The organism is Microcystis flos-aquae FACHB-1344 (genome assembly GCF_014698375.1).
Lineage (GTDB): Bacteria > Cyanobacteriota > Cyanobacteriia > Cyanobacteriales > Microcystaceae > Microcystis > Microcystis aeruginosa.
Genome location: NZ_JACJSW010000210.1, coordinates 1 through 47,424 on the forward strand (window position 1 = coordinate 1; position 47,424 = coordinate 47,424).

Annotated in this window: 49 protein-coding genes; 21 read left to right on the top strand and 28 right to left on the bottom strand. The window is 43.7% G+C overall.

The features are described 5' to 3' along the window. From H6G48_RS21680 to H6G48_RS21695, 4 genes are all read left to right on the top strand, one after another. Positions 1–1,588 (top strand): WD40 repeat domain-containing protein (locus tag H6G48_RS21680; RefSeq protein WP_242034729.1); only part of this gene is annotated, 1,588 nt, incomplete at its 5' end. 37 nt (positions 1,589–1,625) lie between these two features. Beyond that, a complete protein-coding gene (locus H6G48_RS21685; protein ID WP_002736552.1) occupies positions 1,626–1,874 on the top strand; it encodes a type II toxin-antitoxin system HicB family antitoxin in 249 nt (82 codons plus the stop codon). Positions 1,875–1,876: 2 nt separating this feature from the next. After that, complete coding sequence (locus H6G48_RS21690) at positions 1,877–2,092, top strand: type II toxin-antitoxin system HicA family toxin (RefSeq protein WP_002797028.1); 216 nt, start codon at positions 1,877–1,879, stop codon at positions 2,090–2,092. A 6-nt stretch (positions 2,093–2,098) separates the two neighbouring features. After that, entirely contained in the window at positions 2,099–2,269 is a 171-nt protein-coding gene (locus H6G48_RS21695) for a hypothetical protein (protein WP_002735249.1), read from the top strand. 42 nt (positions 2,270–2,311) lie between these two features. Here the strand turns inward: H6G48_RS21695 and H6G48_RS21700 are convergent, their stop codons facing one another. The 3 genes from H6G48_RS21700 to nifJ form a co-directional block, all read right to left on the bottom strand. Next, positions 2,312–3,520: an ATP-dependent 6-phosphofructokinase gene (locus H6G48_RS21700; RefSeq protein ID WP_190723157.1), complete on the bottom strand. Its 1,209-nt coding sequence runs from the start codon at positions 3,518–3,520 to the stop codon at positions 2,312–2,314. Positions 3,521–3,738: 218 nt separating this feature from the next. Continuing rightward, positions 3,739–4,764, bottom strand: a complete 1,026-nt coding sequence (locus H6G48_RS21705; RefSeq protein WP_147073068.1) for a dihydroorotate dehydrogenase-like protein — start codon at positions 4,762–4,764, stop codon at positions 3,739–3,741. A 2-nt stretch (positions 4,765–4,766) separates the two neighbouring features. Beyond that, positions 4,767–8,321: a pyruvate:ferredoxin (flavodoxin) oxidoreductase gene (gene nifJ / locus H6G48_RS21710; protein WP_190723158.1), complete on the bottom strand. Its 3,555-nt coding sequence runs from the start codon at positions 8,319–8,321 to the stop codon at positions 4,767–4,769. Between the two features lie 682 nt (positions 8,322–9,003). Between nifJ and lexA the strand changes: the two genes are divergently transcribed. After that, positions 9,004–9,618, top strand: coding sequence for a transcriptional repressor LexA (gene lexA, locus H6G48_RS21715; protein WP_002758280.1), 615 nt, complete (start codon positions 9,004–9,006; stop codon positions 9,616–9,618). 129 nt (positions 9,619–9,747) lie between these two features. Further along, a complete protein-coding gene (locus tag H6G48_RS21720) occupies positions 9,748–10,014 on the top strand; it encodes a TIGR02450 family Trp-rich protein (protein ID WP_002800208.1) in 267 nt (88 codons plus the stop codon). Between the two features lie 120 nt (positions 10,015–10,134). Here the strand turns inward: H6G48_RS21720 and H6G48_RS21725 are convergent, their stop codons facing one another. Both H6G48_RS21725 and H6G48_RS21730 read right to left on the bottom strand, forming a co-directional pair. Beyond that, positions 10,135–11,469 (bottom strand): DUF4335 domain-containing protein, encoded by a 1,335-nt coding sequence (locus H6G48_RS21725; protein WP_190723159.1) that lies wholly within the window; start codon positions 11,467–11,469, stop codon positions 10,135–10,137. Between the two features lie 129 nt (positions 11,470–11,598). After that, on the bottom strand, positions 11,599–12,138 hold the full coding sequence (locus H6G48_RS21730; protein WP_190723160.1) for a DUF3038 domain-containing protein: 540 nt from the start codon (positions 12,136–12,138) through the stop codon (positions 11,599–11,601). A gap of 172 nt (positions 12,139–12,310) precedes the next feature. On the opposite strand from H6G48_RS21730, the gene H6G48_RS21735 reads away from it, so the two are divergent. Both H6G48_RS21735 and H6G48_RS21740 read left to right on the top strand, forming a co-directional pair. Continuing rightward, positions 12,311–13,498, top strand: coding sequence for an RNA-guided endonuclease InsQ/TnpB family protein (locus H6G48_RS21735; protein ID WP_190723161.1), 1,188 nt, complete (start codon positions 12,311–12,313; stop codon positions 13,496–13,498). A gap of 97 nt (positions 13,499–13,595) precedes the next feature. Beyond that, on the top strand, positions 13,596–15,167 hold the full coding sequence (locus tag H6G48_RS21740; protein WP_125730547.1) for a Na+/H+ antiporter: 1,572 nt from the start codon (positions 13,596–13,598) through the stop codon (positions 15,165–15,167). A 116-nt stretch (positions 15,168–15,283) separates the two neighbouring features. On the opposite strand, the gene H6G48_RS26565 is transcribed toward H6G48_RS21740, so the two are convergent. Further along, on the bottom strand, positions 15,284–15,925 hold the full coding sequence (locus H6G48_RS26565) for a PEP-CTERM sorting domain-containing protein (protein WP_242034730.1): 642 nt from the start codon (positions 15,923–15,925) through the stop codon (positions 15,284–15,286). Positions 15,926–16,311: 386 nt separating this feature from the next. Here H6G48_RS26565 and H6G48_RS21750 point away from each other — a divergent pair, with 386 nt between their 5' ends. From H6G48_RS21750 to H6G48_RS21760, 3 genes are read left to right on the top strand one after another with little or no spacing between them, the layout of a single operon-like run. Beyond that, complete coding sequence (locus tag H6G48_RS21750) at positions 16,312–16,485, top strand: hypothetical protein (protein ID WP_172456625.1); 174 nt, start codon at positions 16,312–16,314, stop codon at positions 16,483–16,485. Between the two features lies 1 nt (position 16,486). Then, positions 16,487–16,702 (top strand): PIN domain-containing protein, encoded by a 216-nt coding sequence (locus H6G48_RS21755; protein WP_190723162.1) that lies wholly within the window; start codon positions 16,487–16,489, stop codon positions 16,700–16,702. Then, on the top strand, positions 16,689–16,901 hold the full coding sequence (locus H6G48_RS21760; RefSeq protein ID WP_002758270.1) for a hypothetical protein: 213 nt from the start codon (positions 16,689–16,691) through the stop codon (positions 16,899–16,901). The genes H6G48_RS21755 and H6G48_RS21760 overlap by 14 nt, the downstream gene beginning before the upstream one ends. A gap of 163 nt (positions 16,902–17,064) precedes the next feature. On the opposite strand, the gene H6G48_RS21765 is transcribed toward H6G48_RS21760, so the two are convergent. Beyond that, the gene (locus tag H6G48_RS21765; protein ID WP_190723163.1) at positions 17,065–17,580 is read right to left on the bottom strand and encodes a single-stranded DNA-binding protein; all 516 of its coding nucleotides are present in this window, start codon (positions 17,578–17,580) and stop codon (positions 17,065–17,067) included. An 85-nt stretch (positions 17,581–17,665) separates the two neighbouring features. On the opposite strand from H6G48_RS21765, the gene H6G48_RS21770 reads away from it, so the two are divergent. The 5 genes from H6G48_RS21770 to H6G48_RS21790 all read left to right on the top strand — a co-directional run bounded on the left by H6G48_RS21770 (position 17,666) and on the right by H6G48_RS21790 (position 22,629). Beyond that, on the top strand, positions 17,666–18,661 hold the full coding sequence (locus H6G48_RS21770) for an amino acid ABC transporter permease (RefSeq protein ID WP_190723164.1): 996 nt from the start codon (positions 17,666–17,668) through the stop codon (positions 18,659–18,661). 336 nt (positions 18,662–18,997) lie between these two features. Then, entirely contained in the window at positions 18,998–19,375 is a 378-nt protein-coding gene (locus tag H6G48_RS21775; protein WP_190723165.1) for a hypothetical protein, read from the top strand. 65 nt (positions 19,376–19,440) lie between these two features. Then, the gene (locus H6G48_RS21780; protein ID WP_190723166.1) at positions 19,441–20,301 is read left to right on the top strand and encodes a shikimate dehydrogenase; all 861 of its coding nucleotides are present in this window, start codon (positions 19,441–19,443) and stop codon (positions 20,299–20,301) included. Between the two features lie 29 nt (positions 20,302–20,330). Further along, entirely contained in the window at positions 20,331–21,374 is a 1,044-nt protein-coding gene (locus H6G48_RS21785; RefSeq protein ID WP_190723167.1) for an AI-2E family transporter, read from the top strand. Positions 21,375–21,642: 268 nt separating this feature from the next. After that, positions 21,643–22,629, top strand: a complete 987-nt coding sequence (locus H6G48_RS21790; RefSeq protein WP_190723168.1) for a DMT family transporter — start codon at positions 21,643–21,645, stop codon at positions 22,627–22,629. Here the strand turns inward: H6G48_RS21790 and H6G48_RS21795 are convergent. Next, entirely contained in the window at positions 22,606–23,835 is a 1,230-nt protein-coding gene (locus tag H6G48_RS21795) for a class I SAM-dependent methyltransferase (RefSeq protein WP_190723169.1), read from the bottom strand. The two genes, H6G48_RS21790 and H6G48_RS21795, sit on opposite strands and share 24 nt — an antisense overlap. 136 nt (positions 23,836–23,971) lie before the next feature. Here H6G48_RS21795 and H6G48_RS21800 point away from each other — a divergent pair, with 136 nt between their 5' ends. The 3 genes from H6G48_RS21800 (at position 23,972) to H6G48_RS21810 (ending at position 26,940) form a co-directional block, all read left to right on the top strand. Next, positions 23,972–24,841 carry an MBL fold metallo-hydrolase gene (locus H6G48_RS21800; protein ID WP_190723170.1) on the top strand — a complete coding sequence of 290 codons (870 nt, stop codon included), beginning with the start codon at positions 23,972–23,974 and terminating at the stop codon, positions 24,839–24,841. Between the two features lie 126 nt (positions 24,842–24,967). Beyond that, positions 24,968–25,666 carry a bifunctional demethylmenaquinone methyltransferase/2-methoxy-6-polyprenyl-1,4-benzoquinol methylase UbiE gene (gene ubiE / locus H6G48_RS21805; RefSeq protein ID WP_190723183.1) on the top strand — a complete coding sequence of 233 codons (699 nt, stop codon included), beginning with the start codon at positions 24,968–24,970 and terminating at the stop codon, positions 25,664–25,666. Positions 25,667–25,701: 35 nt separating this feature from the next. Then, positions 25,702–26,940 carry a DUF445 domain-containing protein gene (locus H6G48_RS21810; RefSeq protein WP_190723171.1) on the top strand — a complete coding sequence of 413 codons (1,239 nt, stop codon included), beginning with the start codon at positions 25,702–25,704 and terminating at the stop codon, positions 26,938–26,940. A 51-nt stretch (positions 26,941–26,991) separates the two neighbouring features. On the opposite strand, the gene H6G48_RS21815 is transcribed toward H6G48_RS21810, so the two are convergent. The 6 genes from H6G48_RS21815 to H6G48_RS21840 all read right to left on the bottom strand — a co-directional run bounded on the left by H6G48_RS21815 (position 26,992) and on the right by H6G48_RS21840 (position 32,263). Beyond that, positions 26,992–27,696 (bottom strand): LmeA family phospholipid-binding protein, encoded by a 705-nt coding sequence (locus tag H6G48_RS21815; RefSeq protein WP_190723172.1) that lies wholly within the window; start codon positions 27,694–27,696, stop codon positions 26,992–26,994. Positions 27,697–27,853: 157 nt separating this feature from the next. Then, positions 27,854–28,660 carry a TPM domain-containing protein gene (locus H6G48_RS21820; protein ID WP_012266581.1) on the bottom strand — a complete coding sequence of 269 codons (807 nt, stop codon included), beginning with the start codon at positions 28,658–28,660 and terminating at the stop codon, positions 27,854–27,856. Between the two features lie 269 nt (positions 28,661–28,929). Further along, on the bottom strand, positions 28,930–29,295 hold the full coding sequence (locus H6G48_RS21825; RefSeq protein WP_002735843.1) for a hypothetical protein: 366 nt from the start codon (positions 29,293–29,295) through the stop codon (positions 28,930–28,932). Next, complete coding sequence (locus H6G48_RS21830) at positions 29,296–29,655, bottom strand: YtxH domain-containing protein (protein WP_002761233.1); 360 nt, start codon at positions 29,653–29,655, stop codon at positions 29,296–29,298. A gap of 389 nt (positions 29,656–30,044) precedes the next feature. Further along, a complete protein-coding gene (glsA, locus tag H6G48_RS21835) occupies positions 30,045–31,061 on the bottom strand; it encodes a glutaminase A (protein ID WP_190723173.1) in 1,017 nt (338 codons plus the stop codon). A 98-nt stretch (positions 31,062–31,159) separates the two neighbouring features. Continuing rightward, a complete protein-coding gene (locus tag H6G48_RS21840; protein ID WP_190723174.1) occupies positions 31,160–32,263 on the bottom strand; it encodes a glycosyltransferase family 4 protein in 1,104 nt (367 codons plus the stop codon). Positions 32,264–32,712: 449 nt separating this feature from the next. Here H6G48_RS21840 and H6G48_RS21845 point away from each other — a divergent pair, with 449 nt between their 5' ends. Next, positions 32,713–34,320, top strand: coding sequence for an MFS transporter (locus tag H6G48_RS21845; RefSeq protein WP_190723175.1), 1,608 nt, complete (start codon positions 32,713–32,715; stop codon positions 34,318–34,320). Between the two features lie 285 nt (positions 34,321–34,605). Here H6G48_RS21845 and H6G48_RS21850 read toward each other — a convergent pair whose 3' ends face one another. The 3 genes from H6G48_RS21850 to H6G48_RS21860 all read right to left on the bottom strand — a co-directional run bounded on the left by H6G48_RS21850 (position 34,606) and on the right by H6G48_RS21860 (position 39,262). Then, positions 34,606–36,450 (bottom strand): AAA family ATPase, encoded by a 1,845-nt coding sequence (locus H6G48_RS21850; RefSeq protein WP_190723176.1) that lies wholly within the window; start codon positions 36,448–36,450, stop codon positions 34,606–34,608. Positions 36,451–36,664: 214 nt separating this feature from the next. Then, on the bottom strand, positions 36,665–38,566 hold the full coding sequence (locus H6G48_RS21855) for an ArsA family ATPase (RefSeq protein WP_190723177.1): 1,902 nt from the start codon (positions 38,564–38,566) through the stop codon (positions 36,665–36,667). Positions 38,567–38,578: 12 nt separating this feature from the next. After that, positions 38,579–39,262 (bottom strand): GvpL/GvpF family gas vesicle protein, encoded by a 684-nt coding sequence (locus H6G48_RS21860; RefSeq protein ID WP_190723178.1) that lies wholly within the window; start codon positions 39,260–39,262, stop codon positions 38,579–38,581. Positions 39,263–39,354: 92 nt separating this feature from the next. Here H6G48_RS21860 and H6G48_RS21865 point away from each other — a divergent pair, with 92 nt between their 5' ends. Then, the gene (locus H6G48_RS21865) at positions 39,355–39,687 is read left to right on the top strand and encodes a gas vesicle protein (RefSeq protein ID WP_190359458.1); all 333 of its coding nucleotides are present in this window, start codon (positions 39,355–39,357) and stop codon (positions 39,685–39,687) included. A gap of 131 nt (positions 39,688–39,818) precedes the next feature. Here the strand turns inward: H6G48_RS21865 and H6G48_RS21870 are convergent, their stop codons facing one another. The 11 genes from H6G48_RS21870 to gvpA (H6G48_RS21920) form a co-directional block, all read right to left on the bottom strand. Next, positions 39,819–40,079, bottom strand: coding sequence for a gas vesicle protein GvpG (locus H6G48_RS21870; protein ID WP_190723179.1), 261 nt, complete (start codon positions 40,077–40,079; stop codon positions 39,819–39,821). Positions 40,080–40,093: 14 nt separating this feature from the next. Beyond that, a complete protein-coding gene (gene gvpF, locus H6G48_RS21875; RefSeq protein WP_190723180.1) occupies positions 40,094–40,828 on the bottom strand; it encodes a gas vesicle protein GvpF in 735 nt (244 codons plus the stop codon). A 15-nt stretch (positions 40,829–40,843) separates the two neighbouring features. Beyond that, positions 40,844–41,317, bottom strand: a complete 474-nt coding sequence (locus tag H6G48_RS21880) for a gas vesicle protein K (protein ID WP_002786502.1) — start codon at positions 41,315–41,317, stop codon at positions 40,844–40,846. A gap of 40 nt (positions 41,318–41,357) precedes the next feature. Then, on the bottom strand, positions 41,358–41,624 hold the full coding sequence (locus H6G48_RS26570) for a hypothetical protein (protein WP_242034731.1): 267 nt from the start codon (positions 41,622–41,624) through the stop codon (positions 41,358–41,360). A gap of 62 nt (positions 41,625–41,686) precedes the next feature. Further along, positions 41,687–41,998, bottom strand: coding sequence for a gas vesicle protein (locus H6G48_RS21890; protein ID WP_190723181.1), 312 nt, complete (start codon positions 41,996–41,998; stop codon positions 41,687–41,689). Continuing rightward, the gene (locus H6G48_RS21895) at positions 41,955–42,365 is read right to left on the bottom strand and encodes a gas vesicle protein (RefSeq protein ID WP_147068961.1); all 411 of its coding nucleotides are present in this window, start codon (positions 42,363–42,365) and stop codon (positions 41,955–41,957) included. Before H6G48_RS21895 ends, H6G48_RS21890 begins: the two co-directional genes overlap by 44 nt. Before the next feature lie 29 nt (positions 42,366–42,394). After that, positions 42,395–43,435, bottom strand: coding sequence for a gas vesicle protein GvpN (gene gvpN, locus H6G48_RS21900; protein ID WP_002758527.1), 1,041 nt, complete (start codon positions 43,433–43,435; stop codon positions 42,395–42,397). A gap of 618 nt (positions 43,436–44,053) precedes the next feature. Next, positions 44,054–44,593, bottom strand: coding sequence for a gas vesicle protein GvpC (gene gvpC / locus H6G48_RS21905; protein WP_190723182.1), 540 nt, complete (start codon positions 44,591–44,593; stop codon positions 44,054–44,056). A 267-nt stretch (positions 44,594–44,860) separates the two neighbouring features. After that, the gene (gene gvpA, locus H6G48_RS21910; RefSeq protein ID WP_002735503.1) at positions 44,861–45,076 is read right to left on the bottom strand and encodes a gas vesicle structural protein GvpA; all 216 of its coding nucleotides are present in this window, start codon (positions 45,074–45,076) and stop codon (positions 44,861–44,863) included. Between the two features lie 384 nt (positions 45,077–45,460). Continuing rightward, a complete protein-coding gene (gene gvpA, locus H6G48_RS21915; RefSeq protein WP_002735503.1) occupies positions 45,461–45,676 on the bottom strand; it encodes a gas vesicle structural protein GvpA in 216 nt (71 codons plus the stop codon). Positions 45,677–46,047: 371 nt separating this feature from the next. Then, positions 46,048–46,290 carry a gas vesicle structural protein GvpA gene (gvpA, locus tag H6G48_RS21920; RefSeq protein ID WP_425311603.1) on the bottom strand — a complete coding sequence of 81 codons (243 nt, stop codon included), beginning with the start codon at positions 46,288–46,290 and terminating at the stop codon, positions 46,048–46,050. Between the last annotated feature and the right edge of the window lie 1,134 nt (positions 46,291–47,424).

A 47,424-nucleotide genomic window follows, 5' to 3' on the forward strand; every position in this document is an offset into this window, starting at 1 on the left:
TAGCGTTAATTTTAGTCCCGACGGCAAGACATTGGTGAGCGGTAGTTGGCAGACTATCAAACTCTGGAATGTAGAAACAGGCCAAGAAATCCGCACCCTCAAGGGGCATGATAGCTATCTCTCAAGCGTTAATTTTAGTCCCGACGGCAAGACTTTAGTGAGCGGTAGTCAGGACAACACCATCAAACTCTGGAATGTCGAGACAGGAACAGAAATCCGCACCCTTACGGGGCATAATAGCCCTGTCAATAGCGTTAATTTTAGTCCCGACGGCAAGACATTGGTGAGCGGTAGTTGGCAGACTATCAAACTCTGGAATGTAGAAACAGGCCAAGAAATCCGCACCCTCAAGGGGCATGATAACTGGGTCAATAGCGTTAATTTTAGTCCCGACGGCAAGACTTTAGTGAGCGGTAGTCAGGACAACACTATCAAACTCTGGAATGTAGAAACAGGCCAAGAAATCCGCACCCTCAAGGGGCATGATAGCACTGTCATAAGCGTTAATTTTAGTCCCGACGGCGAGACTTTGGTGAGCGGTAGTTGGGACAACACTATCAAACTCTGGAATGTAAAGACAGGCAAAGAAATCCGCACCCTCAAGGGGCATGATAGCTCTGTCATAAGCGTTAATTTTAGTCCCGACGGCGAGACTTTGGTGAGCGGTAGTTGGGACAACACTATCAAACTCTGGAATGTAAAGACAGGCAAAGAAATCCGCACCCTCAAGGGGCATGATAGCTCTGTCATAAGCGTTAATTTTAGTCCCGACGGCAAGACTTTGGTGAGCGGTAGTGGTGACAAGACTATCAAACTCTGGAATGTAAAAACAGGCAAGGAAATCCGCACCCTCAAGGGGCATGATGAGCCTGTCAATAGCGTTAATTTTAGTCCCGACGGCAAGACTTTGGTGAGCGGTAGTAATGACAGCACCATCAAACTCTGGAATGTAGAAACAGGCCAAGAAATCCGCACCCTCAAGGGGCATGATAGCTCTGTCAATAGCGTTAATTTTAGTCCCGACGGCAAGACTTTGGTGAGCGGTAGTGGTGACAAGACTATCAAACTCTGGAATGGGTCAACAGGCGAAGAAATTCGCACCCTCAAGGGGCATGATAGCTCTGTCATAAGCGTTAATTTTAGTCCCGACGGCAAGACTTTGGTGAGCGGTAGTGAGGACAACACTATCAAACTCTGGAATGTAGAAACAGGCCAAGAAATCCGCACCCTCAAGGGGCATGATAACTGGGTCACAAGCGTTAATTTTAGCCCCGACGGCAAGACATTGGTGAGCGGTAGTTGGGACAACACCATCAAACTCTGGAATGTAGAAACAGGCCAAGAAATCCGCACCCTCAAGGGGCATGATAGCGGTGTCTATAGCGTTAATTTTAGCCCCGATGGTAAGAAATTAGCGACCGGTAGTGAGGACGGGACTATCAAACTCTGGAATGGAAACAATGGCTGGGATTTAGATGGTTTAATGGGGCGTAGTTGCGATTGGGTGCGGGTTTATTTGCACAATCCTAATTCTGGCGTTAAGGAGGAGGATAGACATTTGTGTGATGGGATTGGTGAGGAGAAGTGATAATATAGTTACATATTATGGAGATTTAGAGAAGAAAATGATCTTACTCAATTATTGTGAAAAAGCTTTACAAAAAGCACAATACAAAAGGCTAAATGACGGTACTTGGTTTGCTGAAATAGAAGGCTTTCAAGGCGTTTGGGGAAATGGATTGACCGTTGAAGAATGCCGTCAAGACTTACTAGAAGTTCTAGAAGAATGGATCATTTTAAAATTACAAGATGGCGACCCTTTACCTATCATAGATGGATTAGAAATTAAAGTTACAACAGTTGCAGAAGTTTAGTTATGCCATCAGCAATTTCTCGCAGAAAATTAATCAGAAAATTGAAAGCTTTAGGTTACACAGGGCCTTTTTCTGGTAGTAAACATCAATTTATGAAAAAGGGTCAACATAAAATTCGCATCCCTAACCCTCATGGAAATCAAGAAATCTCTATAGATTTAGTTAAGGAAATTCTCAAACAAGCGGGTATTAGTGATGAAGAATGGGACAACAGTTAAACAGTATTGGTTATATATTTAGGATTTGATCTTTATGATTCTTTTCATATCGCTTGCGCCGAATATGCTAGGATAGACGTATTGCTAACCACCGATGACAGATTACTGAGAAAAGCCATAAAATACAGTAAATTATTGCAAGTAAAATTAGCAGAATTAAATATCTTAACCAATTAATAAAGCGAGAAAGTATGAGCAACCCTTCTCGCTTTATTATAACTAAACCAACGCCTCCACAGCTTCTGGAACCACTGCCGTCTCAGTTGTGGGATTTTCCCCTAGGTAAATTCCCAAAGAACGGGCTGTTTTCACGATAAAACCCTCAGGATCCACGGGATAGGCACAGCGATGCTCTTGATGACATTGTTTGATAATTTTGATCACTGGTTTCAGGGGCAAACTACGCACTTGTCCCCCGCGCCAAATCACCACGCGATCGAGTTTTCCCTGTTCGATTAATTCTACGGCCTTAATGCCGAAAGCCGTGGCTAACAGTCGATCCATGGCCAAAGGAGGACGACTTCTTTGCAGGTGTCCCAAAGACATGGCCCGCACATCCATGGAATTGAGATAACAGAAGACGGGATCGGTAACGCACAAAGAGCGAGTTTTGTCAAATATTAATTTTTCTAAATAATCGGCAATATACTTCTCTTTTTGGTTATCTTCGTTTTTAACCCCCTCAGAAATCACAATAAGAGCGAATTTACGACCTTGAGCGCGTAATTCTGCCAAATGACGACAACAACCGTCGATAATTTCGGGAGTGAGAGCCGGGGTTAATTCGGGAATAAAAATCGCATCGGCACCCCCAGCAATCCCAGCATGAAGGGCTAGATGACCGGCATCTCTACCCATCACCTGCACAATCATCACCCTTTCGTGACTAGCGGCGGTAAAGGTGAGATCATACAAAGCTTGGGTGACGATATCGACGGCAGTGGTAAAACCGACTGCCCATTCCGTATAGGGAACGTCATTATCGATGGTTTTGGGAACCGCGATAATATTCCAATTGCCTTTCTGGGCGAGATCGTAGATGATATCGATGCTCCCATCGCCCCCGACGACGATCAGGGCATCTAATCCCAGCATTTCGTATCCTTGCAGGATTTTCGCAGCAATTTCTGGGTTTTCGGGATGTCCTTTGCTCAAAGAACCCAAGACACTACCACTAAGAAACTGCAAAACGTCTAATCCTTTCAAGACCCCGGGTAGGTTATAGCCATGCTGAGTCAGGATCAAATCTTGGGGGTGATATTTCCCCTCGGCAATCTGCATAAAACCGTCGGTCCCGTAGGGAATGCCGTACACATCCCAACCCTTGAGTTTTGATGATTTCACCACGGCACGAATTACCGCATTTAACCCCGGGCAATCGCCACCACTGGTCAGAATGCCGATTTTTTTCCTTTGATTCTCGTTCATGGTTATATCCTCCAGGATTTTTTTTTCTTTGTCGGGAGTCGGGTGGGTGTTAGGGTTTTGGGGTGTTAGGGTTTTAGGGTTTTAGGGTTTTAGGGTTTTAGGGTTTTGGGGTTTTGGGGTTTTAGGGTTTTAGGGTTTTAGTTGAAATTCCCCATTCCCCCATTTCCCCATTTCCCCATTTCCCCATTCCCCCATTCCCCCATTCCCACTTCCCACTTTTATTTGCTGGTGGTTTGAAAACGTTTCCAAACAGGTTCGTAACTTTGCAGAGCTTTCATATACTGTACCCGTTCAAAAGCAGTCGGATCTGGACAATTCATTTGACTCATACTGCCAATTAACTGCTCGATCGATTCGTACTCATTTTCTTCCAACCAATGCAATAAACCCTGTTCGATCTTGGTAATTTCCTCCAAACCGTGGCGTAATAAAACACTAACTAACATGGTCGCTTTTGCCCCCACCATCATCATTTTGATCACGTCGATGGCGTTATGAATACCACTGGTAGCGGCAAAATCCGTCGGTACACGACCGTAAAGCATGGCAATCCAGCGCAGGGGTAAACGCATCGCTTGGGGATTACTGAGGATAATATTGGGGTGAACATCCAAGGTTTCTAAGTCGATATCCGGCTGATAGAAACGGTTAAATAATACCAACCCATCGGCCCCCGCTTCCGCTAATTGTTTAGCCATATTGGCCGTATTGCTAAAGTAGGGACTTAACTTCATCGAGACGGGAATTGATACCTCCGATTTGACAATTTTGAGGATATCAATATAGTTTTGTTCGACGTGATTTCCGGTTAATTCCAGGTCGTTGGGAACATAATAAACATTCAACTCCAAAGCATCAGCGCCCGCTTGTTGAATTTGAATGGCATACTCCAACCATCCCCCAGAGGTCTCACCGTTGAGACTGGCAATAATGGGAATATCGACCATTTCTTTGGCTTTGCGAATATGGTTGAGATATTCGTCGGAACCAACGTGAAAAACCTCCGGTTCGGGAAAATAAGTCAAAGCTTCCGCAAAACTCTCGGCTCCGTGGGTAAAATGATGGTGTAGAGCCAGTCTTTCGTGTTTAATCTGCTCCTCGAAAAAGGAGTGTAAAACCACGGCAGCGGCTCCGAAGTCTTCCATTCTCTTGATATTGTCGATATCCTCGCTCAAGGGTGCGGCCGCACCGATAACTAGCGGCGATCGCAATTGCAAACCCATGTAGGTAGTGTGTAGATTCATAACTATTCGTTGCTCCCTGTACCTTTTGCTGCTAAATACTGATACATTTGCCAGCGCGTATCCACATCTGCTTGTGCTTCTTTGAGCAGACGTTTAGCTTCCTCCGGCTTACTGGTGGCCAACATCTTAAAGCGATTCTCCGAGTAGAGAGTTTGCGCTACGGTAAGCTTAGGCGCACGGCTGTCCAATTGTAGGGGATTTTTGCCTTCTTTAGCCAAATCGGGATGATAACGGTACATTAACCAGCGACCGCTTTCCACCACTTCTTTTTGATGGTTCATGGCGGTGGTCATGTTGATCCCGTGAGCAATACAGTGAGAATAGGCGATAATTAACGATGGCCCGTTGTAAGCTTCCGCTTCTAGGAAAGCTTTGATCGTTTGCTCGTTTCTTGCCCCCATAGCCACGCTGGCCACATAGACGTTACCGTAGGTCATGGCCATTAAACCGAGGTCTTTTTTCGGGCTGGGTTTGCCACCAGAAGCAAATTTAGCTACGGCGGCCCGAGGAGTAGCTTTCGAGGCCTGGCCGCCCGTATTCGAGTAAACTTCCGTATCCATGACCAAAATATTGACATTGCGACCACTGGCTAAAACGTGATCTAAGCCACCATAACCGATGTCGTAGGCCCAACCGTCACCCCCGACAATCCAGACGCTTTTCTTGACCAGATAATCGGCCACGGATAACAACATTTTCACCTGCGTGGTCGGGGTTAATTGCCCTAAACGGGATTTTAGGGCCTCTACCCGTTGCCGTTGTTCGTAAATTTCCGCTTCATCGACTTGGTGACAATTGAGAATATCTGCCGCTAGACTTTCTCCGATTTCACTAGCGAGGGTTCCTAACAGTTCTGCGGCAAATTCTGCCTGTTTATCGATGGAAACTCGGAATCCTAAGCCAAATTCGGCATTATCTTCAAAGAGGGAATTCGACCAGGCCGGACCGCGACCTTCGGCGTTAACTGCCCAGGGCGTTGTCGGTAAATTACCTCCGTAGATAGATGAACAACCGGTGGCATTAGCCACTATCATGCGATCGCCAAATAGCTGACTGACCAATTTAACGTAGGGAGTCTCACCACAACCGGCACAAGCGCCGGAAAACTCAAAGAGAGGTTCCTGCATTTGCTGATGGTTAATTTTATTGAGATTTAGGCTTAATCGGTCTGGATTAGGCAAATTAAGGAAGAAATCCCAGTTAACTCGTTCCTGTTCCCGCAGGGGCAATTGGGGAGCCATATTAATCGCTCTTAGACGCGGTTGCGATTTGTTTTTAGCGGGGCAAACATCAACACAGAGACCGCAACCGGTACAATCTTCGGCGGCCACTTGGATGGTGAATTTTAGCCCTTTCCAGTCGTGATCCTTGGCATTCGCGACTTTAAAGGTTTCCGGGGCCGTGGCTAATTCGGCCTCATCATAAACTTTCGAGCGAATAACGGCGTGGGGACAAACGAGAACGCATTTACCGCACTGAACACAGACATCCGCATCCCAAACGGGGATTTCTTGGGCAATATTGCGTTTTTCCCATTGGCTAGTGGCGGTGGGGTAAGTACCATCGTTGGGAAGGGCGCTAACGGGCAATTCATCCCCGTGACGGGCGATAATTTTGCCGAGGACTTCTCGCACGAAAGCGGGTGCAGTGTCGGGAATTGGTGGTCTTAATTCAAAAGCTTCAGGGGTGACAGTGGCGGGAATTGAGACTTGATAGAGGTGTTCTAGGGCAGAATCCACGGCTTTAATGTTCATCTGCACGATTTCTTCGCCTTTCTTGCCGTAGGTCTTGCGGATGGCTTTTTTAATTTGTGCGATCGCATCTTCCCGCGACAAAACCCCCGCTAGGGCAAAGAAACACACCTGCATAACGGTATTAATCCGACTGCCCATCCCCGCTTCTTTGGCTACTTGAGTGGCATTAATCGTATAAACTTGCAGATTTTTATCGATGATAGTTTGCTGGAGATGGCGGGGTAAGTGACTAAACACCTCATCCGGTGGATAGGGACTATTGAGGAGAAAAATTGAGTTCGATTTAGCGGTTTCTAGCAGATCAAATTGTTCGACAAATTCCCACTGATGACAGGCGATAAAGTTAGCATCGGTGATTAAATAGGTAGAGCGAATCGGATGGGGGCCAAAGCGTAGGTGAGAAACGGTGACAGACCCAGATTTTTTGGAATCATAGACGAAATAACCCTGGGCATAATTATCAGTATCTTCACCGATAATTTTAATTGAATTTTTGTTAGCTCCCACCGTACCATCGGAACCTAAACCGTAGAAAACCGCCCGCACTACTTCGTCCGGTTCGGTGGAAAAACTGCGGTCATATTCCAGACTGGAAAAGGTAAGATCGTCAACGATACCAATAGTGAAGTGATTTTTCGGTTTGTCGAGACTTAAGTTATCAAATATGCCAGCAATCATGGCTGGAGTAAATTCTTTGGAAGATAAACCGTAGCGTCCTCCCACAATTTTCGGCAGCTTCCCTTCGTAGTTTTCCATAAAGGCATTTACCACGTCTAAATATAGCGGATCGCCCCCGGCACCGGGTTCTTTACAGCGATCTAAAACGGCTATTTTTTTCACCGTGGTGGGCAGAGCTGCCAGTAATTTTTCGGCGGCAAAGGGACGATAGAGACGAACTTTTAAAACCCCAACTTTAGCCCCATTTTGATTGAGATAATCGACGGTTTCATGGACGGTTTCCCCTCCCGATCCCATTAACATAATCACTCTTTCGGCATCGGGCGCACCGTGGTATTCATAGAGATGGTATTGCCGTCCTGTTAATTGGGCAAAACGATCCATAATTTTTTGAGTGATATCGGGACAAGCATGATAGAAAGGATTGACGCTTTCCCTTGCCTGGAAATAAACATCGGGATTTTGTGCCGTGCCTCGTAAAACCGGTCGATCGGGAGTTAAAGCCCTTTGACGATGGGCAATAATTAGGTCTTCATCGATCAGTTCTTTGAGAGTTTCATCGCTAATTAATTCGACTTTTTGCACCTCATGACTGGTACGAAAACCATCAAAAAAGTGCAGAAAAGGAATCCTGGTTTCTAGGGTGGTAGCTGTGGCAATAGCCGCCAGATCTTGAGCTTCTTGAACGGAATTAGCCGCTAACATAGCCCAACCCGTACTTCTGGCAGACATGACATCACTATGATCCCCAAAAATTGACAATCCTTGGGCTGCTAAAGCACGGGCCGCCACATGAACCACTGAAGAGGTTAATTCCCCCGCAATTTTGTAGAAGTTGGGGAGCATTAATAATAATCCCTGCGAGGAAGTGAAAGTGGTAGTTAAAGAGCCTGTTTGTAGCGCTCCGTGCAGGGTTCCCGCTGCCCCACCTTCGCTCTGCATTTCGATTACGGAAGGGATGGTTCCCCAGAGATTAGCTCTGCGTTCGGCCGCCCAACTATCGGACCATTCACCCATAGGCGAGGAGGGAGTGATAGGATAAATAGCGATCACTTCACTGAGACGATAGGCAACGCGTGCAACAGCTTCGTTACCGTCTATGGTTGCATAGGTTTTTGTGGTCATGTGTTCCCCTTAGTTTTTACGATATTTGTCGGGATTTTAAGTTTTTTTACGGCTCAATTTCGCACTAAATATCCTCTCGTTTCCCTGACAACCGAAGGATTTTCTTGAGCGTCGCTTTTGACTCCCTATCTACTATTGGACGCTTACGGCAGACAGGCTTAAGTAGAGCAATTTTTCTGTCTCCACCTCGATCATTATCCAGATTCTCGGCTTTCTAGCAATTCGTTATTTTTTCTTAATACGCTGCTGAGTTTGCCAGCAACCGACCCTGGGATTAATTAATATTCAGAATTGAGATAAAAATTAATGATACTTTTAAAAAAAAAGTGCTAGGTCAGAAGATAAGCTGTTGACTATCTAAATTACTCGTTAAGACTGCATGGGAGAAGGGAGAAGGAATTATGAATTATTAATTAGGGTTTGCGGCAAAAAGTTTTTCGGTGGTGGCAGGGTGTGGGGTGTAGGGTGTAGGGTGTGGGGTGTCGGAAGAATAAATAGAAATAATCTCCTGTCTCGGAGTCTCCTGTCTCGGAGTCTCCTAACCAAGCACGACAACTTTTGATTTTTGGAAGAGATCTAATAACCAGTTGATTTAGTCAGCCGATGAAGTTAAGATGTACTAGGTTAAACACAAATGAACTAAAGTACAAATTATCTTAACCCAAGCATAGGAAAATAGATCATGACTAACCTCGAATCCCTTACTCAAGCGCAACAGGAGTTGTACGACTGGCTAATTGAGTATATTCGCACTACTCAACACGCCCCTTCCATCCGGCAAATGATGCGAGCGATGAATTTACGCTCTCCCGCACCGATTCAAAGCCGTTTAGAACGTTTACGCGCCAAAGGCTATATTGATTGGACAGAAGGAAAAGCACGCACCCTGCGGATTCTCAAACAACCAGTGCAAGGTTTACCGGTTCTGGGTGCGATCGCTGCTGGTGGTTTAGTGGAACCCTTCACCGATGTGGAAGAAAAACTCGATCTTTCTAACCTGTTGCAACGCAGCCAAGACTGTTATGCTCTGCGGGTTTCCGGAGACAGTATGATCGAGGATCATATTGCCGATGGGGATCTGGTGATTATGCGTTCTCTCACGGGTAATGAAGCGGTGTCCAATGGGGAAATCGTCGCCGCTAGAGTCGAAGGCCACGGCACTACTTTAAAACGTTTCTACCAAGAAGGAGAAATCATCACTCTCCAACCCTCTAATCAAAAATATCAACCAATTACAGCCAATACCGAACAAGTACAAGTGCAAGGGGTTTTGGTTGGTGTTTGGCGCGGTTATTAGCCAAAACTGGGGCGCACTTAAGCGCCCCGATCATTTTTCCTCTCCTTGGCTTCTGGAAAAGAATCGGGTGGGCCAACTAGGATAATATAAGGGTTTCAGCCTATCCCGAACTCAGGTGTTTTAACTTTTATGCCCAAAAAACAGAAATATCCCCATCTCTTGGGATCAAAATGGACGGCAAAACAAAAAACATGGGGCTGGCGACATTTTCAAGTGGTCAATCGTCAAAATCGCGGTCAATGGGTTTTTGCTGAATTAGTCGCTTCCTGCGATCCGACTGTCCGCTTCTGGATTAATGCTAAACAGTTGCAAGATGCGAATCTTTGGCAATCAGGTTGGCAAACCCTAACGGAAATGAACCAACCCGACAGCACCGACGAGATTATTGTTAATTAAGTAGGTAGGCGTTAAAAATTATCAGATGCCCCCCTTATTAAGGGGGGATTAAGGGGGGATCGAACCTAAAATCCATTTTTAATTTAATTATAACCAGCTACTTAAATGCAGTACAGCCTATTACTGTTCCATAAAAGTCCGCACCGTACCATCAGAACCAAGAACTAGACGCAATTGAGGATTACCAGGGATATCGAGGGGAGAAACAAAAGGTTGATTGAGCAGGGGCATATTAGTGCGATCGAGATAGATTTTCGCCGCCTGTCCCAGGGGAATAATCTGTTTTAGGGAACCATCCTGATTTAAGACCAAACGGTACTCTAGAGTATGCTTGAGACTTTCCGGCGGTTGCCAACGGGATTGAAAATATTCTCTGGTTTCTGCCACTTGGGGAATGGTATCTAGTAAATTCGTCTCTGGGGCTTTAGCGGTACTTGTGGGCGGTTTGGGGTCTAAATTGGCATTTTCGGGGTTAATAGGGCTTATAGGCGGTAAATTGGGCAATTTTGGCGGTGCTGGAGTCGGATTCATCGTGGTGGGGGGAAGATTTGCCAGTGCATTTGTACCCTGAGCGCCAGTGACGGGGGGGGCAGTAATCGGGATTTTCTCATTATTCGGTTCAATTACGATCGCCGTGCCGCCAGGGAGCGAACCCGTGACTGGTGGCGGCGGTAAAGTGGGCGGCGGAATCACTAGGGGGACGCTAGAGGGGCGTACTGGCACTGGAACGGTTCCCACGGGCGGCGGTGGCGGTAAAGGGGTTTTATTGCCCAAATTTGCCGGTAACTGCGGGTTTGGGGCGGCCGTTCCCGTGGGGGGTAAAGGCAGCGTTGGCAAGGGTTGGGGAATCTTGGCACTATTGGGATCAGTGGTTAAATCATTGTTGGCCACTTGTTGCTGTTGATAAAATGCGATCGCTATTCCCCCGATAGTTATTAGGGCTGAGGCGATTAATCCCGTCCACATCAGGGCATTTTTTCGAGTTTTCTGGCGAATTAATGGGGGTATTAGGGGGCTTTCATGGTTATATTCCCCTAAAGCATTGGCTAGATCGAATAATTGCGATGTGGTTAATTCGATCTCCTGTTTATCCCGATCGGTTAGCAGGGAACCTAAAAATAATTGATGCTGCAGAAGTCCCTGACAACGGAGAGAGGGTAAGGAGGGGAGATGGCTTTCGGGGGAACCACTAGCCACGAAAGAGAGGGTAGAAACGGGACTAGAGAGTAAATTCTGCACATAATTAGCGACAATTTCCCCTAGGAGTTGTAATTGTGTGCGATCGCCTTTGATCGTCACCTGTTTTTCCTCACTCAATCTAGGATCATCAAAGCGCAATTGAAAGTGGGCATCGTTTAAGACATTTTTACCTAGCCAAACCGCCAGAGGCGAACTATTTCCCCAAATTTCTAGGGTACAGGTGGGGGGTGTATATTTGCGAATTAGATTACTCATTTTTAGTTATCGGTGGGAATTATGAATTATGAATTATGAATTATGAACTGGGAAGAATAAATAAAAAATAATCGCCTGAATACTGACTCCTGAATACTGACTCCTGAATACTGACTCCTGATAGCCTTTTTACTTTTTACTTGCCAAAAGGGTGTGCCAGAGAAGGAGATGACTGCGGGGGCTGCTGTAGAACAATAAATCGATTAATAATTTCCAAGCTAGGGAAGTTAGGCTAGAATCACTGAGATTATTTTCCGATATTTCTGGGTATTTTAAGCGAAAATTAGCGATATAATTGCCCAAAAGCGTGGTTTTGACTGGTTCTTGTCCTTGAGTTCCCACTTGTTCCAAGAGAATTACGGCGCGACGGATTAACTCTTGCTTTTTTTGGGCTAGATGACAGAGGAGGAGAACTAGAGAACGGATGTCCGCTAGGGAGAGGTTTGACTGGGGTTGCCAGTAGTGGGCAACTAGGCGATCGCTTGTATCCAGATCTAAGGCTAATTCTTGGGCTGCTTGGGTGATAGACTCGGAGTCTAAATTAGCTAGAGAGACTAAAGCAACCAAAATCAGGTTTAAATAGCTATTAATATTCTCTAACTGCTCGTTACTGGGTGAGATAGCTAGGGGTAAATCCTCACCCGTGGAGGACTCGGCAGACTGAGGCATAGTCAAGGACATAGATAATAAGGAATTGCCAGCAGAAAAACTTGGTTTTAGGAGAAAAAATCACTGGTTCTAAAGTGTCATCGCCAATTTTGGCTCTGAAACCCCGTTCTCAAAGGACGGCTTTACTATGAAATAGTAGCGCATTTACACGATATATGCTAGAATGTGAGATATGGAGAAAGCCTATTCGTTTCGATTTTACCCCACAGCAGAACAAGAGTCGCTATTGCGGCGCACCTTGGGCTGTGTAAGATTAGTTTACAATAAAGCTCTCCATCTCAGAACACAAGCTTGGTACGAAAGACAAGAAAGAGTAGGATATACTGAAACTTCTTCAATGCTAACCGATTGGAAAAAACAAGAAGAATTAGAGTTTTTAAACGAAGTTAGCTGTGTACCTTTACAACAAGGGTTAAGACATTTACAAACAGCTTTCACTAACTTCTTTGCTGGTCGTACTAAGTATCCTAACTTTAAGAAAAAACATCAAGGAGGAAGTGCCGAATTTACCAAATCTGCTTTTAAGTTCAAAGACAGACAAATCTATTTAGCTAAATGCACAGAACCTTTACCTATTCGATGGTCAAGACAAATACCAGACGGATGTGAACCAAGTACAGTAACGGTCAGATTACATCCCTCTGGACGTTGGCATATCTCAATAAGATTTGATGACCCAACGATTAAGCCTTTACCAGTAACAGATAAAGCCATTGGAATTGACTTAGGAATTAGTAGCCTCGTGATTACCAGCGATGGCGATAAAGTATCTAATCCTAAGCATTTTAAGAAACATTATCAGAGGTTGCGAAGAGCATCGAAAAATCTTTCTAGAAAACAGAAAGACTCAAAGAATCGAGAAAAGGCAAAAATCAAAGTAGCCAAAATTCACGCTCAAATCACCGATAGCAGGAAAGACCATTTACACAAGCTAACCACTCAATTAGTTCGTGAAAACCAAACGATTGTGGTTGAGAATTTAGCCATCAAGAATATGGTCAAAAACCCGAAATTATCTCAGGCAATATCTGATGTAAGCTGGGGAGAAATCACCCGACAATTAGCCTATAAATGCCGTTGGTACGGGAAAAATTACATCGAAATAGATAGATGTTTTCCCAGTTCTAAACGGTGCAGTAATTGTGGGTATATTGTGAAAAAGCTGCCGTTAAATGTTCGAGAGTGGGACTGTCCGAACTGTGGGACGCACCATGACCGAGACATTAACGCCAGTAAAAATATTTTGGCCGCAGGGCTTGCGGTGTCAGTCTGTGGAGCGACCATAAGACCAGAACAGAGTAAATCTGTGAAGGCAGGTGCGAAAAATCCTTCGGGAAAGAAGCAGAAACCTAAATCGTGAGGTTTGGGAATCGCCGTCCGTTTTACGGCGGCGAGGATGTCAAATAATTTAGATTGTTCTTTTCTTGCACGTCCGCTCACCGATTGCCTCCCAGCCAATGAGTTTAGAATCCGCTACCGATGAAGTCATTAAGCAAAATTTAGAACAATTTCTAATTGTTTTGTCCGTTTCCCTGAGTGTGGCCACGGTTTCGAGGATTTTTAGCTGGTTTCGCCAAATTCCTTACACCCTATTGTTAGTGATAGTCGGTTTGGGTTTAGCTTTTATCGATATCCGTCTGGTGAACCTATCCCCCGAACTGATTCTAGAAATTTTTCTGCCCCCTTTGCTATTTGAAGCCGCTTGGAATACACGCTGGCGAGATCTGAAGGATAATTGGATTCCCGTCAGTCTTTTCGCTATTGTCGGCGTAATTATCTCGATTTTCGGGGTTGGTTTTGCCCTAGATGAATTGACCAATTTACCCCTATTTACGGCCTTATTAGTGGGTGCGAGCCTTTCTTCTACGGATCCCGTCGCTGTTGTCGCTCTTTTTCGCGAATTGGGGGCCAGTAAAAACCTCACCGTGCTTTTGGAAGGGGAAAGCTTATTTAATGATGGGGTCGCTGTCGTCGCTTTCGCTCTTTTGGTGGAAATTCCCCTCGGTGCTAGTGGTCTATCCTTGGAGACAACCATTAGCCGGATTGCCGCTTTTATCGGTATCGGGGTGGCAGTGGGTTGTTTAGTGGGTTTTGGTATTTCCTATCTGACTCAACGTCTCGATTTACCCCTAGTGGAACAGTCTTTAACTCTTGTGTCCGCCTACGGTGCTTATTTATTAACCGAGGAGTTCGGGGGTTCGGGGGTAATCGGAGTGGTGACTACGGGGATTATTTTAGGGAATTTTGGCTCTAGAATTAGTATGAGTCCCCGTACCCGCCTATTAGTCACGCAATTCTGGGAGTTTCTCGCTTTTTTTGTCAATTCGATCGTTTTTCTCCTCATCGGCGATCAGATCCGTCTCTCCAGTTTAGCCGATAATCTCAATTTAATTTTTATCACGATCGCTGCCGTGGTAGCGGCCCGTTTTCTGGCTACCTTTGCTTTGGCAACTGTTAGTAATGCCTTGATGGAAACTAAAATTAATTGGCGGGAAAAAACGGTTTTATGGTGGGGAGGTTTGCGCGGTTCCGTTTCTATTGCCCTAGCTTTAAGTGTGCCGGTTATTTTTCCCAATCGTCAGGATATCATCGATATCGTCTTCGGAGTTGTTCTCTTTACCCTTTTGGTTCAGGGATTAACTATTCAAACTTTCCTATCGAGATTAGACTTGATCGGTGATCAACCAATTCGAGAAAACTATGCGGAACTTTTAGCCCGACGGGTAGCTTTAAAAAGGGTTTTAGACTATCTTTCTAAGTTAGATAAATCTCCCGATGTTGCCCCCGAATTCTTTAGTTATGAGCAGCATCTCGTCAAAGAAAAGTTAAAGACTGTAGAAGCGGAAATACAATCTCTCAACGATAGTTATCCCCAATTACAGCTATTGACAATGGAACAACTTCGGGAAACCCTCCTAGATATCGAAGCTGATACCTACGCTGAATTTATTCGATCTGGCCGTTTAACTAGCAATTTATCCCCCGTCCTCCAAGAAATTCTCGCTGAAAGTAAAATTACTGATCAGTAGGACTATGTTGGGGTATATACAATCAATCTCAATTCTCCTAACGACCAACGACTGGGTTTTATGACAAAAACCCCTTCATTAATTGCAGGGGTTTTTGTGGGGTTTTATGGGGGATTTTAGGAGACTTTTGTAGTTTCTTTTTCAGTGGATTGGGAGGGTTTCAGTTTGCGTTTGAGGGTGGAAGCTGCGCCGAGTGTGCCGAGGGCGAGGAGACTGAGGATGGTAGAGGGTTCGGGAACATGGGTAAAATTAACTGAAAGAACCCATCCAGATTTATTTTTAATATCAAATGATGCGTCCGTGAAATCTCCTGGATTGAACTTTTTATAACTAAACTTGAACAAATCTAGATGGTTTGTAGGTTCGTGAGGATCTGTCAATTGTACCTGTGAAGGTAATACACGATTTAGACCAAATTGAAGCCCAGTTAGATTAGTGGGTTCGTCATGAGGAGCTATGTTATGTTTGATATCAGAGACAAATATATTATTTCCATAACTGCCTCCTAAATCTACAGGAAAATTAATTTTTCCCTGTGTTTGTTCCCGTGCAGTTACAGACCAATGAAAACCAATTGTGTCACCCCCACCATTTTGAGGATTTAAATCCCAAAACAAGTCCGCCTTAAATAAAGGTTTCGTATCAGTACGAATAATAGAGCCAATATAACCAGCTTTAGACTCTTCAGAAATACATAAAGATAAGCTGTACAAAATTAAGCTACTAGCGAAGATGTTTATTGCTAACTTTTTACTCATTTTAACAAAAGCTCCTTTTTGAACTGGCGGTTTTACAAGGATGATACACATCCCCCCCCCCACAACTGTATCAAAAGTTACAATTTAATAAATCTTTATATTCTTCTCCCTGGCTTAGGGATTCATAGGGGAAAGAGTCTCAGGTATTTTCCCCTGTTTTACTGCTTCTCAGGCGACCGATCGCCTTCCGTGAGGGATTGTGGCGCGGTGTGTCAGATTCGGTAATAGGGTTCAAAATTTCGCTAACATTGTTAAGTAGCTGGTTATAATTAAATTAAAAATGGATTTTAGGTTCGATCCCCCCTGCCCCCCTTGATAAGGGGGGTGCCGATAGGCGGGGGGATCTGATGATTTTTAACGCCTACCTACTTAGGTGATTATTTATTATGAGTATGTCGAGAGAGGAACAATTAAAGCTCCTTGGTCAGATGAAAGATTCTGATATAGATTATTCAGATATAGCTGCTACTGATGCCGAATTTTGGCAAGAAGCTACTGTAGAAGCTGCCCGTTGGATGGTATCGAGGGAAACGCCCATCGCCAGTAGGGGCAATTCATGAATTGCCCCTACTCCGTACCTACCAACTGGGTTTTAAGTTTTATGATGCCTTACATCTGGCTTTTGCTGAAGCGGGGGGCGCTGATATTTTCCTGACCACCGATGACAGGCTGCTGCGAAAAGCTCAACAATATAGAGATTCAATTAACGTAATGGTAGAGAATCCCTCGCTTTTAGCGATGGGAGTGTCAAAGGAGGATGGCAATGAAATTAGCTGAACTGAGAAAACAAGGATATCAAGCTTTAGTTGACTCTTTAGGGGTGGTGGGAATGCTCCGCTTCCTGCAACAATTGGAAGTCGGCCATGGCGATTACACCGCCGAGCGACACCAGTGGTTAGATGAACTGACCCTCGCCGATTTTCAGAGCTACGTTCAACAAAAGAAAAGTATCAATGGTGGGGAGTTAGGGGGTTAGAAGGCAAGAACTGGCTCTTCTGGTTTCTGTGTGGAAACGAGGTCTATACTGATAGAATATCCGCCAAATAGCACTGAAAGTCTTGCCTGATCAGCATTTCACGATTCCATAGGCAAAAATTATCAGACAAAATCGAGAAGAGCCATTAATTCTGTCGGGGTGATTAGAAAGGAATATCGTCTAAATTTTCCTCCACTGGTGTGTCGCTAGGTTGCCAAGCGGAAGGATTAGAAAGTTCATAGGATGCGTCGTATTCAAAATCCCCAGTGGAGACAGGTGCGACGGGTTTTTCCACCTCGGTTTTATTCGATTTGTGGGTATTGATTGGCACGACTTTTTCCGGAGTCGGGGCTGCCATTTCACCGCTACTCATGCTGCCGTCAAGATGATAGAGATGACTAATGACTAATTCGGCCCGTTTTTCCTTAAAACCTTCGGGACGATCGATCGTCTGCATCGAGAGACGACCTTCTAAAATTACCTGATCACCTTCATGATAATTCTGAGCGACTTCTGAGGCCAAATTTCCCCAAGCTACGGCCCTTAAATTAGTCGGGGTTGCCTCGGCACGATTGGCAGAAAACTCGACTAACATTTGAGCGTAGGGAGTTTGATTATCTTGGGTATAACGTAATTCGGGACGACGGACAATTTTAGCCATTAAAATGCAACTGTTCATGGTCGAAAATTAGTCTGAATTTTTCTAATAGCACCATTGTACTGAAAAAGTACAAGGATCACCACTGGGGAGGTTGGGGAATTTTATGGGACTCTGGTTAAGAAAAAATCTCTTTAACACTTGGTACAACGTCATCTTAACCCTTGCGGGTCTATTTCTCAGCCTCTGGGGGGGCTTAAGTTTTCTCGATTGGGCGATAAATCAGGCAAAATGGGCTGTAGTGACGGAAAATATCGGTTTATTTGTGGTCGGTCGTTATCCAGACCAGTCAATATGGCGAATTTGGCTGATTTTAACGATACTTGCGGCTTTATCGCTGTTTTCTTGGCAATTAAACCGGGGTCGCTTCCCCAATTGCCCCGCTTTTCTCCAACGCTGGTGGGGATTGCTCTGGTTATTGACTTTACCTTTAATCGCTTGGTTGCTATTGGGGGGATTATTTTTAAAGGCAATTCCCCTCGATGATCTCAGTGGTTTAATCTTAACTTTATTAGTAGCGATCGCCAGTATGATTTTATCTTTCCCCTTGGGGGTATTATTAGCCCTGGGGAGACAGAGTGAATTACCGGCAATTCGTTGGCTATCTATTGGCTATATCGAATTATTGCGCGGTTTACCTTTGTTGGGAATTTTATTCATGGCTCAGGTGATGTTACCCTTAATTTTACCCGCCGGGACGAGACCGGAACGGGTGATCAGAGCGATCGCAGGATTTACCCTTTTTGCAGCAGCCTATCTGGCCGAAAATGTCCGCGGTGGTTTACAAGCGATTCCCAAAGGTCAAGTTGAAGCGGCCAAAGCCTTGGGTTTAAAACCGATTTTCGTTTTATTATTGATCATTCTACCCCAAGCTCTAAAAGCGGTCATTCCCGCTATTGTTGGTCAATTTATCAGTTTATTTAAGGATACTTCTCTACTGGCGATCGTGGGGCTGGTGGACCTCTTGGGTATGGCAGGCTCGGTTTTAGCTAATCCGAAATTTATCGGCGATTATCCAGAGGTTTATCTATTTTTGGCGTTTATTTACTGGATTTTCTGTTATTCTATGTCCCTAGCCAGTCGTAGGTTAGAACAGCGTTGATTGGGGTGTGGGGTGTGGGGTGTGGGGTGTGGGGTGATGGGGTGTGGGGTGTAGGGTGTAGGGTGTAGGGTGATGGGGTGATGGGGTGTGGGGTGTAGGGTGTAGGGTGATGGGGTGATGGGGTGATGGGGTGATGGGGTGATGGGGTGTGGGGTGTCGGAAGAATAAATAGAAATAGTCTCCTGTCTCCCGTCTCCTGTCTCCTGATGACCGGCTACTAACCCCACCAACAGACTTATTCATCACACCCTACCTGGCTTTTTGTCATAAATATTGATATTATTTAACAATGAGCAGCAATTTATGGTAAATATATTTATTTAGGAGAGCGAGAAAATGGCTGGATTCTTTGGCCTGTTTGGCAATAAGACGAAATACGTCGATGAACCGATGGATATGAGCGCACCGGAACCGAAAGAGGCTTTTTACTTGGAACCCGATGACGCTAAAACTCTCGGTGATATCGACTTTATGCGGACACCGATCACGATCCGACGTACTTTCCCGAAAACTGCCTCGAATAAAAAGGGTGGCGAATCGATTAAACAGATTTCTTCTATGGAAGTCAGCAAAGTCACCGATAACGGTATTGTGGCAAAATCGGCCACTTCCGAGGCTAGTAGTAAGGCTAACGCTGCTAATGATAACGTTCGTCGCGCTAACGATGACAATATCAATCCTTTCCTGAAAATGGCCCGCGAAATCAAGAAATAGTATAGTAAGGTGAGCATTGGCCACCCTTGATATCAAACTTTGGTGGGGAAAGCCCACCTTTTTTTATGACCATTATTAACGGAAAAACCAAGTTATTAGGCGTAATCGGCGATCCTATCGGCCATACTCTTTCTCCCCTCATGCACAATGCCGCTATCGATGCCTTGGGGCTAAATTATGTCTATCTTCCCCTACCGATCGCCCCGGAAAATTTGGCAACTGCGATCGCTGGTTTGTCCGCCATCGCTCTAGAGGGTTTTAGCGTCACAATTCCCCATAAATTAGCAATTATTCCCTTATTATCGCAAATTACCGAGAAAGCCAGGCTAGTGGGCGCAGTTAACACCGTCTGGCGCACGGAAACCGGCTGGCAGGGAACGAATACCGATGTGGATGGCTTTCTCGCACCCTTGAAATCCCTTGACAAAGATTGGAGTCGGGTGAATCCAGTTATTTTAGGCAATGGCGGCGCTGCCCGGGCGGTGGTGGTGGCTTGCGCCCAGTTGGGCTGTGGCGAAATTCATGTGGTAGGACGCAATCAAAAGAAATTAGATCCTTTTAAAGAAAGTTGGGCGAATACCAGCCTCTATGACCTCCTAGAAGTGCATAGCTGGGACGAATTAGAGGGGCTGGTATCCACCACAGAACTCCTGATTAATTCTACCCCCATCGGAATGTCCCCCCAGGGCGAACAATCCCCTGTTGAGTTAGAATTATTAGACCTTTTACCCCCATCGGCGATCGCCTACGATCTAATTTATAATCCCCGGCCGACCAAATTTCTCCGGTTGGCCCGGACTAGAGGGATCAGAATTATTGATGGGTTAGAAATGTTAGTTAATCAGGGAGCGATCGCACTAGAAATCTGGTTAGGTCAACCCGTCCCCGTCTCGGTCATGCGGGAAGCTTTGTTAAAACAATTCTAAATGCTAAAATCCTATTTCTAGCTTTATTTATGCCCCCTTCTAGCTCCTTTTGGAAAACTCTGAATAACTCGATTCTAGTGCGCTATCTATTATTATTTGGCTGTGGCTGGAGTCTAATTATCTTAATTAACTATTTCTACGGGATGATCGCTATTTTTACTGGTTCGGCAGTCCTGGCCGCCCTATTAAATTATCCCGTGGTTTGGTTATCCCGTTATCTACCGAGAGGACTAGCCATTGCTATTACCACCCTAGCAGCTTTTATCCTCCTATTTGGATTAGTCACAGGCATAGGATTAGAAGCAGTTAATCAGGGGAGAGGACTACTATTTAATCTTACCGATGCCCTGAGTCAAAAAGATTTTTTACCCTTTCAAGACTTTCTCGATCGGTTAGATTTGAATAAAATGGTGGGAAGCTTACAAACCGGTTTAGCCACGGGTTTATCGCTCGTACAGGGAGTTTTTTCCAGTGTCTTTACGGGCATTTTCGGGGCGGTGATCAGTGTTTATATGCTCATCGACGGTGATAAACTCTGGCGAAGTTTTTTGCAACTTCTCCCCATAGCATACCGGGAGCGTTTTGCCAAGTCTTTTCGACAAAGTTTTCTGGGATTTATTCGCGGGCAACTGTTGTTAATGCTCTTTTTATCGGTGACGAGTTTCTTAAGTTTTTCCCTATTAGGAATCAAATATGGGCTAATTTTAGCGAGCATTCTCGGTGTTATCGATGCTATCCCTGGTATCGGGGCAACCCTGGGCATTTTGTTGGTAACTATCTTGACTTTTACCTCCCAGGGACTAGCAATTGCCGTTAAAGCTTTTATTGTCTGTGTTGTCTTGGTGCAAATTCAAGATAATATTATTCGCCCTAAAGTTATGGGCAATGCCCTAGAATTAAACCCGGTAATTTTATTTTTATCTCTCTTTATCGGCGAAAGAGTTGCGGGATTATTAGGGGTTTTTCTCTCCATTCCTATCGCCGGAATGATTGCGATCTGGATCGGATCGAGCGAAGAAAAACCAATAACAGCTTTAGAGGAAAATCAGTTAGGAGAAAGTCAAGAGAATTAAGAGCCGATACCCAGTCTCTACTATACAATTAGAGAAATTTGTTATCTACAACACTCGATCGCTACCTAGGGTTTGCTGAAAAAGTAGGGGCGAAGCATTCGGATAGGAAATCTACGGTTTCAGCGATAGGTTATGCCCGAATGCTTCGCCCCGAAGAAGCAAGGTTTGGAACCACGATTCTCTCAAAATCTTGCACCTGTGGGAGCGAAACAAGCCACTAAAACCCTTACCTCGTCTATATTTCACATTTATTCAGCAAACCCTACCTATGGAAAACCTAGATTTAAAGAAATCCTCGCCCCTCTTATTTATCTCACCGTTTTTTCTCTGGGGAACAGCGATGGTAGCGATGAAGGGTGTTATCCCCCATACTACCCCCCTATTTATGGCGGGAATTCGCCTTGTCCCCGCCGGAATGTTAGTTTTAATAGTAGCTTGGTTTTTAGGTCGTCCTCAGCCCAAAACCCTGCAAGCGTGGCTATGGATTGCCCTTTTTGCTCTGATGGATGCCACTCTTTTTCAAGGTTTTCTGGCATTGGGATTAAATCGCACCGGGGCAGGGTTAGGATCGGTAATTATTGACTCCCAACCCCTAGCGGTGGCTTTAATGTCGAGTTGGCTATTTAAGGAAGTTATCGGTGTCTGGGGATGGTTGGGATTGGGTTTAGGAATTGGGGGAATTAGTTTAATTGGCTTGCCCGATCAATGGTTTTATGACTTTTTTGGACAAAAAGCGGTAAATATTGACTTTAGCTGGCAAGAATTACTAAATAGCGGCGAAATGCTGATGCTTTTGGCTTCCCTATCCATGGCGGTGGGAACAGTCTTAATCCGGTTTGTCTGTCGTCATGCGGATCCCGTCAGCGCCACGGGATGGCACATGATTTTAGGGGGATTGCCCCTATTTTTAGCTTCAGGTTTCACCGAATCCCATCAATGGCAGAATATAGATTTAAATGGTTGGTTAGCTTTAAGTTATGCCACGATTTTTGGTAGTGCGATCGCCTATGGAATATTCTTTTATTTAGCCGCCAAGGGCAATTTAACCAGTTTAAGTTCTTTAACTTTTTTAACTCCGGTTTTTGCCCTCACTTTCGGGAATTTATTCCTCGGTGAGATGTTAAGTGTATTGCAATGGGTGGGGGTATCTTTAACCCTCGTTAGTATTTATTTAATCAATCAAAGGGAAAGAATCGTCCCACAATTGCGGGCAATTTTTGCTAATCTTTCCTCACTTATACCCAAAAGCAACTAACTCAAATTCCGTGCGAATTACCTCGACTCTGGCAAAATTTGCTTCTTGGAATTTCTGGTTGAGATTTTGAGAGGTAAAACCAGTTTTGTGAGCCATATAGGGCATTCCGGGGACTTCTGTTCCCATGCCGTAAAACATCCATAAAGCTCGCACGGGACCACCGGGAGAAATATATAAAGGTTCATTTTCCATATCGCCTCTAGCGACAAATTCGGCGGCAGTTTGCATATCGGGAACCACGATCATCAAAAAGCCTTCGGGTTTAAGAATGCGTTTAAATTCCTCTAGGGCGATGGGAACTTCGTAATGATAAATATGTTCTAGATTATGACTAGAAAAAACCGCATCGACGCAGTTATCGGGAACGGCACTTAAATCAGTAATCGTTCCTAAAATATCTGGGTTAACAGCAGTATTGATATCGAGGCGAATTTCTTGCCAATTGCCATCGCGGAATAGTTGGGGTAAAGCTTCGGGATTATAGGGACCACAACCCACATTTAAAACCAGTTTTTTCGGGGATTTTAGCGCTGTTATCTCTGGGGGAGCATTCCAAGCTAATAAACAAATATTTTTCAAACCAAGCAAACCGTGATTAGCGACTTGATCATCTAAAATTATCTGGGCTTGGGGATGGGTTTTAAGAAAATCTTTTATCGCCTGTTGGAGAGCAGGATGCTGACATTTATTGATCATAATTAAAGCGGAATCAGACCAGAATTTTTTGGCTAAAAGTAAGGAGATCAAGAGCGATCGATAGTCTTCGTGGGCATCGTAGTAATAAACTCCCAGCTTTTCTTCACTGTTTAGTTCTTCGAGATCATCGAAAAAGTTTTCCGTTTCTTGATCGCTTAAAAATATTTGTTCTGATAGTTGAAAATCCTCCAAATCCTGGGATAATATAGTTAGTTTTTCTCCCGATGGATCGTATTTAAAAAAAGCTTCTACGCCATAACCGTAGCGATCGCTATTATCGCAGAAAGCGGCGACTAAACTACCGCGACGAAAACAACCCACTTGACAGTAAACCTCGTCCGGTTGCAGACAGGCAACGGCTAAATTGAGTAGGGGAAAGAGATTGCGATCGGGATAAGATGCGGTTTTTTGGCTTAAAAGGGTTAATTGCTCGGAAATAGGCGACATTAAAGCCGATCCCCAATCCTGATACTGTTGAGGCAGTTTTTCTAAGAATTTCTGTAAATCCATACCTTGCTTTCCCGAAAACTATAATCCTTTTCCACTATCGTAAATCATCGTGCTTGTCATCAGGCCACGGACTCATATTGTAGAAGAGTGCTAATCTAACTATTAGCCCATCAGCACAAGTAGAGGAACTTCTGATATGCCCGACAACCGTTTCCAGATCAAATTTTGGGGAGTACGGGGAAGTATCCCCTGTCCTGGTTCGGAAACCGTTCGTTATGGTGGTAATACTTCCTGTGTAGAGATGCAAGTCGGTGGAGAAAGATTAATTTTTGACGGTGGTACGGGGTTACGCATTCTAGGACAGTCTTTGATGGCAGAAAGTCCAGCGAAAGCCCATTTATTTTTCACCCACTCCCATTGGGATCATACTCAGGGTTTTCCTTTTTTTATCCCTGCTTTTATCCGGGGCAATACTTTTAAAATCTACGCAGTTCCCTCCCCCAACGGGGTGACCATGAAGCAAAGATTACACGATCAGATGTCACATCCCAATTTTCCCGTGCCTTTGCAGATTATGCGGGCCGATTTAGAATTTTATAATCTAGAAATGGGCGAAACCCTCCACTGTGGGGATGTCACCGTCGAAACCCGTCCTTTAAATCATCCAGGAGAAGCGGTGGGTTATCGGGTAAATTGGCAGGGTTTATCGGCAGCATATATTACCGATACCGAACATTTTCCCGATCGCCTTGATGATAACATTCTGGCTTTGGCCTGGCAAGCGGATGTAATGATTATTGATGCTACCTACACCGATGAGGAATACAACGATCCTAAGTATTCTAAGGTGGGTTGGGGTCATTCCACTTGGCAGCAAGCAGTCAAAATCGCCCAGGCAGCGCAAGTTAAGCAGTTAGTTCTATTTCATCACGATCCCGCCCATAATGACGATTTTCTTGATCGCATTGGGGAAGAGGCAAGAAAGATTTTCCCTGAAACTATTCTCGCCCGGGAAGGACTTTCGATCGAATTGCGGCCGGGAGATGATCAGATAGATGAAGTGTAATCTAAGTCACTGTTCCCCACCATGAAGATAACTGCTGTGGATGCTCAACAGCTTATCTCCGTGAGCGCAGATAGGATAGAATGGTATAACTTCATCTGGGATTTTCTCTGGTGCTATATTATAAAAATGTCCAATCAATCCTCACCTAACTCCACAGAAATACAAGCAATTTTTGATCAGATCGCTCCCGAATATGACCGCCTTAATCAAGAATTAAGTTTAGGATTACACCGCGTCTGGAAATTAATGACAGTCAAGTGGTGTCAACCCGAAAAAGGGGATTTTGCTCTCGATATCTGTTGTGGTAGCGGCGACCTGACTAACCTATTATCAAAACAAGTGGGTAAAACTGGCAAAGTGATCGGACTAGATTTTTCCCCACAACAATTAAAAATCGCCCGTCAACGTTTTAGCGCCACTAATATTAACTGGATGGAAGGGGATGCCCTCAATTTACCCTTTGCCGATTCTAGCTTTGATTGTGCCACTATCGGCTATGGATTACGCAATGTGGTCGATATTGCCCAATGTTTGGGGGAATTATACCGAGTCTTGAAACCGGGTGCTAAAGCGGCGATTCTTGACTTCCATCAACCTACCCAAACCATCGCCAAACTATTCCAAAACTGGTATCTCGATCATATCGTCGTTCCCGCCGCCGAGCGCTACGGCTTAACTGACCAGTACGCTTATATTAGTCCCAGTATCGATCGCTTTCCCCAGGGCCGAGAACAGGTAAAATTAGGCTATCAGTCGGGATTTTCCGGCGCCGTTCACTATCCACTCCTAGCAGGACTGATGGGAGTGTTAGTCTTGAAGAAATAACCTACTCACATTTCCGTTTATTTTTTGCTGCTAAATTGAATCTCCCTACTCTTTGGACATGGATCTTACCGCCGATCGCGGGGGCAATTATTGGCTATTTTACGAACGATGTAGCCATAAAAATGCTATTTCGTCCCTACAAAGCGATTTATATCGGTAAGCGTCCTCTTCCCTTCACCCCGGGGCTAATTCCTCGCAATCAAGATCGATTAGCTGTCCGGGTATCGGATACGATCATGGGTTCCCTGTTAACTCCCGAGGAATTACAAAAACTGGCTAAACGACTCCTCGACACCGAAAGGGTACAGGGGGCGATCCTCTGGCTGTTACAATTAGCTTTAAAACAAATAAAAGGCGATCGGCAAGCAAAAACAGCCGAGATTTTGGCGGCGATTCTTCACGATTTATTCGGGGAATCTTTAGCGAGATTACTAAAAGTTTTAGCCCGACGGCAGGACTTTTTAGAAAAACAGATCAATCAAATTTTTGATCGCCTAGTCTTAGAATTTTCTCTCAGTGAACAACAGGCGCGACAATTCTCCGATTGGCTATTAGAAACTGTCCTACCTGCTGATGTTATCCGTCTAGCTTTAATCGATTTTTTAACCGATCGCAATATTCAGGTTATCGATGAAGGATTTCGGGAAAAAACCAGTGGAACCTATTGGGTAGTAGCCAATTTATTCGGTTTACGCAATGCCCTGGCCCGCTTACGCACTTTTTGCCTTGATGAAAAGGATTTAGCTAATACCAGAATCAAAGAATTATTACTATCTTTAGAGATGCGTAATCGTCTGAAAAACTGGTTACAAAGTATCTCTTTACAAAATTTACCTATCTCCACCGTCAGACAATTGCGTAAAACCACCAGGGATACGGTGCGAATTTATATTCAAGAAAGTGGCGAACAATTTCTGCAAGATTTTGGACAAACGATCGACTGGGATCAAATCGCTAATTTAATTATTAATCGTCTGCAATCCTCGGTGTCAATGACTACATCATTAGGGGTAATTAGTCAAGAGTTAGCGTTAATTTTAGAGCGTTATCTAGAGGAAGATTTAGAGAAATTAGTCGCCCAAATTATCCCGATTCTCAACATCGATCAGGTAATCCGCGATCGGGTGAATGCCACTTCCCCGGCCGATCTGGAAAATGCTATTCAAGGAATTGTTAAACAGGAATTACAGGGAATTGTTAATCTTGGTGGTATTCTCGGTCTTCTAGTTGGACTAATACAAACAATTATTTTAATCGCACAGAATCCGGGGTAATAATTAGGCGGGTTAAACTAAGTTAACCCACCGGAATCATCCCGTTTATTTTTAAGGTAAAATCAAAAAACTTCCCTGACAGAAAAGAGTTTGATCGTCGAGAATAAAAGATTTAATCTCCACATCTTTGCCTAAATCGACGGTAAAAGGTTGCAAATCAATAGATAAATCTGGGGCTAAACCTTGCCATTGTCGGGGACTAATCCCTAAAGTGCGGGCATCTTTTAAGGTAATATCAGCAGTAAAAATTACTTCTGCACCTGTTTCTCTATGGCCGAGAAGAGAGAAATAGCCCTGATTTAGAAGAACATTTTTCCAGTTAAAACGCTGTTGTGAGATAATTTCTCTGGCGTTAACAATTCCGTTATTTTCTAGGGAAAAAATTAGTAAATCAGCAAAAGCATTAACTAAAATAGTCGAGGCGATCGAATTATTTAAATCCTGCTCGTTAATTTCCACCTCACCGCTAACCCGAATAGGTTCCAAAATTTTTAGGGGTTTCCCTCGCAAAACCTGCCCGATATTAAGACGAATATTTTCCCCTCTTAATTGCGCTTTACCTAGATGTAAACCTTGATAAATCGCTTTTCCTACGGCTAAAAATACCCCGGGGATATAACCGCGCAAAATTTGCCGATCATGACCTTGCAGCTGCATTTCTAAATCTTCTATCTGTTCTACTTGCGAACGCAAGAACAGACGTACTGCTGGCGGCAAAACCTTACTAATAATCTCACTTTGAGTATTGACCCACATAAACGTTATCTCACTCACTCCACAATTTTTCTAATTGTAACAGAGCTAGATCGATCGAACCATGAGGGGCCGCCGTCAGCTATCATTTATAGGTAAAAACTTCGCTACTTCCTTTTCACTGATTACTGATTACTGATCACTGAAAAGCCGCTAATTTTTAGGTTTTTGAGGCATTGAGGGAATTAAAACGAGGGGAAAGATAGGCGACTAAAACTCCGAGGGCAAAACCGATTAAATTGCGGAAAAGGGGCAGTAATTCACTGGTGCGAGTAACCACCGGTCCGATGCCAAAAGCAACAAAGAGGATAAACCAGAGGGGAGAGACAATTAAAACCCATTGCCAAGCGAAAACCTGTCCTTCTTTGCGGGGAATACCGGCAAAACCGAAGACTAAACCGCCGACAATTGAGGTAATTAAAGTTAAAATCCACTGTTCCCTCGGTAAACCGGGGACTACCGCACAACCACCTTTAACTAAACAGCCTTTTACCGTGTCTAAGGATTGTACGATCGCATTATTTTCGCCATTTTCCCGGACAAAATACATATTACCGAAACGGGCCTGTAACTCGATCCAAAAAGTGCGGGGTAAAAATTCATAGACGGCATCACCAATACTAAAAGATAGTAGATTACCGCCCCGACCATCGGCCACTAGGAGAATACTTTTATCATCCAATCCCCAGAAATTAATCACTGCCCGGCCGGGGCTGCGGTCATATTGGGTTAAAACTCGCATTTTCCAGCCGGTTTCCCCTTGAAATGTCTCGATATCTCGGATTAATGCCTCTTCCTGTTTTGCGGGTAGATAATTGGCTAAATCAACGATCGGAGTGGCTTGATTGGGCAGTAATTCGGGATTATTCACCGCTAGAGCTTGATTTGGGCAGATAATCCAACCCAGACAGCTAATGACACCAATTACAAGAGCGATCGAGATTCCTCGGCAAAAACGATTGAGCATAGCACTTCTAGACAATGAGAATTTTTTCAGCAAGGGTGTAGGCTAACTTTCAGTTTCTTTACACTTATTTACTTTATCTTAAGGTAATTCTCAACTTTAGTCATCCAGTTATCAGGAGTCGGTCATCAGGAGTCGGTCATCAGGAGTCAGGAGTTGAGAGTTGGGGTTTTAGGGAGTTGGGGTTTGAGGGTTTGGGGGTATTAGTTGAAATTCCCCTATCTCCCCACTCCCCCATTTCCCCATTTCCCACTTCCCACTTCCCCATCTGCTTAACTGCGTTTCCAAGTATTCCAAGCGACTTTAAAACCGATCAAGAGGCGACGGCTGCCACGATCGAGCTTGCTAAGACCAGCTTTAGCACTACCGAGACTGCGATCGACTCCTTGGACAACTTGGCGGGTACTTTTGACCCCTTCATCGATATTGTCGGTTAATTCGCTGATTTCCGCCCCTGTTAGGCGAATTGCTTCTAGAGTCGGGGGAAATTCCCGATGGAGGGTATCGAACAATTTTTCGGCACTCCGGGCTGCCCGGGCTAACTCTTGCAGAGCAGGTAAAGCGGCGATGAAAACCGCCGTTAAACTAACGGCGACTAGCAGTAAAGAACATCCTAGCCAGAAAATAGGTTCGGTCATTTAGTAGTGATTCGAGTGTTGATTATCGCCCTGGGGGGATTCTTGCGAGTCAGGGGAGGGATTGTCCGTGGCTAGACTTTGACTAGCTTCGATTCCGGCTGTCACCGCCTCTTTTAATCTCATTAAAGTATCATCCCAATTACGCCGGGCTGATTCCGATAGGCGATCGGCCTGCAATTGCATCGTTGTGGTCAGATCTTCGGCTAATTCAGGCAAAGCCCTGGCGGATTTTTGCAGAATTCGACGGGTTTCTTTTCCAGATCTCGGTGCTACTAATAAACCCGCCACTGCCCCGATCGCACTGCCCACTAAAACCCCGACGACGAATAAGCCACCGTTACCGTTATTTTTATCTGCCATAGGATTGCCCTTGTACTTAATTCCCAATTTTACGAGCAATTACACTTCTCTTGTGCAGTTTCTTCGGCAAAATTTTGACCTGTTGCTCTTGGCAAGCAAAAACAGACCTAGAAGGGATAACTTGAGAAAAAACTAGCGATCGGGCAAAACCTGATTTTATGGCTGACTTTGAGCCAATAAGGAAGTGAAAAAGAAGAACCTCTGGGAGTCTTGCCGTGTTTCGACCCCAAAGGTTCCTCTCATGCTGAACTTATACTCCTCACACGATATTTATATTACACACAATCCGCTGCTTTTGTCAAGGGGTTTATGAAATTTTTTCCATAGACTTCTGGCCAAATTAATTTTTTAGGGTCGGTAGGCGCTCTTGCCGGGGACAGCTATCAATATCAACTATTGCCTTCAAGCCACGTTTTTAAATCTCGTTCTGGTTTAGCCACATTGAATAAATGTAAACCAAAATCCTCTGAAATATCTTGACAAATTTTCACTCCTCTGATGCTGTTGCCTTTTTCATCTAAAAGGGGCGAAAAAGTCCCAATTCCCAACTGATGGGGAACTACTGCCGTAATTCCGCCCCCGACACCGCTTTTTGCCGGTAATCCTACCCGATAGGCCCATTCTCCCGAAGCGTCGTACATTCCACAGGTAAGCATAACACTGATCACATCTTGAACGTAGTGTTCATCGATCGCCCGTATTCCTGTGATTGGGTTGACACCCCCATTAGCCAAGGTAGCGGCCATCAGGGCTAAATCGTGAGCATGGACGAGGATGGCGCATTGTTGACAGTAAAGGTCGAGGGTTTCTTCAATTTTATCGCTAACCATGCCAAAATTTAGCATTAGATAGGCCATGGCCCGATTGCGATTGCCGGTGGATTTTTCCGAGAGAAAAACGGGGACATTAATCTCGTGATCCCTACCCGTATAGCGTTTAAACATTTCTAAAATACGTTTTAGCCTTTCCGTGGCATTCTGTCCGGTGATTAAATCCGTGGTAGCGATCGCACCAGCATTAACCATAGGATTATAGGGACGATTGGTTTTTTCATCGAGAATAATCGAGTTAAAAGCTTCCCCCGTGGGTTCAACACCGACTTTACTGTTAACGTATTCCCTTCCGTGATCTTCTAGAGCTAATCCAAAGACAAAAGCTTTAGAAATCGATTGTACTGTAAAGGTTTGCCGACAGTCTCCCACCTCAAAAATCTGACCGTCAGTGGTAATTACCGAAATACCAAACCATTGTGGAGCTGCTAGGGCTAATTCCGGAATATAATCGGCGATCTTACCCGTCTGTAAATCAGAGTATTTTTCGTGAAGATAGTTAAGATAGTTGCGAAAAGGATAGACCAACTTTTGACCAGAATTGACCGGACTAATAAAATCTTTTGGGGAAGCCATAGAGGAGTATAGCAGTTATCTTAATAATGAGTGACAAAGTTGTGGTTTTGGCTACTCAGTGGCCGGTATTGAGGAGACGATGCCCAATGAAGTTATAATTAGATTAACTGCCGTAATTTTGCTTGTAAAGTCTTTTTGCCGAATTTAGTTACAGTTTGTTGACGCAACCATTGCGGGTGACAACGTTGATCCTGACCTAGCAAAATTTCTAAACAAGCTTTAGCCACCTTTTCGGCATCTCGATAGGGAACGCGCCACCCCACCAAACCATCCTGCAGCGGCTCTGCTGAACCGTCCTCATCTCCAGAAATCACGGGAATACCACAGGCCATCGCTTCTAGGTAAACAATCCCGAATCCTTCCCGGGAGGGCATAACGTAAGCATCGGCTAAACGATAATGGTCGGCTAATTGCTCCGTCGGGACAAAACCGGCGAAAATTACCTGTTTATCCACTCCTAACTGCTTGGTTAAAGCTTCTAACCTGGGGCGGTCGTCCCCACGTCCAATGACTAGATATTTTACTTCGGGATAAGTCTCTAGAATTGTCGGCAGGGCCCGAATGGTAACATCTACCCCTTTATAGATATCCCCCGACCACAACCGGGCCACTGTTAATAAAACTTTGGCATTTTCCATATCATATTTTTTGATTAATGTCAAGGACTTTTCGCCTAAATTAAACTTTTCTTCATCCACCACACAGGGGAGAATCGCTACTTTTTTGGGATCGATAGCGTTAGCCTCACAGATAAGATCGCGACTGTAACGGCTAATTGTCCAGATCGATTCGGCCGCTTGCAGGGCCTGTTTTTGGGAATTTGGTAAAGGTTCCCAGACTTCTTTGCCGTAGGTGAGGACGGTGTAGGGTATGCCTAAAGCTTGACAGTAAAGACGGGTGAGGGGGGCTAAATTTATATGACCACAAAAAACCCGTTGGGGACGTTTCCGGAGGAGAGAAACTAGAAACTTAAGGGCTAATTGAATGCGTCCGAGAGTTGCTGAGTTATTTTTCAGGTAATGAAAGGTAATACCTTGATTTTTGAAAGGATTAGGACAATCAGGGGCATCCCGCAGTAAAAAAACCTCGGCCGCCTCGCAATCGGGCAAAGTGAGATAAGCTTGCAGGACATCCTTGATATAGGATTGAATACCGCCTTCTTGGGAAAAAATCTCTAAAAATAGGAAGATATGAGGCATCATAGAACGTCAGCGTCAAAAAGTTTTAGGTTTGGCGAAAAAATTTTCCCCGATCTCTTATCTGTACTATTGCACTTTCTTGATCTATTTCGATCGTCTCCCCAGTAATAGCTCCTAACCGCTAACAGTCCGAAAAAGAACAATCTGGTGGCTCTTCTTGAGTTTAACTGCCAGAATAAGGGGAATTCCGATGCTGATAGCTAAAATAACTGATATTAGTCAGTTTAGCTGATGATGCTGGTCAAGGCGATAGATAAAAAGTGAAGGACGGGGAAATAGTCAGAATTTTCCCGGATGCCAAAGATCAAGCTATTTCTTTGTCCCTTGTGTCATCGGGGAATCTTCCCTTTTAACGCTAGATATTTTCAGGAATTACTAGAGACAAAAAAAATTAAAGTTCCTCAACTGCTCCCAGAACGGTTAAGCTTATTTTAATCTCTGTAATTGCTTTTATGGCTCATTTGACTTCTGAAAGACTCAATTTAACCACAAAAATCGCCTATGGTGCTGGCGATTTGGGACCGGCTATCACTGCCAATATCTCGGTATTTTACCTGCTATTTTTCCTCACTGATGTGGCAGGATTATCGGCAGGATTAGCTGGTAGTGTGCTGATGGTGGTGAGAATTTTCGACGCTATTAACGATCCGATCATTGGCATGTGGAGCGATCGAACTCGTACTATCTGGGGTCGTCGCTTACCATGGATGTTATTGGGGTCGATTCCCTTCGGAATTAGCTATTTTTTACTGTGGTTAATCCCGACTAATAACCAATTATGGCTATTTTTATATTATATTTTTATTGGTATTATCTTTAATTTAACCTATACAGTAGTCAATCTTCCCTACCAGGCACTCACCCCTGAATTAACTTATGATTATAATGAGAGAACCCGCTTAAATAGTTTTCGTTTTGCCTTTTCCATCGGGGGCAGCATTCTCTCATTAATTCTCTATATTATCGTCTCATCGTCCTATGCCAACGATCTCCATCAAGCTTTTTTATTGTTAGGTGTAGTTTGTGCTTTAATGTCGATTATAGCAGTTATTTGGTGCGCTTTAGCTTTACAAGAACGAGGAGCAAAAGCGATTCTCAATTCTCCCCAGAAAAAAGTTTTGGCAATTGCTTTTATAGTTATCGGTGCGCTTTCCTTGGTCTATGGACTAGGAAAAATTGGGGTGAATCCCAGAGACTTTATCGCTATTTCCACAATTTTATTAGGAATAGAAGGGATAGTTTCGGGGTTAACCCTTTACTATGGCAAAACTGAAAATCATCTCAAGGATAGCGCGGCAATTAAACAGAGAGAAGCGGATAATAATACCGAAACTATTCCCCTGAAAGAACAATTAAAAATAGTTTTTGGTAATCGTCCCTTTTTATACGTTATTGGCATCTATCTTTGTGCTTGGTTAGGAGTACAATTAACCGCCTCGATTTTGGTTTACTACGTCGTCAGCTACATGAGACTATCGGAAGCAGAATCGGGTTTAGTCGCTTTGGCAGTACAGGGAACAGCTTTAGTGATGTTATTTTTCTGGCAAGCAGTTAGTCAGAAATTAGACAAAAAGATAGTCTATTTTTTAGGGATGACATTCTGGATTATTGCCCAAATTGGTTTATTTTTGCTCCAACCAGGAGAAATAACTTTAATGTATGCTTTGGCAGTTTTGGCAGGATTTGGCGTATCTGTGGCCTATTTAATTCCTTGGTCAATGGTTCCCGATGTGATTGAATTAGACGAATTAGAAACAGGAAAACGTCGAGAAGGTATTTTTTATGCTTTCATGGTACTTTTGCAAAAAATTGGTTTAGCTTTGGGGTTATTTCTTGTCGGTATTGCTCTAGAAACATCGGGTTTTAAACCGAGAATCCCAGGAGAAGCAATTCCCCTGCAGCCAGATAGTGCTTTAATAGCAATTCGCCTAGCAATTGCTCCTTTACCGGCATTTTTTCTGATCATTAGCTTAATTCTTGCCTATTTTTATCCAATTACTCGCCAAGTTCACGCCGAAATTTTAGACCAATTAGCAACAAGAAGACAAGAGGAAAAGTAAACATCAGTTTTTTGAGAAACACTGTCAGTTAAACCCCGTAATAATTTTTCTTCTTCAGGTTCCAATCGTTTTGTAAATTATCAAGACAAAGTTATACTAAATCCGTTGAGTATAGGCTACATATCAGGACAGGCACTCATGCAAAAGGGGAAATAAATAATCAGTTTTTAATAACCGGATTTAGTATTAGACCCATGATTGCAGACATTTTTGAAAATTTTCCTTTTTACGATGGTTTTCCTGAATTGAGATTCTCCCCCCTACTAAAGCAAGGGGGAAAAAAAATCAATTGGCACGCTGTTCAACCAACAGTTGGTAAGCATGATTAAAATCAGCCGTTGTAATGCGAATCTCAGCCGGGTCAGTCATTCCCTGATGGCGATAACGACGAATTGCCATCAGTGCCGCTTGGTTACATAATAACGCTAAATCTGCGCCATTCCAGCCTTCGGTTGCCTCGGCCCAATAGCCTAAATCCACATCCTGTAAAGGACGTTCATCATTATGAACCCCGAGAATTGCTAAACGACTAGAGGCATTCGGTAAATCAACTTTTAACTGTAAATCCAACCGTCCCGCTCGCAATAAGGCTGGATCTAACGCATCTGGGCGATTAGTGGCTCCAATCACTAAAATCGTTGCCCCCGTTTGCAACCCATCTAACTCCGTGAGGATTTGTCCCACAACCCGGTCACTCACTCCTGAATCCCCACTATAACGACCTCTTGCTGGTGCTAAAGTATCAATTTCATCAATAAAAACCACACAAGGGGCTGCCTGACGAGCTTTGGCAAACAACTCACGCACCGCCTGTTCACTCGCACCCACCCATTTACTCAAAAGCTCAGGTCCATTAATACTAATAAAATTAGCTCGCGCCTGAGATGCAACCGCTTTGGCCAATAAGGTTTTTCCCGTTCCGGGAGGACCCCAAAGTAAAATACCTTTGGGAGCTTGGGCTTTGGTTTGCGTATATAATTGAGGATGGAGTAATGCCCCTTCCACGGACTCCTGTAGGGTTTGTTTAATCTGTTCAAGTCCGCCAATATTGTCCCAGTCCACATGGGGAGATTCCACTTCCACAGACCGCAATACCGCCGGTTTAACTTCTTTAAGGGCTTGCAAAAAGTCGGCTTGGACCACCGTCATTGTTTCTGGAATTTGCGAGTCAATCGTAGGAACCTGGCGTCGCAAAGCACTATAGGCCGCTTTCTGGCAAACGGCTTTTAAATCTGACCCGACAAATCCCACCGCATTATCGGCAATCAGAGCTAAGGAAACTGATTCATCTAGGGGCATGGAACGGGTGAGAATTTGCAGGATTTCTAAACGGCCTTTGCGGTCAGGCACCCGAAAGAGGACTTCTCGGTCAAACCGTCCAGGGCGACGGAGGGCAGGGTCAAGATGGTCGGGACGGTTTGTCGCCGCTAGAACAATCACCCCTCGGCTTTGGGCAAAGCCATCCATTAAACCCAGCAATTGGGCCACCAGTCTTTTTTCTACTTCCCCTTCAACTTTACTGCGATCGGGTGCCATGCTATCAATTTCGTCAATAAAAACGATACAAGGCGCATTCTTACCGGCTTTCTCAAAAATTCCCCGCAGTTTTTGTTCAGCCTCCCCATAATATTTGCTGATCACCTCTGGTCCGACTAAGGCAATATAGTTAACACCGAGTTCTTCGGCCAAAGCACGGGCGGTCAGGGTTTTACCGGTTCCAGGGGGTCCGACTAAGAGAACGCCGCGAGTGGGTTCAAGTCCTAACTTGGCCAACAAGTCAGGGCGTTTCAGGGGAATGGCAATTAGTTCCTTGAGTTCTTTAATCACTTCCGTCAAGCCACCAACATCTTTCAGGGAAGACGTGGTCGGTCCTTCGGGCGGTGTCACAGTGTCTTCAACCCCTGAATCAGTGGAGGATGAGCGATGGCGATTGACCTCAAAATCATCCCCGCCAGAATTGCTCGGACGAGAAACTCCCCCTGAACGGGGAATACCGCCAGAACGGGGAATATTACTCAAGGGACGGGAATTAAATTGCATTTCGGTTTTAATTTCCCCTTTTTCCAGTTTCTCTTCCAAGATTTTAGCCAGTTCGACTAATTGCTCGAAGCCTTTGAATAATTCTGCCATAAAATTTCTCCTGAGTCAAGTGAAAGATGGGGACTGCAGCAATTCTCATTTTAAGGTTTCATGACATTAAAACCCTTGCACCTAGAGGGGTTAATAATTCTTAACGAGTCTCTAGATCGCTGAAACAACGCAAAATCGTTTCAAAATGAGAATTGCCGTGGGGACTGGGTGATAGATGGGGTGAAGAAGTCCGACTTGAGCAGACTAATTACCTTTAAAATAACAGATCTGCCGCGCTTTTTACCCGGGCTAGAGGTTCTACTGACCGGGGTAAACTGGGTAAGCGAATCAAAGTTTGATCTGGGAATAAATCCCGATCAATTTCCTCATTAGCGTGATAACGATTCTGCACGACATAACGTTGATAGACTCCCATTTTTTTCAAAGATGCTGTCAATCGCAGTTGTTCGGCAACTATAGCATCTTGGGCTTGCAAAACTCCAATAAATTCTGTATGTTGGGGGTCTTTTAGTTTTTTCTGGGCAGACATCACTTGTTGTCTTAAGGTTCGCAATCGTCCCATTAAATCTACACGCCCTAAGACATTTTGATACTTCATCCAAAGCTTAAAAATCCAACTTAACCAATCTCCTAAAGCCGTTGGCATTTCCAAAAATCGCAGGAGATGACCGGTAGGAGCCGTATCTAAAATAATCAAATCTTGTTGTTTCTGGTCTAATAAATCCATCACTGTTACTAGGGATAACATTTCATCAATTCCTGGCAGAGATTGAGCTACAATTTGTCGCCAAGCTTCCGGAGTATAAGCTAGTTTGATGTTTCCTTCTTCCTTACCTTCACCACTAATCATTTCTGCCAGTTCCCATAAATAATCATCCCGAAATTTTTCTAAAATGATATTAGCATCAACTTCTTGACCACTTAAATTAGCAGTTAATTGTGTGGATTGATGTCCTAACTTTGTCCCAAAGGCATCTCCCAAAGAATGCGCTGGATCAATAGAAATAATTCTAATTTTTTGATCGGGATGACGATTAGCTAACGCCCAACCAATGGCCGCAGCAACGGTTGTTTTTCCCACTCCCCCCTTGCCACCAATGATAATGAGTTGGCGTTTGTCGTCAATAAAATCACTAAAACTCGGCAGAATTTTTTGCGGCCATTGAATAGGAGGCGGGGGAGTAAATTCTACTTTTTCGATGATTTTAATTTGACTCATGATCTGATCTAATGCTTCACCTCCTAGGGGTTCTTTTGCCTGTTGGGGCAGGGTGAAAATTGTCTCTTGACCTGGAATTTTTAGGAATTTATCCAGGAGTTGCTGTTGCTCACTGTAGCGATCTAAATTTTGATTAGGATCCGTTAGAATTCGATTAATAAATAAGCTGCCGCAGGGAATATTTAAGTGATGCAAACTATTGAGTAATCGTTCGGTTTCTAATAAACTCATCGGTTCGGCAATTGCCACAATTAAACAAAGGGTAAAATCCCGATCTTGTAGGATTCGTTTGCCTTCGGTTAATTCTGCTTGTGTTTTGACTAAAAAGTCATCCACATCATCGGCATTGTAGGTTTTTGAAAAAGTTTGCGAAATAACACGATGTTTTTCTTGAAACAACTCTAAAGAATTTAAAATAATCTCTAAAAAGTCTTTAATTCCCAATAAATTCAAGGTATGACCAGAGGGAGCCATATCAACAACAATTCGATCTACAACATTGTCAATAAGTAATCGCTGAATTTCTAATAGACCCATAATTTCATCTAAACCTGGCCAGTCTAAATCCCAAACAGGAGTTAAATCTTCTCCTTCAACAAAACTGCCCCGTTCTACTAAAATTTCTAAAAATTTTCCGTATTTTTCTTTAAATTCTAAGAGCAATTTTTCCGCATCTAATGCCCTAACTTTTAAGTTGGGTAACTCTTTTACAGGTGATGCTTGATCGCTAACTTCTGTTTGCAATACATCCCCTAAAGAATGAGCAGGATCGGTTGAGATTAACAGGATTTGTTCCTCGGGGAATAATTTAGCCCAACGGCGAGCAAATCCACAGGAAAGGGTAGTTTTTCCCACTCCTCCTTTGCCACTAAACATAACTAAATGTCGAGTGTCATAACGACTTAGAGAGTTATTTACCAAGTTAAAGTTAGTCATAGAGAAATCAAGTTAAGTAAAGTGATAGGGGGGAGAAACTTGTCCTAATTGTAATTCCCAACGGGGGCAGGCTTTCTGCCAATGCAAGACTTGCTCGATTAGTAAAGGTTCTTCTTGAAGATTAACTAAAAGATAAATTCGTGATTCTGTCCCCGGAGCAGTAATAATCCTCGTTGATGGATAGCTTTGGGTGATTAAATTCACGAGATTTTGCCATTCTGAACCTTGCAAAGTATAAAAATCTTGTTGGGCTTCATAAAGCTGTTTTTTGGCTAAAAAATATTGTCTGCCCCTGCTTTCAGAAGAGAGTACAGGCTCCTCTGGCTTACGGGGAATACATTTTAAAAGATATTCTCCTTTTCCCTCAAGTTCTTCAATTTTTTCTTGATATTCTTGGCCATGAGAACAAAGATGAGTCAGTAAATTTTCTGACTCTAAAAAAGATGTGCCAAAACGTAGGGGTAAAATAGTGGTTTGTTGAAATAATTGACAGATGACTCGATCATGACATAAAACGGATTGAATCAAGCGTTCATCATCATTTTGTAAAGTGTCTAAACTAACTTCGGGTTCGACTACGGCCGATAGCTCTCCACCAGTTATCAGTAACAATGGGTTAGCCATTCCAACGGGTAGTGTTAGGCTTTCTATGGGGGTTTTCAAAAAAGCGTAAGTATATAGATTGTACAATTTCATAGGGTTTACCAAAAGAAAATTGACGATTTTTTACAAGTTTTTATATTGGGGCGTTGATATGCTAGAATATTCTAAGTTATTCAGGGATTGTTATGACAACCACTCGTCCACCCAGACCAATTAGATCTAAAATTAGCACCATGCCTCGGAAACAATCTGAAGCAGATCAGCAACTTGAGCTTTATAAGTTAATTACTGAAAAACAACGTATCCAAGAAAAATTAGAAATGATGGAGCGGCAGATTCAGCAGTTAAAAAGTCGTCTCACGTCTGTGACAGAGCAAATTGAGACTACAGAACAAAGTATTCAAAATTTGCGTACAGCCAACCCTCCTAGTGTAGCTAAAAAACCTGATTCCCCAAAAACTGTTGCTCACTCCTCTAATAATTCCAGTAATTTCCAAACTTTTTACCTAGAATATTAAGGCTTAACCAAGGGCTAGTTCTGACCAAGCTTCAACGAGTTCTTGAGCTTGTCAAATCCGCCCTTACTTTGTCCATGGCCTATAGGGTGGGAAAGATTGCCAGTTCTGAACTTGGGGAGTATAGAAAAATTCTAGAGAGAAGATTCAGATTGGTTTTCTGCCTCTTCTTCTTCTAAGGCTTGAATTTTTAATAAAAGTTCTTCTTCCTGAATTTCAAACTCCTCCTCAGAAATGTTGCCCATATCGTAAGATAGTTGTAAGGATAATAACAATTTGTGCAAATTTTCCGCCTCATCATATTCTATATCTGCACGCTCTTGAATTTTCTCCCCAATCCAGATCAGACCCCCAATAGGACCGGTAACAGGAAGAAATAAAAGATCGAGAAACATAACTAATACTCTCCTTAGACAAGTTGGGCAAAGGTATAGGGTGCGGTTAAATTGTTATAGCGAATTCTTAGGCGATCGCCAAACTGCTGATCGATCGCTTCAACGTTTTGGCTAAATTCCGGCTCTTGCTCCCAGGGAATTAAATAAGCTGCATTGTAAATCATGTCATCCGTCATCGGATCGCTTTCAATCACCTCTTGGGCGCGATGATTTAATTGCTCTCTAAAGACTTGAATAATGTCTTGTTTCCGTTGCAATACAGTGGCTTCAATGAGTTGACCTATATGGATAATTTCTTCCATATTTAAGTTTTTCCCCATCATCGCATCCCGTTCTTGCTTTAACTTAGGATTAGACTCCAAAGCCGCTTGTAATTCCCACTGATTATCCCAAAAAATCTTAATGCTAACCTCTCGTTGGCCTGACAGTTTAGCAAATAATTCTTTCAGTTGGGTTTTATAGGGACTAATTAATTGTTCGGTGACGGATTCCCAGGTTTTGATAACTAAGCCAAACCGCAGGGGCAACAACGTTGTAAACCCTGCTTCCATGACAGTTTCTAATACTTTTTCATGGCAAATTAAATAGCGACGGGATGCCAAATACTTCTCTTTATGAGCAGCGGAGTAGAGAAAACTAAAACCCTCAATCATCTCACTGTGAACTGGCTCATTATCAATACCCTGCAAAACGAGTCCGTCAGGAATTGGTTCCGGAAAGATTCCATACAAATAAAGACCCACTGTCATCAGTATTCTCCCAAATTAAACCGGCTGAGAAGTTAAAACCAAACGAAGCTTTAGATGAATTAAATCTAGTTGAGCTAGACCCAGATCAACATTTCCTTCCACAACAACCCCTGTATTGAGGAGTCTATCCACTAATTCTAACACAGAGGGCTTAATACCCTCCTTTCCAGGATAATAACTCCCCGCTTCCGGTAAAAGAGTGCCAAACTCTCCTAGGTGGACATTTAACTCTTCTGGCTCAACCTCAAAAATTTCACACAAATGGAGAACTTGTTCTTGCAATTTTTGGATACTTTCTGCGGCTCTATCTAAATCAGACTCACTGAGAACCCCTTTTTCCATCCGGCGAATGATTTGGGCTTCGAGCAATTGGCGTACCAGTTCCACGACAGTTAACAGTAAAGGGGCTAAACCAGCTTGGCTATTACTTTCTGGACGGGTCAGCAAGGCTTGATTATCAGAATCGTAAGGTGTGCAAGCAAGTGTCATGGTGGGAATTGGTAAATGAGCAGTTTTTGACGGTGAGTCTCTAGTGGGGAGCTTGGCCAAGAAATTTTATCTGAGGGAAAATAATGATGTACAATGTCAATTTTCCGCTGCCTTGTGAAGATTCAAGTGAGGAACTTCTCCGACAGGAGGAATGTGCTTGATCATTTGGACTGGTATCATGACCCTCGATTGCCCCCGATCGGGGTAGGGATTTTAAGGCTTGAAGTTCAGCTTCTGGCGTTTCTGCTAATAAAGCTTGGGATTGGCTATAGAGATGGGAGTCGTCTTCCCACCCATTAATTGCCATCTCCCTTGCTCATCAACAGAGGCAATCGTTAACTGGTGTAAACTTCTTGACCGTTTGAGGATTCAATTGAGGAATTTCAATGTATATAAAGAATGTGCCTGGTCGTTCGGACTGGGATCACGGCTCTCCATTGCACTCAATTTGGCTAAGGATTTTAAGGCTTGAAGTCGGCGTGAAAGTTCCAGGTTTTCTGCTAATAAAGCTTGGCATTGGCTAGGGAGGTGGGGATAACCTTGGCACCCATCAATTGCCATTTCCCTTGCTTTATCAAGAGGGGCAACCGTCAACTCGTGTAAATTTCCTAACCTTTGAGGATTCAAGTGAGGAATTTCACGCATCTGAGGAATGTGCTTCATCGTTCGGACTGGTATCATGGCTCTCTATTGCACTCAATTGGGTTAAGGATTTTAAGGTTTCAAGCTCAGTTTCTAGGGTTTGGAGTCGGAGTGAAAGTTCCCGATTTTCTGCTAGTAAAGCTTGGGATTGGCTATGGAGGTAGGGGTCTCCTTCCCACCAGTTGATTCCCATTTCCTTTGCTTTATCAACAGAGGCAATTAACAAACGAATGCGGATATTTATAAGTTCAGTGGAGGCGATCGAAACGGAAATATCGCCGGCAATCACAATTCCTTTATCTAAAACTCGTTCGAGTATATCCGCTAAACTCGAACCTTGAGTTGCTGTTTTTAGGGAGTTGTTTGACTGGTTTCTGAGCGAGCCAGCAAAAGTGGAAGAAGTCACGGTTGGTTTCACTCAATAAGAGTATAAAATTAGTCTTTTCGCTGGGGCAAGTTGCCTCGCAGTAAAGATTGAATGGCTTTTAACGACTGATTTCCTGTCGAAGGCTCAGGAGTTGACGCTTGGGCATCGGAAGGCTCCTCTTCCTCTAGAAAGGATAAGGATTCTAACGGATTGTCCTCGAGGATTTCCCATAAAATCGCTCTTGACTTATCAACAGATAAATTTGTGCGTGACAAAAGAACATCGGCGCAGATATCACGGAAGTCCGAGTCAGCGGAGTTGGCCGCAATATCGTGAGAGGCGCAGACTTTAGCAATCATTAAACAAGAGCGCAAACCCGACGTTTTTTCAGTCGCAGTTTTCACACGAAAGGTTTTGACGAGGTTGACAATAAATAAAGCATCTTCTCGACCAATCCCCGTTTTTTGAGCAAGAATTTCTGTCTGAGTTAGTTGGTCTGGTTCAGGCATATTGATAGTTACCAACCGATCCATTAAAGCATCTTGGGTGGCATGAACCCCACAGTATTCTTCTGGGTTGGAGGTGAAAATTGCCCGAAACTGAGAATTGACTTGTAGGTAATCGGGTTGATGGCTAGTGGGCGGCAGGGTGAGAATTTTTTCTTCCAAGGCAGAGAGTAAAACGTTGTTGACCTCAGGTCGAGAACGATTGAACTCATCATAAACTAGGGTAAACCCCTCGCGACAGGCCATTGTTAAGCGAGAATCCACCCAATTGTGTTTTAGCTCGTCTTCAACTTTGAGAACGCTGTGGATATAGTTATCCATCAGTTTTTTATGGGTGTAGCCAGACTGACTACCAATTAAATCGGAACTGGTAAAGTCATCATCGCCAAAGATTAGCATCACAGGTCTGGCTAAACAATTGGCCAAGTGCATTGCCAAGGTGGTTTTTCCCGTTCCTGCTGGGCCACATAGATGAATGGAAAAACCAGAGTTTAGATAACGTAAGGCGCGGGTGGCAATTTGATCAATCGAAGGCGTAACAACAAATTGACCGGGGCGGAGGCTGAGGACGGCTCTTCTTGTTTGAGTTTCAGTAACTGTCATAGTTGAAATCTAGTAAATACCATTGATAATCCCCGCCTGAAGCGTACGGGTATTCTTGAGCTAACAACTGCTGGTTCAGGTTTCCCCTTAATAACCGAGTAGGCAAGGACGCTTGTGTTACCCGAATTTTACGGCAAGTTTAATCGTCTTTGGCTTTTAAGGCTTACCTCATAATAATATCACAAAAAATTAGGAACTGTCATCAATTAGATCTAGAACCTTGATTCTGAAGGTATTTCAGGATATTCATTAGTCAAGGGACTAAGGGTCTAAAATTCTTGTCTAGATTACTTTTCAAGACTTAAACAATGACAAGCCCAGATGCAGTCCTTTTCCCTTACCTCCTTTGTCAATAAAAGACTAATAATGACAACATTAGCTATAAACTAAGTGAAGTTTTATAATACTTCTTAATTTACCAGAGCCCTAGAGCAGCCTGAAGGGGAACCAACCAATCCTACGTTGAGTCTAGAAACTTGAAAAGGCAGGACTAGCTAGGTTTAAAACCAAAGGCTTATTGTTGTATTTTCAGATAGTCCTCTAGTTTAGCCAGGAAAAGGGACTAGAGGGTTTTTACTCTAGCCCTAGGCTTAAGTGGGTTGGAATTAACCTAGAGATTTATTTGCCAAAAACGTAGATAGACAACTCTTGACGAAATTGACGCAAATCGTCTTTTAGCTGTTTCGCTTCCGCCAAACGTCTTTCTTGAAATTGACTTAAATCATCCTTCACCTGTTTAGCTCGATCTAGATGAAGTTGGCGTAACTCGTCCTCTAGCTGTTTCGCTGCCGCTAAACGCTGTTCTTGGAATTGACTTAAATCCTCTTTCAGCTGTTTAGCTCGATCTAGACGCTGTTGACGTAAGTCGTCCGCTAGCTGCTTCGCTGCCGCTAAACGTTGTTCTTGAAATTGACGTAAATCCTCTTTTTGCTTTTCCGCCTGAGCTAAACGCTGTTTTTGGGTAGCTGTTAAAAACGCAAGGCTTTCTTGTTGAACTTTTTGGAAAGATTGGCGCAAAGCAGTTGCCTGTTCTTGCGCTTGTTTTTGTCTTTCAGTTTTGACATCCGACAAAAAAGCTTGGACTTCTTGCGAGAGTTTAGCTACTTCTCCAGCAATCGATAAACGCTCCTGGCGGAACTTTTCCATGAGAGCAGGCATGGGGTTGTCCTCAATTACTAAATACTATGGAATGGATTAGACCCAATCACCCGTTAGAAAAACCTTCACGGGGACTGGGGGGAGAGACAGTAGATTCCGACTTTTCTGATCATCCCAAAGTCGAGATAGCGAACTACCCTATCAATTATAGACTATTGCGCCCCAAGAGAGGGGTAACTAAACTCAATAGGGATTAAAGAAAAGCCGAGAATCTAGAAAACCCGGTCGGGTTTTAACTGAGCAGATAGGAGAATCTGTGAGCAATCCTTAAGCAGGAACCGCCGCAGATTGAGTCAGACCAACTGCTTCAGCATATTTGAGGTAGGTTTCAACCGAAGCGATGACTACACGAGCTTCAATCGCTAATAATTCGATTCCCACCAGAGAGACGCGAGCCCAGGCATCAATAACGATACCTTTGTCAAGGATACGATCGATAACTTCAGCTAAGCTAGAGGAAGAGTTGGTTTTTTCGACTGCCATGGTAATAGACCTTTTTGTTAGTTGTATAGGAAGTGTACAATGCTGAATCCAAATGTTGAGATAGCGAACCACCGCATCCCAAGGGGCGTGGCCTCACTACCTAAAGAATGGCCTTCCATTGCGCTATTGCGAAAAATAGAGAGGCTCACATTCTGGCGATAGGTGGTAACCCTAGCTACAAGGGTCAAAATCACGGTCACAAAAATAATTTGTCTGAGTCTAGCTTTGTTCTAGCTATCCGTTGCCGTGCCAACCCTATTAATTATAGACTATTGCGCCCCAAGAGAGGGGTAACTGAACTCAATAGAGATTAAAGAAAACCCAAGAACCTGCAAAACCCAGTCGGGTTTTCACTCAGCAGATAGGAAAATCTGGGATCAATCCTTAAGCAGGAACCGCTGCAGATTGAGTCAGACCAACGGCTTCAGCATATTTGAGGTAGGTTTCAACCGAAGCGATAACTACACGAGCTTCAATCGCTAATAATTCGATTCCCACCAGAGAGACGCGAGCCCAAGCATCAATAACGATACCTTTGTCAAGGATACGATCAATAACTTCAGCCAAGCTAGAGGAAGAGTTAGTTTTTTCAACTGCCATGGTAGTAGACCTTTTTGTTTGTATAGAGAGTGTACAGCGCTGATCCAAAAGTTGAGATGGCGAACTACCCAAGACCAAGGGGCGCAGCTTCCCACCCAAAGAATTGCTTTCTATTCCGAAAAATAGTGAGCCTCACACTCTGGTGATTGGGGGTAAACCTAGCTACAAGGGACAAAATCACGGTGACAAAAACAATTTGTCTGCGTCTAGCTTTGTCTTCGCTATCCGTTGCCGTGCCGACCCTATCAATTATAGACTATTGCGCCCCAAGACAGGGGTAACTAAACTCAACAGGGATTAAAGAAAAGCCGAGAATCTGGAAAACCCACTAGGGTTTTAACTCAGCCGATGGGAGAATCTGGGATCAATCCTTAAGCAGGAACCGCCGCAGATTGAGTCAGACCAACGGCTTCAGCATATTTGAGGTAGGTTTCAACCGAAGCGATAACTACACGAGCTTCAATCGCTAATAATTCGATTCCCACCAGAGAGACGCGAGCCCAGGCATCAATAACGATACCTTTGTCAAGGATACGATCAATAACTTCAGCCAAGCTAGAGGAAGAGTTAGTTTTTTCAACTGCCATGGTAATAGACCTTTTTGTTGTTTTCATAGAAGGTGTACAGTGCTGAAATCATGGAGGATTCAGATATCTATTTGATTTTTCTGCCTTCATCACTTCCGCAATTTCAAACATAACACCCTTGTTTTGTCGTTGTCAATATCTAATATCTAGTTTTTGGTTAAGAAATGTACGATCCTTAAGTTAAGAAATGTAGTCAATTCTCATTTTTGGGGTTAAGAAATGCCATCAATTCTCAGAAAAGATGCACCTAAGTAGGTGGGTGGAATTAAATATAAGATGAGCGGGCGTTGGGTTTCATGCTTCAACTCAACGCCCGCTCATGTTACGCTACCGCTAACCCATCCTACTGGACTGTTTCAGCTAAAATAGGGCAATAGATTCGGCTTAAAGTCTTAGATTATAGGACTTACGCACTGTACAAATTCACCATGATGTGTATGAACGAAAATCCATCGTTTCAGACTTTTGGCGATTAACTTCCCAACGATAGCGATCGCTCAAAAGTCATCAAAAAATCACGTTAAAATGCCCGAAACCCATACCTCATATTTGGTCGATCCTGTCAATGCGTAAGTCCTAGATTATAGAATCTATAGCATTTTTCTAATACACCAAATTAGCTGAAACAGTCCGCTACAAATAATTGTGCCTCCCTACTTATGCTTTCATTATTAAGCGATCGCTGGCTCTAGCCAAGAGCTGCCATGGACATAGAACAAATAAACTAATAGTGGGACTTAGACAAAAAACCAATCGAGAAAAGCCTCAACTCCAATCCCCGCTTGGGATTTACTTCGAGAAGCCCAAAATCGCTGAAACCCAGATAGATCAAGGAAAATCATAAATCGAGGTTAACCCTTTGTCCCGTAATGGTTTGAGCCTTTTTTGCTGACCGAAAACGCCTAAGTCCCAATAGTCTCTCCACAAGCTTAAACTCCTGACTGCCCATCAGCATTTGTTGAAAGGATTCTTATTCCTTCTGCTCTTAAATTCTTGGCTGCATTTTCATCTCTATCGTTATCAGTATTACATTCTGGACTTATCCATCGTTAAGTAGTTAGACAAAATTAATTACATAATTTTCTCCAAATTCTTTCAGAATTTTTTCCACAGATTCAACAAAAGTTTCCCAGCTAGAGTAGGCATCTATCCCAAGCCATT

Excerpts from the sequence above, each read along its gene's own strand:
- H6G48_RS21685 (WP_002736552.1), top strand. The coding sequence starts at position 1,626 with ATGATCTTACTCAATTATTGTGAAAAAGCTTTACAAAAAGCACAATAC.
- H6G48_RS21690 (WP_002797028.1), top strand. The coding sequence starts at position 1,877 with ATGCCATCAGCAATTTCTCGCAGAAAATTAATCAGAAAATTGAAAGCT.
- H6G48_RS21700 (WP_190723157.1), bottom strand. The coding sequence starts at position 3,520 with ATGAACGAGAATCAAAGGAAAAAAATCGGCATTCTGACCAGTGGTGGC.
- H6G48_RS21705 (WP_147073068.1), bottom strand. The coding sequence starts at position 4,764 with ATGAATCTACACACTACCTACATGGGTTTGCAATTGCGATCGCCGCTA.
- nifJ (WP_190723158.1), bottom strand. The coding sequence starts at position 8,321 with ATGACCACAAAAACCTATGCAACCATAGACGGTAACGAAGCTGTTGCA.
- lexA (WP_002758280.1), top strand. The coding sequence starts at position 9,004 with ATGACTAACCTCGAATCCCTTACTCAAGCGCAACAGGAGTTGTACGAC.
- H6G48_RS21720 (WP_002800208.1), top strand. The coding sequence starts at position 9,748 with ATGCCCAAAAAACAGAAATATCCCCATCTCTTGGGATCAAAATGGACG.
- H6G48_RS21725 (WP_190723159.1), bottom strand. The coding sequence starts at position 11,469 with ATGAGTAATCTAATTCGCAAATATACACCCCCCACCTGTACCCTAGAA.
- H6G48_RS21730 (WP_190723160.1), bottom strand. The coding sequence starts at position 12,138 with ATGCCTCAGTCTGCCGAGTCCTCCACGGGTGAGGATTTACCCCTAGCT.
- H6G48_RS21735 (WP_190723161.1), top strand. The coding sequence starts at position 12,311 with ATGGAGAAAGCCTATTCGTTTCGATTTTACCCCACAGCAGAACAAGAG.
- H6G48_RS21740 (WP_125730547.1), top strand. The coding sequence starts at position 13,596 with ATGAGTTTAGAATCCGCTACCGATGAAGTCATTAAGCAAAATTTAGAA.
- H6G48_RS26565 (WP_242034730.1), bottom strand. The coding sequence starts at position 15,925 with ATGAGTAAAAAGTTAGCAATAAACATCTTCGCTAGTAGCTTAATTTTG.
- H6G48_RS21750 (WP_172456625.1), top strand. The coding sequence starts at position 16,312 with ATGAGTATGTCGAGAGAGGAACAATTAAAGCTCCTTGGTCAGATGAAA.
- H6G48_RS21760 (WP_002758270.1), top strand. The coding sequence starts at position 16,689 with ATGAAATTAGCTGAACTGAGAAAACAAGGATATCAAGCTTTAGTTGAC.
- H6G48_RS21765 (WP_190723163.1), bottom strand. The coding sequence starts at position 17,580 with ATGAACAGTTGCATTTTAATGGCTAAAATTGTCCGTCGTCCCGAATTA.
- H6G48_RS21770 (WP_190723164.1), top strand. The coding sequence starts at position 17,666 with ATGGGACTCTGGTTAAGAAAAAATCTCTTTAACACTTGGTACAACGTC.
- H6G48_RS21775 (WP_190723165.1), top strand. The coding sequence starts at position 18,998 with ATGGCTGGATTCTTTGGCCTGTTTGGCAATAAGACGAAATACGTCGAT.
- H6G48_RS21780 (WP_190723166.1), top strand. The coding sequence starts at position 19,441 with ATGACCATTATTAACGGAAAAACCAAGTTATTAGGCGTAATCGGCGAT.
- H6G48_RS21785 (WP_190723167.1), top strand. The coding sequence starts at position 20,331 with ATGCCCCCTTCTAGCTCCTTTTGGAAAACTCTGAATAACTCGATTCTA.
- H6G48_RS21790 (WP_190723168.1), top strand. The coding sequence starts at position 21,643 with ATGGAAAACCTAGATTTAAAGAAATCCTCGCCCCTCTTATTTATCTCA.
- H6G48_RS21795 (WP_190723169.1), bottom strand. The coding sequence starts at position 23,835 with ATGGATTTACAGAAATTCTTAGAAAAACTGCCTCAACAGTATCAGGAT.
- H6G48_RS21800 (WP_190723170.1), top strand. The coding sequence starts at position 23,972 with ATGCCCGACAACCGTTTCCAGATCAAATTTTGGGGAGTACGGGGAAGT.
- ubiE (WP_190723183.1), top strand. The coding sequence starts at position 24,968 with ATGTCCAATCAATCCTCACCTAACTCCACAGAAATACAAGCAATTTTT.
- H6G48_RS21815 (WP_190723172.1), bottom strand. The coding sequence starts at position 27,696 with ATGTGGGTCAATACTCAAAGTGAGATTATTAGTAAGGTTTTGCCGCCA.
- H6G48_RS21820 (WP_012266581.1), bottom strand. The coding sequence starts at position 28,660 with ATGCTCAATCGTTTTTGCCGAGGAATCTCGATCGCTCTTGTAATTGGT.
- H6G48_RS21825 (WP_002735843.1), bottom strand. The coding sequence starts at position 29,295 with ATGACCGAACCTATTTTCTGGCTAGGATGTTCTTTACTGCTAGTCGCC.
- H6G48_RS21830 (WP_002761233.1), bottom strand. The coding sequence starts at position 29,655 with ATGGCAGATAAAAATAACGGTAACGGTGGCTTATTCGTCGTCGGGGTT.
- glsA (WP_190723173.1), bottom strand. The coding sequence starts at position 31,061 with ATGGCTTCCCCAAAAGATTTTATTAGTCCGGTCAATTCTGGTCAAAAG.
- H6G48_RS21840 (WP_190723174.1), bottom strand. The coding sequence starts at position 32,263 with ATGATGCCTCATATCTTCCTATTTTTAGAGATTTTTTCCCAAGAAGGC.
- H6G48_RS21845 (WP_190723175.1), top strand. The coding sequence starts at position 32,713 with ATGGCTCATTTGACTTCTGAAAGACTCAATTTAACCACAAAAATCGCC.
- H6G48_RS21850 (WP_190723176.1), bottom strand. The coding sequence starts at position 36,450 with ATGGCAGAATTATTCAAAGGCTTCGAGCAATTAGTCGAACTGGCTAAA.
- H6G48_RS21855 (WP_190723177.1), bottom strand. The coding sequence starts at position 38,566 with ATGACTAACTTTAACTTGGTAAATAACTCTCTAAGTCGTTATGACACT.
- H6G48_RS21860 (WP_190723178.1), bottom strand. The coding sequence starts at position 39,262 with ATGAAATTGTACAATCTATATACTTACGCTTTTTTGAAAACCCCCATA.
- H6G48_RS21865 (WP_190359458.1), top strand. The coding sequence starts at position 39,355 with ATGACAACCACTCGTCCACCCAGACCAATTAGATCTAAAATTAGCACC.
- H6G48_RS21870 (WP_190723179.1), bottom strand. The coding sequence starts at position 40,079 with ATGTTTCTCGATCTTTTATTTCTTCCTGTTACCGGTCCTATTGGGGGT.
- gvpF (WP_190723180.1), bottom strand. The coding sequence starts at position 40,828 with ATGACAGTGGGTCTTTATTTGTATGGAATCTTTCCGGAACCAATTCCT.
- H6G48_RS21880 (WP_002786502.1), bottom strand. The coding sequence starts at position 41,317 with ATGACACTTGCTTGCACACCTTACGATTCTGATAATCAAGCCTTGCTG.
- H6G48_RS26570 (WP_242034731.1), bottom strand. The coding sequence starts at position 41,624 with ATGGCAATTAATGGGTGGGAAGACGACTCCCATCTCTATAGCCAATCC.
- H6G48_RS21890 (WP_190723181.1), bottom strand. The coding sequence starts at position 41,998 with ATGATACCAGTCCGAACGATGAAGCACATTCCTCAGATGCGTGAAATT.
- gvpN (WP_002758527.1), bottom strand. The coding sequence starts at position 43,435 with ATGACAGTTACTGAAACTCAAACAAGAAGAGCCGTCCTCAGCCTCCGC.
- gvpC (WP_190723182.1), bottom strand. The coding sequence starts at position 44,593 with ATGCCTGCTCTCATGGAAAAGTTCCGCCAGGAGCGTTTATCGATTGCT.
- gvpA (WP_002735503.1), bottom strand. The coding sequence starts at position 45,076 with ATGGCAGTCGAAAAAACCAACTCTTCCTCTAGCTTAGCTGAAGTTATC.
- gvpA (WP_002735503.1), bottom strand. The coding sequence starts at position 45,676 with ATGGCAGTTGAAAAAACTAACTCTTCCTCTAGCTTGGCTGAAGTTATT.
- gvpA (WP_425311603.1), bottom strand. The coding sequence starts at position 46,290 with ATGAAAACAACAAAAAGGTCTATTACCATGGCAGTTGAAAAAACTAAC.